The sequence below is a fragment of the Streptomyces sp. NPDC058525 genome (genome assembly GCF_042719495.1).
Taxonomy (GTDB): domain Bacteria; phylum Actinomycetota; class Actinomycetes; order Streptomycetales; family Streptomycetaceae; genus Streptomyces.
On the sequence record NZ_JBHXNP010000001.1, the window covers coordinates 223,772 to 267,684 of the forward strand.

The following is a 43,913-nucleotide window of genomic DNA, read 5'->3' on the forward strand; positions in this document are numbered from 1 at the left end:
CGCCGTCCACGTCCAGCGTGAACTTCACCGCCGGTCAGACCGTCGCCAACTCGGTGATCGTGCCGGTCGGCGCTGACGGGAAGATCAGCGTCCGCAACGGCGCCTGGGCCGGCGCCGACGTCATCGTCGACGTGGTCGGCCACTACAGCCAGGCGAGCAACGGCGCGTACCTCCCGGTCGAGCCGTTCCGACTCGGCGACACGCGGGAAGGGGAGCAGCTGGCAGGCCGCGACTACCTCTACGCCGACCTGGCCGTCAACGAGCCCAACATCTCGGCCTTCGTGCTGAACGCCACGGTCACCAACACGCACGGCGACGGGTTCCTCGTGGTCTCCCCGGACCCGAACACGCTGGAGCAGTACGAGAACGAGACGGCGGTCTGGCCGACCCCGCCCAACTCCTCCAACCTGAACTGGACGAAGGGCAAGACCGTCCCGAACCTGGTCCAGGCGAGCACGGGGAACAACGGCATCATCGACTTCTGGAACCAGGGCTGGGAGCCCACGGACCTGATCGTCGACATGTTCGGCTACTACGACACCAAGTAGCGGCACGCGCAACCGCCCCGGGCCCGGCCGTCGAGGCCGGACCCGGGGCGCTTCGCTACCTCGACACACCACACAACACCGCACGTGAACAAAAAATGGGGGGGCCGGTGCGCAATCGCCGACTCGTAGTTTCCGCTGCCCTCGTGGCGGCCGGTATAGGTCTGATCCCGGGCATCGCCCAGGCCGCGCCCGGGCCGGTGGCACCCGCCGCCGGGGCCGCGCAGGGCCTGGACAAGGCCCGGGCGGCCGCCGTCCAGACCTTCCACAGCGCGGCCGACCGTACGGTCCGCACGGCGCTGCCGACCGGCGCGCAGCAGGCCGCCGGCGCGCAGGCGCTGTCCGTGCAGGGGAACCCGGGCCTCGCGCTGGGCATCTCGGGCAGCAGCTACACCGCGCACGGGCTCGACATCCACTCCACGATCACGAGCGCGGACGTGGCGCTCGAGGTCGTCGTCGACTGGGGCGACGGCAAGGTGGACAAGACGGCCGCCAAGGGCTCCGCCGAGCTGGACCACCAGCACACCTACGAGCGGGTCGGCGACTACACGGTCACGGTGACGGTGACCGACGCCGTCAACGGCGTGCAGGCCGTCAACACGCTCGCGTACCGCACCCCGGGCGCCGAGTTCACCCCGCACGCCCCGGCCCGGCTCCTGGACACCCGTAGCGGCAAGGGCGCGCCGGCGGGCAAGGTCGCGGGCCGCGGCACCGCCCGGGTGAAGATCGCCGGGAACGAGAAGGTCCCCGCCGGGGTCACCTCGGTCGTCCTGAACGTGACCGCCACCAACACCGTCGCCGACGGGCACGTCACGGTCTGGCCCGGCAAGGGCTCGGAGCGGCCGATCACGTCGAACGTCAACTACGAGGCCGGCGAGAGCGTCCCGAACCTGGTCATCGTGCCGGTCGGCAGCGACGGCTACGTGGAGCTGTTCAACGGCGGCTGGGACTCGGTCGACCTGCTCGCGGACGTCACCGGCTACTTCACCCGCTCCACGGCCAGCGGCTACAAGTCGCTGAACCCGGTCCGCGCCGTCGACACCCGCGAGGGCCTCGGCACGGCCAAGGGCCAGGTCGCGGGGCAGGCGACGTTCGGCGTGCAGATCGCCGGAGAGCGCGGCGTTCCGGCCGGGGTCACCGCCGTGGCGCTGAACATGACGGTCACCAACCCGCGGGAGGCCGGCCACCTGATCGCCTTCCCGAGCGGCCAGCAGGCGCCGACCACGTCGAACGTGAACTTCTCGGCGGGCCAGACCATCGCCAACTCCGTCATCGTGCCGGTCGGCGCGGATGGCAAGATCAACATCCGCAACGGTGCCTGGGCCGGCGCCGATGTCATCGTCGACGTCGTCGGCTACTACAGCACCGACAGCCGCGCCGCCTTCATGGCGGGCGGTCCGTTCCGCGCGCTCGACACGCGTGAGGACGGGGAATGGTGGCCCGGCGGCCGCTTCCCGGCCCGCGGCTACATCCCCAAGTTCGCCACGCTGGAGCCGGAGGGGGTCGAGGCCAACGTCGTGAACGTCACCGTCACCAACACGACGGAGGCCGGGTTCATGTCCGTGGCCCCGAGCCCGTTCCCGTGGCTGATCAACGACCAGCCGGACGCGCCGCAGCCGCCCCGTCCGACGTCCTCCGTCCTGAACTGGACGGCGGGCAAGACCGTCCCGAACCTGGTGCAGGCGAGCGACGGCGAGCACGGCATCGTCCACTACTGGAACCAGGGCTGGGCCGATGCCGACCTGATCGTCGACTACTTCGGCACCTACGAGACCAAGTAATCCGCGTTTCCAACGCCTTGGGGCCGGCAGCCAGGCCGGCCCCGGGGCGTTGTTCCCGTGCATGCGTACGTATGTTCCAGAACAGAGAATTGGGGGGCCGGTGCGCAATCGCCGACTCGTAGTTTCCGCCGCTCTCGTCGCGGCAGGTATAGGTCTGATCCCGGGCACCGCCCAGGCGACGGGCCCGGTGGCGCCCGCGGGGCAGGGGCCGGCCGCGTTCGCGGCGGCTCAGGGGAAGGCCGGGGGACAGGGCAAGGGGGAGGCCGTCCGCAGTGGCGCGGACCGTACGGTCGTCACGTCGAAGGCGGACGCGGCGGGCAACCCGGACCTCGCCATCGAGCTGGAGGCCTACGCCAACTCCGCGCACGAGATCCTGCTGTTCAGCAACGTGAAGAGCGCGGCCGCCGCGCTCGACATCACCGTCGACTGGGGCGACGGCACCACGGACAAGTACGCCGCGTCCGGCGCCGACGTGCAGTACCAGACCCACATGTACGCCGAGGTCGGCACGTACAAGGTCAAGGTCACGGTGAAGGACACGACCAACAACGTCACGGCCGTGAACGAGGTCCAGTTCGTCACCGCCGGCAGCGAGTTCACCCCGCACGCGCCCACCCGGCTGCTCGACACCCGCGAGGGCGTCGGCGCGGCGAAGGCCAAGGTCGGTGCGAAGGGCGCGGTGGCCCTGAAGGTCGGCGGCAGCGCCAAGATCCCGGCGGACGTCGCCGCCGTGGCCCTCAACGTCACCGTGACCAGCGCCACGGACGCGGGCCACATCGCGGTCCAGCCCGGCAAGGACTTCCTTCCGCCCAAGACGTCGAACCTCAACTACGTCGCGGGCCAGACCGTCCCGAACCTGGTGATCGTCCCGGTCGTCGACGGCTACGTCCACCTGGTCAACGGCGGCTGGGGCCCGGTCGATCTGATCGCCGACGTCACCGGCTACTTCACCCGCTCCGCGGCGAGCGGCTACGCCCCGCTGACGCCGGTCCGCGCCGTCGACACCCGGGAGGGCCTGGGCACAGCCAAGGGCCAGGTCGCCGGTTACGGCACGTTCGGCGTGGAGGTCGCGGGGCGCCACGGCATCCCGAAGGGCGCCACCGCCGTGTCGCTGAACCTGACGGCCACCAACCCGCGGGAGGCCGGTCACCTGACCGCGTTCCCCAGCGGCCAGGCGGCGCCGTCCACGTCCAGCGTGAACTTCTCGGCCGGTCAGACGGTCGCGAACTCGGTGATCGTGCCGGTCGGCGCTGACGGGAAGATCAGCGTCCGCAACGGCAGCTGGAAGGGCACCGACGTGGTGATCGACGTCGTCGGCTACTACAGCCCCGAGAGCAACGCCGCCTTCCGGCCGGCCGACGAGCCGTTCCGGTTCATCGACACCCGCGAGGACGCCTGGTACCGCACTGCCGGTCCGGTGCCGGCCCGCGAGTACCTCCCGCTGCCGCTCATGGGCGATTCGGCCGAGCCCGTCACGGCCTGGGTGCTGAACGCCACGGTCACCAACACGCGCGGTGCGGGCCACCTTTCGGTCGCTCCCGACCCGAACACGTGGACCGACTACCAGAAGGGGCAGCAGGTCAGGCCGGAGCGTCCGGGCTCCTCGTCGCTGAACTGGACGGCGGGTGCGACCGTCCCGAACCTGGTCCAGACGTCCGGGGGCAAGGGCGACGTCATCGACTTCTGGAACCAGGGCTGGGAGCCGGTCGACGTGATCGTCGACTGCCTCGGCTACTACGACACCAAGTAGCACCGACATCCTGCCCAGGCGGCGGGTCCCGTTCCGGCGGGCCCCGCCTCCGCGGGCCACGGGAAGGCCGCTCCGGGCGTGGACCTGGACAAGGCCCGGGCCGCCGCTGCCCTGACCTTCGCCGGCCCCGCCGACCGTACGGTCCGTACGGCGCCGTCGGCCGGCCGGAACAAGGCCGCCGGGGCCAAGGCGGACGCGGGGGCCCAGGCCCAGGGAGGGGCTCAGGCCCAGGGAGGGGCTCAGGCCCAGGCAGGGGCCCAGGCCCAGGCAGGGGCCCAGGCCCAGGCAGGGCCCCCGGCCGCCGAAGGGAATCCGGGCCTCGCCGTCGCGCTGGCCGGATCGAGTCACACCGCGCACGGACTCGACCTGGAGTCGACCGTCACGAGCGCGGACGCCTCGCTCGACATCAGCATCGCCTGGGGCGACGGCACCGCGGACCGGGTCACGGCCTCGGGTTCGACCGTGCTGAACAACAGCCACAGCTACGCCGAGGTCGGCACCTACACCGTCACGGTCTCGGTGTGGGACGCGACGAACAAGGTCTCGGCCGTGAACACGACCGAGATCCGACGCGGCGGGCTCCGACTTCACGCCCCACACCCCCACCCGGCTGCCCGGCAAGGAGTACGTCGAGCCCACCACGTCGAACGTGAACTACGTCGGCGGCCAGACCGTCCCGAACCTGGTGATCGTGCCGGTCCACGAGGGCTATGTGCACCTGGCCAACAGCGGTGCCGGATCGGTCGACCTGATCGCGGACGTCACCGGCTACTTCGGCCACACGGAGTCCAGCGGCTACACCTCGCTGACTCCGGTCCGGTTCGCCGACACCCGTGAGGGCCTCGGCACGCCCAAGGGCCAGGTCCCCGGCTACGGCACGTTCGGCCTCGACATCGCCGACCGCCGGGGCGTTCCGAAGGGCGCCACCGCCGTGGCCCTGAACGTGACCGTCACCAACCCGAAGGACGCCGGTCACCTGACCGCCTTCCCGAGCGGGCAGGCGGCGCCGTCGACGTCCAGCGTGAACTACCGCGCCGGTCAGACGGTCGCCAACTCGGTGATCGTGCCGATCGGGTCCGACGGCAGGATCAGCATCCGCAACGGCGGCTGGGCGCCGACCGACGTGGTGGTCGACGTCGTCGGCTACTACAGCCCCGAGAGCAAGGCGGCCTTCATGCCGCTCGTCCCGAACCGCCTCCTCGACACCCGCAGCTGGGCCTACGGCCCGCTGCCGGCCCGCGGCTACGTCCCCCTGCCGATCTTCACCGGCTACCCCGGCGTCGAGGGCTACGTACTGAACGCCACGGTCACCAACCCCCGCGGGGACGGCTGGGACGACATCGACCTCGTCGTCGACATGTTCGGCTTCTACGAGAAGAACTGATCCCGCCGGCTGACACGGGGAAGGGGCGGCAGCTCTGACGGAGGGGCGGGCACGGATGTGACCGGCAGCGGGACATTTCTTTCCGGGGTGTCCCGGGGTTGCCCGGGGTCCCGGAACGCCGATGGGGCGGCGGGCGCGGGTGCGCCGGCCGCCCCAACGGGGGTACCGCCTAGAGGAACGAATTGATCTCGATCGTCTCGGTGCGGCCGGGGCCGACGCCGATCGCGGAGATCGGGGCGCCCGACATCTCCTCGAGGGCCTTCACGTACGCCCGGGCGTTCGCCGGCAGCTCCTCGAAGGTCTTCGCCTTCGTGATGTCCTCGGACCAGCCGGGGAGGTATTCGTAGATCGGCTTCGCGTGGTGGAAGTCCGTCTGCGAGTACGGGAGCTCCTCGACGCGCTTGCCGTCGATCTCGTACGCGACGCACACCGGGATCTGCTCCCAGCCGGTCAGCACGTCCAGCTTGGTGAGGAAGAAGTCGGTCAGACCGTTCACGCGGGTGGCGTAGCGCGCGATCGGCGCGTCGAACCAGCCGCAGCGGCGGTCGCGGCCGGTGGTCACGCCGCGCTCGCCGCCGATGCGGCGCAGGTCCTCGCCGTCCTGGTCGAACAGCTCGGTCGGGAACGGGCCGGCGCCGACGCGGGTCGTGTACGCCTTCAGGATGCCGATGACGCGGCTGATCTTCGTCGGGCCGACACCGGTACCGGTGCAGGCGCCGCCCGCGGTCGGGTTCGAGGAGGTGACGAAGGGGTACGTGCCGTGGTCGACGTCGAGCAGGGTGCCCTGGCCGCCCTCGAAGAGCACGACCTTGTCCTCGTCCAGCGCGTTGTTGAGGATCAGGGTGGTGTCGGCGACGTACGGCTTGATCTGCTCCGCGTACTGGAGCATCTCCTCCACGATCGCGGCGGCGTCGATCGCGCGGCGGTTGTAGAGCTTCGCGAGGAGCTGGTTCTTGCCCTCGAGAGCCGCTTCGACCTTCTGGGTGAGGATCGACTCGTCGTAGAGGTCCTGGACGCGGATGCCGATGCGGTTGATCTTGTCCGCATACGTCGGGCCGATGCCGCGGCCGGTCGTACCGATCTTGCGCTTGCCGAGGAAGCGCTCGCCGACCTTGTCGAGGGTGACGTTGTACGGCGTGATCAGGTGCGCGTTGCCGCTGATGAGCAGCTTGGAGGTGTCGATGCCGCGCTCGTTCAGGCCGCGCAGCTCGGAGAGCAGGACGGCCGGGTCGACGACGACGCCGTTACCGATGACCGGGGTGCATCCGGGGGAGAGGATGCCGGAAGGGAGAAGGTGCAGCGCGTACTTCTGGTCGCCTACGACGACCGTGTGGCCGGCGTTGTTGCCACCCTGGTAGCGCACTACATAGTCAACGGATCCACCGAGCAGGTCGGTGGCCTTTCCCTTGCCCTCGTCACCCCACTGAGCTCCGAGCAGCACAAGAGCGGGCACAGGCGTACACCTCTTCCGGATGGGGCATGTCCAAGGTCAGGGGGCGTACGACGATGTACACCGCAGGCTGAGCCGTCGGACCGGTACCCCGGAATAGACGAAGGCCCTGGCGCAATAGCGCAAGGGCCTCTTGCACAAAGATGCTACCCGAGGAAGGACCGAGGTGTCGGCTCCAGAGCCCACCATGAGCCACGCGGGCGCGCCGGTAGGCGGCCTGCTCGTGCTCGTCGACCCGGTCGCCCGCCGTCTTGACGGCGAGTCCGTGCGGATCGCGAAGGATGTGTTGTCAGCGGGCGCGGCGGCGAAAATCTGCCTCCCGGACTCACAAGAGGAGTTTGCGCGGGCGCTGGCCCGCCGGGGTCATCGGCGGCCGGTGATCGTGGGCGACGACCGGGCCCTGGTGCGCGCCGTGGGGCTGCTGCACCGGGAGCGGGGGCTGGCGGAGGGGGCCCTCTCGCTGGTGCCGGTGGGGCCCGCGGGGTCGCTGGGACTGGCCGGGGCGCTGGGCGTGCCGCTGTCGGCCGTCGCGGCGGCGCGGGCTGTGCTGGAGGGCGCGGTACGGATGTGCGACCTGCTGGTGGACGACAGCGACGGGGTGGTGCTGCGGACGCTGCGGATCCCGCCGCTGCGGGCGGCGGTGGGATCCGGTCCCCCGGCCGGCCCCTCGGTGTGGAGCGCCTACCGCTCGCTGGTGCGGACGCTGGTCCGGCCGGTGGCCGGGGCGGGCGACGCGGCCCGGCTGCGGATGCGCCTGCGGGTGGAGGCGGACGGGGTGCTGCTGGCGGACGTGGACCGGCCGGTGGAAGACGTCTCGGTGACCACCGGGGAGGACGGCGGGCTCGCGGAGGTCGTCGTGCGCACGGGGGGCGGGGGCGCGGGTTCGACGGTGTCGGCGCGGGCCAAGACGCTCTCGGTGTCGGGCACGGACTTCCGCTACCGGGCGGACGCGGCGATGACCGGGCCGGTACGGCGGCGCACGTGGACCCTGCATCCCTCGGCGTGGGCGCTCACCGTGCCGCGCTGAGGGGTGGAGGTACGTGTAAGGGCATCGGTCTCGGTCGGAGGCGGACGGCGGAGGGGAGAGGCCGCGGTGTCGGAGGCGGTGGTGCCGGGGGCGGCGGTGTCGGAGGCGATGCGCGGGGCGCTCGCCGACTGGCGGCGGGACGGGCTGCTGCTGTGTCTGCTGCCGGTGTTCTGCTGGCCGGCGGTGGTCGCGGCGGTGCTGACCCGGCCGGTGGCGCTGGTGGTGCTGCTGAGTCCGGTGGTGCTCGGGGTACGGGAGCTCCTCGCCGCCCGGTGGGCGGGCCGGGCCCTGCGGGATCCGGCCGCGCGCTGGACCTCGTACGAGGCCGTGGTGGTGCGCCGCGGGTGGCGGCCGCCGGTGCTGGTGCTGGTGCGGCCGCTGGGGGAGCGGGCCGAGGGGCGGCGCGGGGACGGGCAGGGGGAGGCGAGCGTCGGGCACGGGGGAGCGGGCCCCGGGCATCGGGGTCGGCTGAGCCTGGGGCTGCTGGGCCGACGGGTCCTGCCGCTGGCCCTGTCGGCCCGGGCCCCGGTCCCGGCCGCGGTTCCGGCCCCGGCCCCGGTCCCGGTCCCGGCCGCGGTCCCGGTCCCGGCCCCGGTCCCGGCCGCGGTCCCGGCCCCGGCCGCGGTCCCGGCCGCGGCTGCGGTCCCGGCCCCGGCCGCGGGGGTTCCGGGGCCCGGGGACGGCTCGGTGCGGGTGCTGCTGGCCGGGGATCCCGGGGTCGGGGGCGTCCTGTGGGTTCCGGCGGCCCGTCGGCTGGGGCGGGCCCGGCCTGACCGGTCTCGGCGCGCCGAGACCGCCCGGTCTCAGCCCAGGTCCAGGGTCTCCCGGTAGGCCCGCCAGCGGTCCAGCAGGCCGAGCAGCTCGCCCTGCATGAACTCGAAGAACGCCGCCGTCTCGGCGACCCGCGCCCCGGCCGGGGTGTCGGCGCCCAGGCCCGCGGCGCCCTCGCGCAGGGTCTTCTCCCACAGGGTCAGCACCTGGTCGCGCCGGGTGAAGGTCTCGTACCAGAGCTCGTTGTGCAGGACGTACAGGTCGCGCCGGGAGCCCGGTTCGCGCTCGCGGCTGACCATGTTGACCTGCGCCAGGTAGGCCACGGCCCCGGACACCGCCGCCGGGCTGATCCGCAGTGCCTCGCCGAGCTCCGCCGAGGTCATCGCGGCACTGTCGCTCGCCAGTAGCTGCGCGAAGACCCGCGCGGCCATCCGCGGCATGCCCGCCTCGGTCAGCTGCGCACCGAACCGCTCCACGAAGCGGGAGACCGCTTCCCTGTCGCGTACCGCCGCCATCGCGTCCATCTCGTCTGCCATCTCATCCGCCACCTTCCCAACTTTATGCGATTTCTTAACTTCACAAATTTGTGAAATCAGCGTACGTTCGGAAACATGACGAAGGCAATCAGCGTCGCCGGACTCCACAAGGCGTTCGGCCGCACCCACGCCCTGGACGGGCTCGACCTCTCCGTCGCCACCGGCGAGGTCCACGGCTTCCTCGGCCCCAACGGCGCCGGCAAGTCCACCACGATCCGGGTCCTGCTGGGCCTGCTGCGCGCCGACTCCGGCACCGCCGAACTCCTCGGCGGCGACCCGTGGGCCGACGCCGTGGCCCTGCACCGCCGCATCGCCTACGTGCCCGGCGACGTCACCCTGTGGCGCAACCTCTCCGGCGGCGAGGTCATCGACCTCTACGGGCGGCTGCGCGGAGGCCTGGACCGGGCCCGCCGCGAGGAGCTGATCGAACGGTTCGAGCTGGACCCCGCCAAGAAGGGGCGCACGTACTCGAAGGGCAACCGGCAGAAGGTCGCCCTCGTCGCCGCCTTCTCCTCCGACGCCGAGCTGCTCATCCTCGACGAGCCCACCTCCGGCCTCGACCCGCTGATGGAAGGCGTCTTCCGGTCCTGTGTCGCCGAGGCCCGCGCCGCCGGGCGCACCGTCCTGCTGAGCTCGCACATCCTCGGCGAGGTCGAGGCCCTCTGCGACCGGGTGAGCATCATCCGCAAGGGCCGCACCGTCGAGACGGGCACGCTCGGCGACCTCCGCCACCTCACCCGTACGTCGATCAGCGCCGAACTGGCCGGGCCGCCCAACGGCATCGCCCACCTGCCGGGCGTGTACGACGTGCGGGTGCAGGGCCTGAGGGTCAGCCTCCAGGCCGACACCGACAAGCTGGACGCCGTGCTGCGCGCCCTCACCGCGTCAGGCGTGCGGTCGCTGACCTCGACCCCGCCCACCCTCGAGGAGCTGTTCCTGCGGCACTACGAGAACACGGACGGGGGCGCGGGCGCGGACGCGGACACGGACACGGACGGGCATGCGAATGCGGAAGGTGTCTCGCGATGAGGGACCAACTCGCCGGTACGGGCGCCCTGTTGCGGCTGGCCCTGCGCCGCGACCGGGTGATGGCGCCGGTCTGGACCGCGGTCGTGTCGCTGCTGGTGCTCAGCATGCCCGCCGCCCTCGAATCCGTGTATGCGACGCCCGCCGACCGGGCCCGGCTGGTCGTCACGATGGGCGGCAACGGCTCGCTGCGCGCCCTGTACGGACCGCTGTTCGGCGACTCGGTCGGCGCCCTGACCGCCTGGCGCAGCGGGGTCTTCGCCGGGCTGCTCGCCGGGGTGATGAGCCTGGTCATCGTGGTCCGGCACACCCGCGAGGAGGAGGAGACGGGCCGTCAGGAGATGCTCTCCGCGGCGATGGTGGGCCGCCGGGCCCCGCTGACGGCCGCACTGCTGGCCGCCCTCGTGGCGAACGGCCTGGTCGCGCTGGTCGTGACCGCCGGCCTCGCCGGGCGGGGTGCGGGCGGTGCGCTGGCCCTGGGGCTCGCCCTCGGCGCCACCGGGATGGTCTTCGCGGGGCTGGCGGGCATCGCGGCCCAGCTCACGGAGAGCGCACGGCTCGCGAAGGGGCTCGCCGGGGCGCTGCTCGGCACCGCCTTCGTCCTGCGCGCCGCGGGCGACGCGGGCTCGCGGACCGGCTCGTCGGTACTGACCTGGGTCTCGCCGCTGGGGTGGCTGGAGCACGTACGGGCCTTCGCCGCCGAACGCTGGTGGGTGCTCGCCCTGTTCGCCGCGGCCGTGACCGCGCAGGTGGCGGCCGCGTACGCGCTGGCCGGGCGGCGCGACGTGGGCATGAGCTTCCTGCCCGCCCGCCCCGGCCCCGCGCGGGGCCGGCTCGGCTCGACCGGGGCCCTGGCCTGGCGGCTGCAGCGCGGCAGCCTGACCGGCTGGAGCCTGGGATTCCTGGCCGTCGGCCTGGTCTTCGGCGGGATGACGGAGGGGGCCACGGAGCTGGTCGGCGACAACGACAAGACCCGGGAGATCATCGAGCGGATGGGCGGTCAGAGCGGGATCGCCGACGCGTTCCTCGCCACGATGGCGGGGATGCTCGGCCTGGTCGCCGCCCTGTACATCGTCTCGGCGGTGCTGCGGCTGAGCGGCGAGGAGTCGGGGCAGCGTGCCGAACCGCTGCTGGCGAACGCGGTCGGCCGGCTGCGCTGGGCCGGCGGCCACCTGGCCGTGGCCTTCGCGGGCTCGGCGCTGATCCTGCTGCTCGGCGGGCTCGGCCTGGGCATCGGACACGGGCAGGACGTCGCCGGGGCCGTCGGTGCCACGCTCGCGCAGCTCCCGGCGGTCTGGGTGATCGGGGCCGTCGCCGCCCTGCTGTACGGCGCGGCCCCGAGGTACGCGGTGGCCGCCTGGGCGGTGGCCGGGGCCGCGCTGGCCCTGGGCTGGGTCGGGCCCGCGCTGCGGCTCCCGGAGGCCGTCATGGACCTCTCGCCCTTCGCCCACCTGCCGAAGCTGCCCGGAGCCGAGGCCCTGAACTGGACCCCGCTGCTGGTCCTGACGGCTCTGGCGGCGGCCCTGACGGCGGCCGGCCTCGCGGCCCTGCGCCGCCGCGACATGGCGGCCTAGACCCCGTCGCAGGCGCTCTCCGCCTAGAACGTCACGAGCAGGCGCTCCAGCCCCCGGATGACGTACCCGTCCCGCCAGCGCGGCTCCTCGGCGAGCCGCAGTGGCGGGACGCTGTCGGCCAGCAGTGCCCCGAAGGAAGCCTCCAGCTCCCGGCGCGCGAGCGGCGCCCCCAGGCAGTAGTGGATCCCGGCCCCGAAGGACACATGCGCGTTGTCGGCCCGTACGAGGTCCAGCGTGTCGGGATCGGCGAACCGCGCGGGATCCCGGTTCGCGGACCCGAAGAGCAGCGCGACCTCGGCCCCGCGGGGGATCTCGGTGTCCCCGATCCGGATGTCGTCGAGCACCCAGCGCTCGAACAACTGGAGGGGAGTGTCGTACCGCATGAGTTCATCCACAGCTGTGGACAACTTTTCGGGATTCGGATCCGCGCGCAGCGCATCGAGCTGCCCGGGATTGCGGAACAGCGCCCACCAGCCGTTTACCGTGGTGTTGACGGTGGCCTCGTGCCCGGCGTTCAGCAGGAGCACACAGGTGGAGATCATCTCCTGCTCGCTGAGCCTGCCGTCCTCGTCGTGAGCGGCGATCAGACCGGAGATCAGGTCCTCGCCGGGCCGTGCGCGCCGCTCGGCGATCAGCCCGCGCAGGTACGCGCTGAACTCCACGCTCGCCCGCACCGCCCGCCGCGCCGTCTCCTCGTCCGGCCGGAGCTCATACATCCCGCAGATGTCCGCCGACCAGGGCCGCAGCATCCCCCGGTCCGCCTCCGGCACGCCCAGCAGCTCCGCGATCACCGCCACGGGCAGCGGTTCGGCGACCACGGTGAGCAGATCCCCGCCCCCGTCCGCGAGCAACTGCCCGACCAGCTCCCCGGCCAGCCGCCGCACGGCCGGCACCAGCCGCTCCACCGTCCGCGGGGTGAAGGCCTTCGCGACCAGCCGGCGCACCCGCGCATGCGCGGGATCCTCCAGGTCCAGCAGCCCGTTCCCGTTGAGCACCTCGAAGGGCTCGTGCTCCGGGGGCGGTGCCTCGCGACCGAACTCCTCGTGCGTGAACCGGTGCAGATAGGTCCGCCCCAGCCGCCGGTCCCGCAGCAGCGCACTCACATCGGCGTAGTGCGGCACCAGCCACTGTCCGGTGGCCTCGCACCACATCGCCCGCCCCTGCTCCCGCAACTCCCGGTACGCCGGGTACGGATCGGCGACGAACGCGGCATCCCACGGATCAAAGCCCATCCCCGCACCCTACGACGGAGTCACCAGCCGGGTCTCATAGGCGAACACGGCGGCCTGGGTCCGGTCGCGCAGGCCCAGCTTCACCAGGATGCGGCTGACATGGGTCTTGATGGTGGACTCGGCGACGATCAGCCGGCCGGCTATCTCCCCGTTGGACAGCCCCTGCGCGATCAGCACCAGCACCTCCTTCTCACGGTCCGTCAACTCGCCCAGCCCCGCCGGATCCGCGACCCTCGGTGTCTCGGCGAGCTTCGAGAACTCCGAGATCAGCCGCTTGGTCACCGACGGCGCCAACAGCGCTTCCCCGGCCGCCACCACCCGTACCCCATCGGCCAGCTGACGGGCCGACGCGTCCTTGAGCAGGAACCCGGAGGCCCCGGCCCGCAGTGCCTGGTACACGTACTCGTCGAGGTCGAAGGTCGTCAGGACCAGCACCTTCGCGTCCGTGTCGGCGGCCACGATCTCCCGCGTCGCCTCCAGCCCGTTCATCAGCGGCATCCGGATGTCCATCAGCACCACATCCGGCCGCAGCGCCGCCACCTGTGCGATGGCCTCACGGCCGTCGACGGCCTCGCCGACGACCTCGATGCCCTCCATGGCGTTCAGCAGGACGGAGAAGCCCTCGCGCACCATCATCTGGTCGTCGACGATCAGCACTCTGATCGTCATGGCGTCGCCACCCCCGTCCCCGTCCCGGTGTCCTTCTGGGACTCGGCCGCGGGCTCCGCACGGTGGGGCACCGGTATGAACACCGCCACCTCGTACCCGCCCGCCGCCGTGGCGCCGGCCGTCATCTCCCCTTCCAGCATGGCCACGCGCTCCCGCATCCCCGTGATCCCGTGCCCGGCCCCCGGCGAGGGCCGTACGTCCCCGGTCGCCGGCCCGTTGACGACGCGTATCCCCAGGCCGCCCAGCACATAGGAGACCTCGATCGAGGCGGCCGACCCCGGCGCGTGCCGCAGCGTGTTGCTCAGCGCCTCCTGGATGATCCGGTAGGCCGACAGCTCGACCCCCTGAGGCAGTTCCCGCACGGCGCCCGTGACCGTCTTGTCCACGCTCAGCCCCGCCTCGCGCACATTGGCCAGCAGCCCGTCCAGCGAGGCCAGCGTCGGCTGCGGGGCGTCCGGAGCCTCATAGTCCGCGGAGCGCACCACACCCAGCACCCGCCGCAGCTCCGTCAGAGCCGCCACCGCGTTCTCCCGGATGGTGACGAACGCCGCCTCCAGCTCCGGCGGCGGGTTCTTCACCCGGTACGGCGCGGCCTCCGCCTGGATCGCCACCACCGACATGTGGTGAGCGACCACGTCGTGCAGCTCCCGCGCGATCGTCGTCCGCTCCTCGAGCAGCGTCCGCTTGTCCCGCTCGACGGCCGTGACCTCCTGCTGCGCGCTCACCTCGGCCTTCGCGGAGCGGCGTATCTGGATGCTGCTCGCGATCGCCAGCGCGAACGCCGAGGTCACCGCCATCTGCGGCAGACCGGTCCCGAACCCGTTGCCGAGCAGCACCGACATCCCGAAGCCGAGCGCGAGGGTCAGCGTCCACATCCAGGCCGCGACCCGCGGGCCGGTCCGCAGGGTGACGAGGACCATCACCGTGAGGTAGGAGAGGAAGCTGCCCGGGCTCCAGGGCCAGCCCGCGCCCCCACCGATCACGGCGAGCACCAGCGTCATCGCCACGGCCGCCCACCACGCGGCCACCGGCCGCACCAGCGTCATCAGCACCGGGGCCGCGGCTATGAGCCCCACGGCGAGTTTGCCGGCGTCGCCCATGTAGGGAGAGTGCGTGGCGCCCGTGAACAGCACGACGAAGAACGCCAGGCCCGCCACCGCCGCATACTGCCTCCACGGCGCGTACTTGCGTATCGCCCCGGGCAGCCGGCGCCCGAAGCGCCCCTGGGTCTCCACCAGTGGCAGAGGCCGGTAGGCGAAGATGTCGGTGAAGAGGTCCTGGCGCAGGGTCTCGATCACCCCCGATGCCATTTGGATTTCAGGCGTCCGGGCTGTCCCCCCGGTGGTCGTCTCGGTCATACACACAACCGTAGGCCGGTGCCGGCGTCATCCGCGTCGCCGCCCAAGGGGATTTCCGCAGGTCCCTCTCAGGTACTACGCGGGTGATCTCAGTAGCCCGTCGGACGGACCAGCCCGGTCTCGTACGCGAACACGGCGGCCTGGGTGCGGTCTCGCAGCCCCAGCTTCACCAGGATCCGGCCCACATGGGTCTTCACCGTCTGCTCGGCCACGGTCAGGTGGGCCGCGATCTCCGCGTTCGACAGACCCTGGGCGACGAGGGTCAGCACCTCGGTCTCCCGCTCGGTCAGCTCGTCGATCCGCGCCCGCGACGGCGCCCGCGGCGCCCCCAGCCGGGAGAACTCGGTGATCAGCCGCTTCGTGATGTTCGGCGAGAGCAGTGCCTCCCCGGCGGCCACCACCCGCACGGCCTCCGCGAGCTGGTCGGCCGACGCGTCCTTCAGCAGGAACCCGGAGGCCCCGGCCCGCAGCGCCTCATACACGTACTCGTCGAGGTCGAAGGTGGTCAGCACCAGCACCTTCACGGTGGCGCCCGGGGCGCCCGTGATGACGGACGTGGCCTCGATGCCGCCCATCCCCGGCATGCGGATGTCCATCAGGACCACGTCCGGGCCCAGTTCGCCGGTCTTGGCCACGGCGTCCGCTCCGTCGACGGCCTGGCCGACCACCTCGATGTCGGGCTGGGCGTTGAGAAGCACGGTGAAGCCCTGCCGGACCATCATCTGGTCGTCGGCGATCATCACCTTGATCGGGGTGCTCATGAATCCCTCGTCGTCTCGGATGCGGAACCGCCGGGCGAGACCCGTGGATCCATCGGAAGTACCGCGGTCACCTCGTACCCGCCGTCGGGCAGGGGACCGGCGGCCAGCTCGCCCCCCAGCATGCCTGCCCGCTCGCGCATCCCGAGCAGCCCGTGCCCCGCACCGGGCGAAGGCGCCGCACGCCGGGTCGGCGCGGAGTTGGCCACGCACAGGTGCAGGTCGCGAGGCCCGTACGCGATGCCGACCTCCACCTTCGAACCGGGCGCGTGGCGCAGGCAGTTGCTCAGTGCCTCCTGCACGATCCGGTACGCGGTGAGCTCGACGCCGGGTGTCAACGGCCGGCGTATGCCCGCTATCTCGGTGGTGACGTGCAGCCCGGCTCCCCGCACGTTGTCCACGAGGCTGTCCAGCTCGGCGAGGGTCGGCTGCGGGTGTTGCGGGGCCTGCGGATCGTCGGCCTGCTCGGAGCGCAGCACGCCCAGCACCCGCCGCAGCTCCGTGAGGGCTTCCAGGGCGTTCTCCCGGATGCCCGCGAGGTTCTCCTTGAGCTCCTGCGACGGGTTCTCCACGAGGTGCGGGGCGACCTGCGCCTGGATGGAGATGACCGACATGTGGTGCGCGACGACGTCGTGCAGCTCGCGGGCGATACGGCTGCGCTCCTCCAGCAGCGTGCGCCGGGCGCGCTCCTCGGCGGTGAGGGACTCCTGCTCGACGAGCTTGCCGCGGGCCAGGCGCGTCGCGCGGAGCGCATAGCCGAGGACGCCGACGAAGCCGAAGAGCAGTGCCACGCCCGCGACAAGCGACTGACTCCCCGGTGGCCTGAAGACGGCCTCGGCCAGCCCGGAGCAGAGGACCGAGACCCCCACGACCCCGACCGTCACCCGGGGCGGCACCCGCAGGGCCGCCAGCAGGATCAGCGGTGCGAACGTGAAGGCCCCGGCGGGTGTCCACGGCCAGGACTGGCCCTGGCCGACCCGGTCGTGGATCGTCCACGCGATCAGGGCCGCGGTGACGAGGCCGAGCCACCAGCCGGCGAGGGGCCGGAACATCCCGAGCACGATGGAGGCACCGGTCAGCAGGGCCAAGGCGACGACCGGGCCGCCCGAGACCTCGTAGTGGTCCTCGAGCTGCATGACCGTGAGGGCGCACGAGACCACGGCCGCGTAGCCGACGACCGCGTGCGGCAGCCAGGCCAGCCAGCGCGGCCGCGACATGCGGGGCAGCGGGTTCCACTCCAGGGTGAGCAGGTCCCGGGCAAGGCCGCGCAGCGCGGGACGGCCGTCAGAGCGCCCGCGGGCGTCGGGTACGGGGGACTCGCTCGGCTTGGTCACGGGCTCCAGCCTAGGCATGGGTGATCTCCTCGACGGGGGCCGTCGCCCGGCGGTCGGAGCCGGCGACGATGCGGCTGGTTCCCTCCGGTGCCGGGCGGCCGCCGCGCTCGTACGCGCGGAACGCGGCCCAGCACACCGTCAAAGCGACGGCGAACACGGGCAGCCACAGCAGCCGGGCCGGTATCCACATCAGGGAGTCGGGCACGGTGTGCAGCCCGGGCAGGTCGGCGGGGGCCAGCAGCCCGAGGGCGGTGACGGCCATCATGGCGGTCTGGTGCCAGAGGAAGACGGTCATGGCGGAGAGGTTCAGCAGGGCCACCGCAGCCCAGGCGCCCGGCCTCCGCATGGCCCGGGCGAGCGGCTCGCGCAGCAGCAGGGCCAGCCCGCACTGGGCCAGTCCGAACGCGACCGCGGCGAGCGTCGGCGGGTTCAGGTTCGACACGGCCGCCCCGGGCACGCCGACCATCGACGCCGGATACCCGCCCCACAGGATCAGCGCGGCCGTGGCGACCGTGCCCGCCGCGACCAGCAGGACCGCGGGCCCGCGCCGGGCGAACGCACCCCGGGACCATGCGGCGCCCAGGGTGTAGGGGACGAGCCAGCCGGCGGCCACATTGACCCAGCCGACCCACTCGGGCCCGCCGAGCCCGAACCGCCACAGGTCGACACCCGCCACCACGGCCAGTGGCCACAGCGGATGGAGCCGGGCCACGAGCGGGGTCGCGGCGGTCAGCACCGCGAACACGAGCAGGAACCACAGCGGTGACAGCACCAGCTTGACCAGCGTCTGCACGGTGGGGATGGCCACCCCGCCGACCAGCATCCCGCCCGCGACGACCGTCCACAGGACGAGCACGGCGGCGACCGGGCGGAAGAGCCGGCCCAGCCGCCCGCCGACCCAACTGCGGTACGAGTCCCCGCGCTCCCGCGCCGAGGCCCAGCCGCGGGCGGCGACCCGGCCGCCGACGAGGAAGAAGACGGCCAGTGTCTGGAACACCCAGGACACCGGGGCGAGCATGCTCGTGTACGCCAGCGGACTGGTGTTGCTCAGCCCGCCGTCGGCGGTGGTCAGGGCGGTGACCAGCCAGTGGCCGAGGACCACGCCGAGGATCGCGAAGGCCCGCAGCGCGTCCACGGCGCGGTCGCGGCAGGCCGGGGTCGCCGCGTCGATGCCCTCGGCCAGGGCGGACCAGCGGGTACGGAGCTCACGCACGGGAAACCTCCGAGGGGGTCGCGGTCGCGGGGGCGCCGGAGACGTCGGCGGCGCCGAGGACGATGGCGGACAGGTGGTCCAGGGACTCGGTGCCGGGCTTGAGGTAGTCGCTGTGCCCGACGGCGCCGGCGGCGAACGCCCGGGCTCCGAAGGCGGGGTCGACGGGGTCGGTGCCGAAGCCGATCGCGCCGAGCCGGGCGTGCGGGACATGGCCGATCCAGTCGCCGCTGCCCCGCCCCGCCCAGACCCGGGCACCCGTCGGGAGGTCCCGGGCGGAATCGGCCCCGGTGCCCGGGCTGCCGAACAGCACGATGTCGGCGACCGCCGGCCCGGTCTCCGTACGGGCGCAGACCACCGAGCCGTACGAGTGGCAGAGCAGCGAGAGCCGGGCGCCCGGTCCGGCCATGTCCCGCAACCGGTCGAGGAAGGGCCCCAGTTCGGCGGCGGCCTCGTCGGCGCGGGCTGCGGTCAGGACGGTCGTGCTGACCGTGCCGGGGGTGTCGTACCCCAGCCAGGCGACCACGGCGGAGCGCGGATGCGCGGCCTGGAGGCGCTGCTGGAGGGAGACGGCCCCGGCACGGAACCTCTGGTAGGTGTCGAGCGTCGTATCGGACCCGGGCACCAGGACGGCGACCCGGTCGGCGGTCTCCAGATCGCCGAACACCTCGACGGCCCGGCCGCTTCCACGGCCGTCGAAGGCGAGGAACCGCGCCGTACCGGCCGCGTCCATGGCGCGCAGCCTCGCCGCCCGCCCGGTGCGTCCGGCGTCCGCCGCCATCCGCGCCGCCTCGGCCAGGTTGGCCCGGTTGGCCGCGTACCGGTCGAGGGGCGCGGCGGACTCGGCGAACGCCGCGGGTATGGGCGCGGGGACGTTGGGGGAGGCGGCGGCGGACACCGGAACCACGACGGCCGCAGCGACCAGCGCCGCCAGCAGGGTCCGGCGCGGCCGACCGGGCCCCGCCAGGTGACGGGCGATACCCGCCGGGCCACGGCCACGACCACGGCCGCGGCCACGGCCACGGTCACGAACACGGCCACGACCGCCCGCCTCCGGCATCGCCGTCGCCGTCGCCGTTGCCGTCGCTGTTGCCCTTGCCGCAGCGCTCTTCGTGCTCGTGGTCGTCCCCGCCGCCATCGTCTCTTCCTCCGCTCGGGAAGAGCCGTCAGCGCCCTTCTCTGCCACCGAAGTTAGAAATCGAGACCCCTCATCGGCGTCCCGCTCCAGAGCCGTGTTCCTGCATAGCTCTCAGGTATGACAGGGGATACCTGAGGGCAACGCCGATCCCGAACTCCCCCGGCCAGACCCGCCGGTTAAGGTCGCTGGATGATCGAAACCGACTGGCGTCACGACCGCATCGGCACCGCACACCGGGGGCAGAACCCGACCGTCCTGCGCCGCCTCGAATCGGGCTTCGCCGTGATCGGGGACCGGCAGTTCCTGCCCGGGTACTCGGTCCTGCTGACCGACGATCCCGCGGTGACCCGACTCTCCGACCTGCCCCGGGCGCGCAGGACCGCGTACCTCACCGACATGGAGCGGCTCGCCGAAGCCGTCGAACGAGCCTGCCGCCGCCTCGACCCCGCGTTCCGCCGCGTCAACATCGAGATCCTGGGCAACACCGACCCGTACCTCCACGCCCACATCTGGCCGCGGTACGACTGGGAGCCCGCCGACCTGGTCCGGCTACCCGTGTGGTTGTACGGGGAGGAGTACTGGCGCGACGAACGGCACGCGCTGAGCGAGCGCCACGACGGCCTGCGGGCCGCCATCGGGGAGGAGCTGGACGTACTCGGCGGGGCGTAAGGGTCCGGAAAACCGTCCGCCGCTCGGCCGGCCGGGCTCAGCCGGCGGCCGACAGCGTCTCCACGTAGCCCGCGCGCCAGCGTGGAGCCGGGTCCTGGCCCCGGCTCGTCCAGTACTCCCGCGCCGCCGCGTCCCCGGACCGGCTAGCCGTCGGCCCGCGGCTCGGCCATCGCGTCCAGGGCCTTCGTCAGGCGGTCCAGGACGTGCACCGTTTCCGCGAACGCCGCGTCGCCCAGTTCCTCCGCCAGGCGGGTGGCCAGGGAGGCGTGGCCCGGGGTGATGCGGGCGATCGCCGCGCGGCCCGCTTCGGTCGGGCGCAGGAGCTTGGCGCGGCGGTGGGCAGGGTTCGGTACGTACTCCGCGAGGCCCTTGGCGGCGAGCAGGTCGGCGATGCGCTGGACGCTCTGCCGCGTGATGCCCATGGCCCGGGCGATCCCCGCGACCGGGAGCGGCTCCCGGAGCACGGCGCCGAGCACCTGCCACCACGCGGCGGTCAGGCCGGCCGGGCGGGCCAGCTCCTCCGATACCGCGAGGAACTGGCCGTTGAGGCGGAACACTCCGAGCGCGGTCCGGCTCAGGAGGTCCTGACGAGCACGGAGCGACAACGGCTCGGCGTCCCTCCCAGGCCCCGCATCACGCTCCGGCCCCGCGTCCGACCCAGGACCCGCCTCATGCTCACCACCCGCCTCACGCTCACCCTCCGCCTCACGCATCGCCCGACTCCTCCGCCGCCATCAGGACCGGGTACGCGCTCGCGTCCGAGTCGTGGAAGAGGCGGTACCACGCGTCCAGTACGTCCGGCTTGTACACGTCCAGCCGCGCGAAGACCTCGCGGGCGAAGGCCACCGGCTCCGTCGGCCCCGCCGTGATCAGGTCGCCGTCCGTCACCGCGTCGGCCTCGACGTAGTGCTCGGCGCCCCCGTACCCCGGCTGCTCCGCCAGGTAGAAGGAGACCGCGCTGGTGTGGGCGCGCCCGTCCAGCAGGCCCTCCCGGGCGAGCCCGGCCGTGGCTCCGCAGATCGCCGCGACCGGAACGCCGGCGTCCAGGAACTCCCGGGCCTTCGCCGCGAACGGCGCCAGCTCCTCGCCGGTGTCCCAGAGCGCGGCGCCGGTGAGGATCAGCAGCGAGGAGTCCTGCGGCCGCAGCTCGGCCAGCGCCTGGTCGGGCTGGATGCGTACGCCGCCCATGGTGGTGACGGGCCGCTCCGCGGACAGGGCGACGGTGCGGACCTGGTGACCGCGCTGGGTCAGGTGTGCGGTGGTGTGGCCGGTCTCCCAGTCCGCGTACGTGTCGTAGACGGCGAGGTGGACGGGCTTGCGCGGGGTCTCGTTCATCGTGATCGCCTCCGGCGTTGACTGGCGTTGACGTTCAGGGCCTGCTCTGTGCGGTGCTCGTCCTCTGTGCTGCCGTGCTCGTGCTCGTGCTCCTGCGTACTGTCCTTGCGATCCGCTCTATGACAAGAGACTGTCATAATGACAGGATGTTGTCAATCCATGCCGATTGCCTGCCGAACGCCCCGCCGCGCGGCAGACAGACTGCCGAGACCGGCCCCCCACCCCCATACAGTCCGCCGATATCCCGTCCCACCTGCACACTTCTAGCGTGACGGCATGACCCCTCATGTCACCTCGCACACCCTCGCCGCAGTGAAGGACGCCGACCGGAAGCACGTCTTCCACTCCTGGTCCGCCCAGGCCCTGATCGACCCCCTCGCCGTGGCCGGGGCCGAGGGGTCGTACTTCTGGGACTACGACGGCAAGCGCTTCCTCGACTTCTCCTCCCAGCTGGTCAATACCAACATCGGCCACCAGCACCCCAAGGTCGTCGCCGCCGTCCAGGAGCAGGCCGCCCGGCTCTGCACCCTCGCGCCCGGCTTCGCCGTCGACGTCCGCTCCGAGGCCGCACGCCTCATCGCCGAGCGGACCCCGGGCGACCTCGACAAGATCTTCTTCACCAACGGCGGCGCCGAGGCCGTCGAGAACGCCGTCCGCATGGCCCGGCTGCACACCGGCCGGCAGAAGGTGCTGTCCACCTACCGCTCGTACCACGGGGCCACCGCCGCCGCGATCAACCTCACCGGCGACCCGCGCCGCTGGCCCTCCGATACGGCCGCCGCCGGTGTCGTGCACTTCTGGGGCCCGTACCTCTACCGCTCCGCCTTCCACGCCGCCACCGAGGCCGAGGAGTGCGAGCGCGCCCTCGCCCACCTCGCCGACACCATCGCCTTCGAGGGGCCGCAGACCATCGCGGCGATCATCCTGGAGAGCGTCCCCGGCACCGCCGGGATCATGACCCCGCCGCCCGGCTACCTCGCGGGCGTGCGCGAGCTCTGCGACCGCCACGGCATCGTCTTCATCCTCGACGAGGTCATGTCGGGCTTCGGCCGCACCGGCAAGTGGTTCGCCGCCGACCACTGGGGCGTCACCCCCGACCTGATCACCTTCGCGAAGGGCGTGAACAGCGGATACGTGCCGCTCGGCGGCGTGGCCATCTCCGCCGCCATCGCCGAGACCTTCGCGACCCGCCCCTACCCGGGCGGACTCACGTACTCCGGCCACCCGCTGGCCTGCGCCGCCGCCGTCGCCACCATCAACGCGATGGAGGAGGAGGGCATCGTCGAGCACGCCGCCCACCTCGGCGCGAACGTGATCGGCCCGGCGCTCGCCGAGATCGCCGAGCGGCACCCCTCGGTCGGCGAGGTCCGCGGGCTGGGCACCTTCTGGGCCCTGGAGCTCGTACGGGACAAGCAGACGCGCGAGCCCCTCGTCCCGTACAACGCCTCGGGCGCCGACAACGCGCCGATGGCCGAATTCGCGGCGGCCTGCAAGGCCTCCGGGCTGTGGCCGTTCGTCAACATGAACCGCACCCACGTCGTCCCGCCGTGCACCATTTCGGAGACGGAGGCGAAGGAGGGGCTGGCGCTGCTGGACGAGGCGCTGACGGTCGCCGACCGCCACACCACGTCCGGATAGCGGACGGCACATTCGCATACCGTTCTACAACCGCTCTATTTCAGCCTCGCTGCCTGGCCTAAGGTGTCCGGAGTTCACCTAAGGAGACGGACCCCTATGCCAGGCAGCGGCGCTGTCACCCGCAACACACTTCGCCAGCAGATCGCGGACGCGCTGCGTGACGAGGTGCTCGCGGGACGCCTGCCGCCCGGGACCGAGTTCACCGTCAAGCAGATCGCCGAGCAGTACGAGGTCTCCGCGACCCCGGTCCGCGAGGCGCTGGTCGACCTCTCGGCCCAGGGACTGCTCGAACTGGTCCAGCACCGGGGCTTCCGGGTGCGGATCTTCTCCGTGGACGACTTCCGGGGAATGATCGAGGCCCGCTCACTGGTCGTGGACGGGATCTTCCGCAGGCTCGCCGAGCGGGGCGCCGCCATGGGTTCGGGCGAGTTGCTGGTGTCCGTGCGGCGCCGGGCCGAGGAGGCGCGCAGGGCCGTGCAGAGCGGTTCGCTCGAAGTGCTGATCGGCTACGACCTGCGCTTCTGGCGGGAGCTGAGCGAGCTGGTCGGGAACACCTACATCTCGGAGTTCCTGCACCGCATCCGTGTGCAGTGCTGGGTCTTCGCCGTGCCCTACCTCCAGCGCGATCCGGAGCGGCTGCGGGCGGCGCTGTGGGACAAGCACAGCGACCTGGTGGACGCGGTGACCCTCGCCGACGCCGACGCGGTGCGCCGCATCGTGCAGGGGTACAACCAGCACGGGCTGGACTGGGCGGCCGGGCTCTAGGAGCGCCTGGCTCTAGGAGTACGGGTTCCAGGAGTACGGGTTCTGCGCACCCCTTCGCGGAGCGTGTCCGGCGCACTACGCTGGCCGGATCGGCGGCAACGACTGATCGGAGCCCGCGTGGCCTGTGACCTGTGGCTGGTCCCCCTTGTCGACGTGCTGTGCCACAGCCCCGACAACCCGTTCGCGGAAGAGATCGCCTCGTACGACAAGGCGCTCGGCGAGGCCGGGCTGCCGTCCGTGCCCGTGTTCGCCTACATGCCGGGCCTGAGCGGGGACGTGGCCCCGGTCGCCGGCTTCGACTACGACGCCCTGCACTTCCTGCGGCGGGCGTACCTGCTCCAGATCTGCGGGCTCCCGGTGACCCCGGTGGACGAGCTGGGCGGGGACTACGAGCAGCTGCTGGAGATGTTCGAGCCGACGGCCCAGCAGTCGCACCTGGTGTGGCACTACGACCATGCCGGGGCGTACGTTCCGGTGGACTTCGCGGCTCCGCTGGCGAACGAGGAACTGCTGGCCGGCGGAGGGCCGCTGGGGTCCGCGCAGGGGCTGCTGCGGGAGCTGTGGGTGGTGGCTCCGGCCATCGGGATAGACCCCGGGAACCCGCCCGCCGCGCCTGCTCCGCCGGGGAGGCCGACCTCGCTGGAGGAGCCCGCGGGGCCGATTCCGTACGACGACAGTCCGTTCGCGCGGGAGCGGCACGTGTGGCTGGGGCTGCACGCCGCTGCCACGCGGAGCCTGGGTCAGGGATCGATGATCATCTTCAGCTGAGCCGGGCGCGCGCCGGCCCCCGCCCCGAAAACCAAGGCCCCCCGCGCCCCCTCAGCGCGGCTGCTCCGGGGGCCGCTGGCGCGGCATGTTGGGGCGGGTGCCCGGCGGGAGGGGGAAGCGGGCCGGGGGGACGTAGGCGTCCGGGCGGGCCCCGTTGGCGCCCAGGGACTGCATGACCAGGGGGGCCGGGCCGGAGCTGAATTCCACCATCCACTCCGCGGTCTCGGAGCGCACCAGCTCCGTCACGTCCTCCGAGAACCGCCGCAGCACCGTCAGGCACCGCTCGGCGGCCTCGCTGGCCGTGCCCTCGGTCGGCCCGAGCACCTCCCGCACGTTCTCCGAGGCCCAGTCGAACTGCAGGGTCTGGAGGCGGCGCTGCACCGCCTGGGCCGTGGCCACGTCCCGCATCCAGCCCGAGGTGAGGCCGAAGAACCGGTCGCAGGCCAGGCAGGCCGCCGCCAGCAGCAGCGACACGAACCCGTACGCCGACGCGCCCGCCGCCGAGCCCGTCAGCTCCATCAGCGGCAGCGCGGCGCCCGTGACGGCGCCCAGGGCGGCTCCGACGCGCAGCACGCGCGCCCCCCGGCGCTTCCACGCCCGGTCGGACAGGTACCACTCGGCGGTGCGCAGCGCATCGGCCTCGACGCGGCGGTAGAGCTCGTCGAGGCGCTCGGCAGGCTCGCCCCAGTCCCCGAGGGGGAACGGCCGCCCGGTCAGATCGCCCGCCGCCATCGGTCCGCTGCCCTCCTCCCGGGGATCCCGGGGATCCCGGGGTGGCCCCTCGGGCTGCATCTCCGGCTGGCTCACCCGGCACTCCCTCTGCCTGCGCTGACGTGTGGTGGTGCGCGTGTGCGCAATGATGCGCATGCTCTTCCTACCTTCGAATGGGGCGCGATGGGCAACGAATCCCGGGATTTCCGCCCACAAGGAGGTCTCCATCAGGTACGCATACGTCCTGTCTCTCACTCGAAAGAGTTGGTCCTCACGGCGTAGGGCGCAGCGCCCGGGGAGCACGTAGGCTCGGATTGACCAAGCTGCCCCAGGCTTGGACCGACGCTACGGAGTGAGTGACCTGTGATTCCCGGTGGTGGCCAGCCCAACATGCAGCAGCTGCTCCAGCAGGCCCAGAAGATGCAGCAGGACCTCGCCGCGGCCCAGGAAGAGCTGGCCAGGACCGAGGTCGAGGGCCAGGCCGGCGGCGGCCTCGTCAAGGCGACGGTGACCGGTTCCGGTGAGCTGCGCGCCCTGGTGATCGACCCGAAGGCGGTGGACCCCGAGGACACCGAGACCCTCGCCGACCTGGTGGTCGCGGCGGTGCAGGCGGCCAGCGAGAATGCCCAGGCGCTCCAGCAGCAGAAGCTGGGCCCGCTGGCCCAGGGGCTGGGCGGCGGCAGCGGCATCCCCGGCCTTCCCTTCTAGCACTCCCACCCCACCCGAACGAAAGAAGGCAGTCCGTTGTACGAAGGCGTGGTCCAGGACCTGATCGACGAACTGGGCAGGCTGCCCGGCGTCGGGCCCAAGAGCGCGCAGCGGATCGCCTTCCACATCCTGCAGGCGGAGCCCACCGACGTCCGCCGCCTCGCGCACGCGCTGCTCGAGGTGAAGGACAAGGTCCGGTTCTGCGCGGTGTGCGGGAACGTGGCGCAGGAGGAGCGGTGCAACATCTGCCGCGACCCGCGCCGCGACACCACGGTCATCTGTGTCGTGGAGGAGCCGAAGGACGTCGTCGCGATCGAGCGGACCCGCGAGTTCCGGGGCAGGTACCACGTCCTCGGCGGTGCGATCAGCCCGATCGAGGGCGTCGGCCCCGACGACCTGCGGATCCGCGAGCTGCTGGCGCGGCTGGCGGACGGCGAGGTGACCGAGCTGATCCTGGCCACCGACCCGAACCTGGAGGGCGAGGCGACCGCCACCTACCTCGCCCGCATGATCAAGCCCATGGGCCTGAAGGTCACCCGCCTGGCCAGCGGGCTCCCCGTCGGGGGAGATCTGGAGTACGCGGACGAGGTCACGCTCGGGCGGGCCTTTGAAGGAAGGCGACTTCTCGATGTCTGACGCAACGCTGCACGCACTGGGCCAGGATCCGGACGACTTCGCGGCCTCGATCGCGGACCAGATCGAGTCCTTCATCGTCGCGGTCACCGAGGTGGCCAAGGGCGAGGACCCGGACAGCGCGGTGCCGTTCCTCCTTCTGGAGGTCTCCCAGCTGCTGCTGGCGGGCGGCCGGCTGGGCGCGTACCAGGACGTCCTGCCGGACGAGCGTTACGAGCCCGACCTGGGCCCGGAGCCGGACGTGGACGACCTGCGCGAGCGGTTCGCGATCATGCTGGAGCCGGTCGACGTCTACTCCGAGGTCTTCGACCCGTACGAGCCGCGCAAGGCCCCGGTCGCGCACCGGATCTCCGACGACCTGGCCGACGTGGTCGCCGACCTGCGGCACGGGCTCATCCACCACCAGGCCGGCCGGATCACCGAGGCGCTGTGGTGGTGGCAGTTCTCGTACTTCACCAACTGGGGTCCGACGGCCTCGGCCACCCTGCGCGCGCTCCAGTCGCTGATCGCGCACGTGCGCCTGGACCAGCCGCTCGCGGCCCTGGACGGCCTGGACACGGACGAGGACCTCACGGAGGACGACCTCGCGGAGCAGGCGGGCCAAGTGATGGCCCAGGAACTGGGTGGCCTCGGCCGCGCATGAGTCCGCGCGAAATGAGCACCCGCGCGAAAGAACACCCGCGCACGGGAACCCATCCTTTGATCTTCACGTCTCATGATGTGGTACGAAGCGGTCGGATCCCGGGCGCTCGTTAGACTGCACCAGCAATGAGACGGACTGAGCGAGGAGCGCACGTGGGCCTTGTCGTGCAGAAGTACGGAGGCTCCTCCGTAGCCGATGCCGAAGGCATCAAGCGCGTCGCCAAGCGGATCGTGGACGCCAAGAAGAACGGCCACCAGGTGGTCGTCGTGGTTTCCGCGATGGGCGACACGACGGACGAGCTGATCGATCTCGCCGAGCAGGTTTCTCCCATGCCTGCCGGACGCGAATTCGACATGCTGCTGACCGCCGGAGAGCGGATCTCCATGGCCCTGCTGGCCATGGCGATCAAAAACCTGGGCCACGAGGCCCAGTCGTTCACCGGTAGCCAGGCAGGCGTGATCACCGACTCGGTCCACAACAAAGCGCGCATCATCGATGTCACGCCGGGCCGTATCCGCACCGCGCTGGACGAGGGCAACATCGCCATCGTCGCCGGCTTCCAGGGCGTGTCCGCGGACTCCAAGGACATCACCACCCTCGGCCGGGGCGGCTCGGACACCACCGCCGTCGCGCTCGCCGCGGCGCTGGACGCCGAGGTCTGCGAGATCTACACCGACGTGGACGGCGTCTTCACCGCGGACCCCCGCGTCGTGAAGAAGGCCCGGAAGATCGACTGGATCTCCTCCGAGGACATGCTGGAGCTCGCCGCCTCCGGTTCCAAGGTGCTGCTGCACCGCTGTGTCGAGTACGCACGCCGATACAACATCCCGATCCACGTCCGCTCGTCCTTCTCGGGACTGCCGGGCACGTGGGTCAGCAACGAGAATCCGCAAGGGGACGAGCAGGTGGAGCACGCCATCATCTCCGGAGTCGCTCACGACGTCTCCGAAGCCAAGATCACGGTCGTCGGCGTCCCGGACAAGCCGGGCGAGGCCGCGGCGATCTTCCGCGCGATCGCTGACGCCGAGATCAACATCGACATGATCGTGCAGAACGTGTCGGCGGCCTCTACGGGTCTCACCGACATCTCCTTCACGCTCCCCAAGGCCGAGGGCCACAAGGCCATCGACGCCCTGGAGAAGGCGAAGGGCCAGATCGGCTTCGACTCCCTGCGCTACGACGACCAGATCGGCAAGATCTCCCTGGTCGGCGCGGGCATGAAGACCAACCCGGGCGTCACCGCCTCGTTCTTCCAGGCGCTGTCCGACGCGGGCGTCAACATCGAGCTGATCTCCACCTCGGAGATCCGCATCTCGGTCGTGACCCGCCAGGACGACGTCAACGAGGCCGTCCGCGCCGTGCACACGGCCTTCGGCCTCGACTCCGACAGCGACGAAGCCGTCGTCTACGGAGGCACCGGACGATGACGCCGCCCCGGTCCTCCGCCCCGGCGCTCGCCGTGGTCGGGGCGACCGGAGCGGTCGGCACCGTACTGCTCCAGATGCTGTCCCTGCGGGCCGACGTCTGGGGCGACATCCGCCTGATCGCCTCCGCGCGCTCGGCCGGCCGCACGCTGGCCGTCCGCGCGGAGGAGACCGAGGTGCTCGCCCTCACCGAGGACGCCTTCGACGGCCTCGGCCCGGGCGACGTCGCGCTCTTCCTGACCCCGGCCGACGTCTCCGCCCGGTGGGCCCCCGTCGTCACCACACGCGGTGCCGTCGTCGTCGACCAGTCCGCCGCCTTCCGCGAGGACCCCGAGGTCCCGCTCGTGGTGCCCGAGGTCAACGGGCACGCCGTACGGATCAGGCCGCGCGGGATCGTCGCGACCCCGGACTGCGTGACCGCCGCCATGATCGCGGCCCTGGGCGCGCTGCACGCCGAGTACTCCCTCACCGAGCTGTTCGTCTCCTCGTACCAGGCCGCGAGCGCCGCCGGCCGGGCCGGCTCCGAGGCGCTGCGCCGCCAGCTGTCGCTGGTCGCCGGGACCTCCCTGGGCGAGCAGCCCGGAGACGTGCGCCGCGCCGTGGGCGAGGACACCGGCCCCTTCGCGGCTCCGCTCGCGCTCAACGTCGTGCCCTGGTCCGGCGAGCTGCGCGAGGACGGCTGGTCCTCGCACGAACTGGCCGTACGGCAGGAGACGCGCCGGATCCTGGAACTGCCGGAGCTGCCGATCGCGGTGACCTGCGTACAGGTTCCCGTGGTGACGGGGCATTCGGTGACCGTGCGGGCCCGGTTTGAGAACGAGGTGGACGCCGCGCACGCCCGGCAGATCCTGGACGCCGCCCCCGGCGTGGTCCTCGTGGACGACCCGGAGGCGGGGGAGTTCCCCACGCCGGCGGACGCCGCCGGAACGGATCCTGCCTGGGTGGGGCGGGTGCGGGTCTCGCTCGACGACCGGCACGCGCTGGAGTTTTTCGTGTGCGCCGACAATCTGCGCAAGGGCGCCGCCCTGAATGCCACTCAGATCGCGGAACTGATCGCAGGTGAATTTGCGTAATTCGCTTTGTAGGATCGGTGTGTAGATCCCTTGATCAAGGTGATGGCCCGACTGCCGTCTCGATAGACGGGGCAATCGGGAAGAGCGGGTACGCATGAGGGCAATGGGGATATTGCTGTGGCGGCTGCCTCGCGCGTACAACCCTGACGGGGGGACGCGTGTCCTACAGGCGTGGCAGAGGCAGTGCTCGAACTGGCCGTCCTACCGGCGCGCAGCGGGTTCATCCCGTCGCGCCGGGGCTCCCGCATGCCCGGCGGCGGTTTTCCTGTGATCGTTCCCGTCCCGCCGGCCGGGCCGTCCGAGGTGCCCGTCCGGGACGCCGTACCGACCCGGGGCGGCCGCGTGCCCTCGCCGCGCGACAGCGCTGAGGCGGGCGAGACGCCCGCGGGGGCGGAGGCCGGGGCCGTGACCGAGGTGGTGGCGGGCACCACCGTCGACCACCTCACGGAGACCTACCAGGCGCACTACCGCTCGCTCCTCGGTCTCGCCGCGCTGCTCCTCGACGACACGGCGTCCTGCGAGGACGTGGTCCAGGAGGCGTTCATCCGCGTGCACTCGGCCCGCAACCGGGTCCGTGACCGCGAGAAGACGCTGGCGTACCTGCGCCAGACCGTCGTGAACCTCTCCCGGTCCGCCCTGCGCCGGCGCATCCTCGGCCTCAAGCTGCTGTCCAAGCCGATGCCGGACATGGCGAGCGCCGAGGAAGGCGCCTACGACCAGCTGGAGCGGGACGATCTGATCAAGGCGATGCGCGGACTGCAGCGCCGCCAGCGAGAGGTGCTCGTGCTGCGTTACTTCGCGGACATGACCGAAGCCCAGGTCGCGGAGACGCTCGGGGTGTCACTCGGCTCGGTGAAGGCGTACGGATCGCGGGGCATTGCCGCGCTGCGGGTGGCGATGGAGGCTGCGCAGTCATGATGGACGACCACACGGCGCCCGGCGGCGCGAGCGAGGAAGAGAAGCTGCGGGGCCTGCTGCACGGGGCCGTCGAGGGCCTCGAACCCGCCGACGGCGCGCTGGAGCGGCTGCGGTACGCCGTCCCCGCCCGCCGGACCCTCAAGCGGCAGGCCTTCGTCGGGGCCGCGGCCGTCGCCCTGCTCGCCGGAACCGCCATCCCGGCCGCCCTGCACATGACGGCCGGCGAGGGCACCACCACCACCGACCGCTCCGCGATGGCCGGGCACGGGGCGGAGTCCGGCGGGAAATCGGGCTCCGCGTCCTCCGACCCGCACCAGAACGGATCGGGCAGCCAGCCCAGGGCCACCCGCTCCGGCGGCGGCGCGCCCGACGCGGGCGGCACCAGCGGGCAGCCGGACCCGAAGGCCAGCGGCTCCCCGGCCGGCGGACTGACGGCCGGCCCCTCGAACAGCGGCACCGACCCCGGCACGGTCGTGGGCACCGGGAACGGCCCGCAGCCGCCGGCGTCCGCACCGGGTGTGCCCGGGTGCGGGTCCGAGCAGCTGGGCGTGGTGGGCTCGGCCCGCACCCCGGAGGCCGACGGCAAGATCTACGGCAGTTTCAAGGTCACCAACGTCTCCGCGCAGGGCTGTCTCGTCACCGGCCCGGACACGGTGACGGCCGCCGCCGCGGCCGGCGCACCGACCGGCCCGGGCGGCGGGGTCGCCGTGGTCGGCCACACGGCCGGGGACCCGGCGAGCGGGCTGCTGCCCGATCCGTCGGCGGAGGCGCCGCTGCTGGTGCTTCAGCCGAACGCTGCGTACGAGGTCCGCTTCGCCTGGGTGCCGTCGGCGGAGCCCTGTCCCGCGGCGAGCCAGGACGCGGGGGCCAAGCCGCCGCAGGGCCAGTCCGCCGATAAGCCCGCCGCCGACCCGGAGACGGGGACCACGCCCCCGGCGGCGCCGGGCGTCGCGGTGTCCCACACGCCCCCGTCGGGCGCCCCGGTCACCCGGACGACGATCCCCGAGGCCTGCGGGGGAACGGTCTACCGCACGGGAGCGATCCCGGTCGAGGCGCCGAAGCCGTAAGGGCCCCTCGCCGACCGGGCCGGGTCCAGCGTGGTCAGAGCGGTCAGAGCGGTCAGAGTGGTCAGACCCGCTCGGCCGCCGGCGTCTGCGGCTGCGCGGGGGCCTCGGGCAGCAGGCCCGCCTCCGCGTCCCGGAGGGTCTCCAGCTCGCGGCGGTAGAGGCGGAACCACATGAAGAGCACGAAGGCGACGAAGACGAACCACTCGCCGGTGTAGCCGAGGTTCTGGAAGGCCTTCAGGTCGAGCCCGGTGTTGTTCGGTGCCGCGGCGGGCACCGGGGTCATGCCGTCCGACGGGGTCTGCACGGTCAGCCAGGCGTCGTACAGGTCGTACGGGACGATGTTGACCAGCGAGGCCGCCCCGATCACACCCAGCTGACCGGCCGGCAGGCCGCCCTGGGAGTGGACCCCCTTGGTGCCGGAGTTCTCCGAGGCCTGGAGCGCGCCCGTGACCTCGACGCGGCCGGTCGGCGCCGCCGGGGCCTTCGCCGGATCGGCCGTCCCCGGCAGCCAGCCCCGGACCACCGGGACGGCCTTGCCGGAGTCCGTCTTCAGCAGGGTCAGCACGTAGAAGCCGGTCGCTCCGTCCAGCCGCCTTTCGGGGACCAGCAGTTGGTCCCCGTACTCCCCGGCAGTGGAAGCCAGCCGTCCGGAGGTCTTCTTGTCCACCGGGAGCAGCGAGTCCAGCGGCGCCGCCGTCTGGTCGGCGGGCCGCGCGGAGGTCGCCTCGCGGTGGCTGTCGACGCGGTCCTCGAACCGGCCGAGCTGCCAGGACCCCATGAACAGGCAGAAGGGGACGGCGAGCGCGACGAAGACGTTGATCCCCCACCAGCGCGGGGTCAGGAGAAACCGGTGCACCCCACCACCGTACGGGGGGTGCACCGGCGCGGGTCTAGCGGGGCAGGTGCTTGAGCGCGAAGTCCAGCTCCATGTGGACCTGCTTGATGCGCTCCTCGACGACCAGCGAGCCGTGCCCGGCGTCGTAGCGGTACACCTCGTGCACCGCGCCGCGCGCCGCCAGCCGGTCGACGTAGTTCTCGATCTGCTTGATCGGGCAGCGCGGGTCGTTGAGGCCCGCCGCGACGTAGACCGGAGCCGTCACCGCGTCGACGTACGTCAGCGGCGAGGAGGCCTCGAAGCGGTCCGGCACCTCCTCCGGCGTCCCGCCGAAGAGGGTGCGGTCCAGGGACTTCAGCGCCTCCATCTCGTCGTGGTAGGCCGTCACGTAGTCGGCGACCGGTACGGAGGCCAGGCCCACCGCCCAGGCATCGGGCTGCGTGCCGAGGCCCAGCAGGGTCAGGTAGCCGCCCCAGGAGCCGCCCGAGAGCACCAGCCGGGCCGGGTCCGCCAGGCCGGAGGACACCGCCCACTCGCGGACCGCCGCGATGTCCTCCAGCTCGATCAGGCCGACGCGGTGCTTGAGGGCGTCCGTCCAGGCGCGGCCGTAGCCGGTCGAGCCGCGGTAGTTGACCCGGACGACCGCGAAGCCGTGGTCCAGCCAGGCCGCCGGGGTCGCCGCGAAGGAGTCGCTGTCGTGCCAGGTGGGGCCGCCGTGGATCTCGAAGACCGTCGGGAAGGGGCCGTCGCCCTGCCCGGCCGGGCGCTGCGCGAGCGCGTGGATGCGACCGCCGGGGCCCTCCACCCACACGTCCTCCACCGGCACCGAGCCGGGCGCCCGGAAGCCGGGCGGGTCCAGGACGGTCGAGCCCGAGGTGGACCGTACGGCCGAGGGCTCGGCCGCCGAAGACCACTGGTACTCCACCGTTCCGTCGGGCCGCGCCGTGGCCCCCGACACCGTCCCCGGCGGCGTGTCCACGCGTACGAGCTCCCGCGCGGCCAGGTCGTAGCGCCAGAGCTCGCTGCGCGCCTCGAACTCGTGCGCGATCAGCAGGGCGGAGCCGTCCGGATACCACTCGGCGCTGACATCGCCCGGCAGGTCGATCGCGAGCTCCTCCTCGGTGCCGGCGGCCACGTCCCACACCATCGGCTCCCACCGGCCGCGCCGCTGGTGGCCGACCAGGAGCCGGGTGTCGCCGGCGACCGGCGCGAAGCCGAGCACGTCCAGGCCCAGGTCCTCGGTGCCGCCCCGGGAGTCGTCCAGCTCGGCGACGGGGGAGCCGTCGAGGGTGATCACGCGCAGCGCGGAGTGCATGGCGTCACCGTGCTCGGTGTGCTCGACGGCGACGAGGGTCCCGTCGTGGGACAGGTCGCCGACCCCGGCCGATTCGCGGTGCCGGTAGATCACTGCGGGTGCGCTGCCGTCCGGCCGCCACACGTGGATCGTCGTGCCGTCCTCGTCGGTGGAGCGGCCCACGACGGCCGTGCCGTCACGGCCGATCGCCAGACCGGAGGGGTAGGAGGGCTCCAGTCCGGGCGTGGCCGGCTCGTCGGGGCCGCCCGCGAAGGGCTGGCGCACCCAGGTGCCGAACTCGTCGCCGTCGGTGTCGGAGAACCACCAGATCCACTCGCCGTCGGGGGAGAGGGTGCCGTCGGTGGTGCCGTTGGGGCGGTCGGTGGCCTGGCGCTGGGTGCCCGTCGCGCGGTCCCAGGCGTAGAGCTCGAAGGTGCCGGTCGCGTTGGAGACGAAGAGCGAGCGGTCCGGAGCGTCCTCGGCCCACTCGGGCAGCCCGACGCGCGGCGCCCGGAACCGCTTCTCCCAGGCGGGCATCTCGGCGGCGGGGGTCGCGCCGCCGGCCGCGCCGGGGGCCGTGCTCGTGCTCTCGCCGGTGTTCTCGCCGGTGTTCTCGCCGGTGGTCAGATCGGTGTCGCTGGTCATGCCCCCCATTCTTGCCGCACGCCGCGCCGGGATGCCGACTGCTCCGGACGGGCGCACAGTGGAACCCGTACGCGTGTTCCGTGCCCCGAGGAGGAGTGATCATGGCCAAGAAGGCTCGCACCGGACACCACGGCCACCAGGATTCCGAGCGCGCACTGGCGAAGAACACCGCGGCCGAGGCGCGCGCCAAGGCCGCCGTCCGAGACGTGCAGTCGCTCTCCGCGAAGACGCGGGGCATGCAGCAGAAGGCTCAGGCCAAGCGCGGCTGAGTCCGGCACCCGGTCACCGGCCCGCGCCCTCCCACGGGGGAGCGGGCCGCGTGCGTACGCTGACCGCATGCGGATGATCGTCCGGGGTGCCCGGCTGCTGCACGCTCACGGCCCGTCCGACGGCCTCTGCGACGTGGAGGTCGCCGAGGACGGGCGGATCGCGCGGGTGATCCCGTACGACGACCAGAAGGAGCCGCCCGCCACCGGAACCCTCATCGAGGCCCACGGCTCGCTGCTCACCGCCCCCTTCGTCGAGCCGCACATCCACCTTGACACCGCCCTGACGGCCGGGCAGCCGCGCCCCAACGCCTCCGGCACCCTCTGGGAGGGCATCGCCTGCTGGAGCGAACGCAAGCGGACCCTGACCCGCGAGGACGTCGTCGCCCGGGCCACCGCGGTACTGCGCTGGCAGGCGGCGCAGGGCGTGCTGCACGTGCGGACCCACTGCGACGTCACCGACCCGGCGCTCACCGCCCTCGACGCGCTCCTCGAGGTCCGCGACCGGGTCCGGGACGTCATGACCCTGCAGATCGTGGCCTTCCCGCAGGAGGGCATCGTCTCCTTCCCGGACGGCGGGGCACTGCTGCGCGAGGCCGTGGCGCGCGGAGCGGACGTGGTCGGCGCCATCCCGCACTTCGAGGACACCCGCGAGGACGGGGTCGCCTCGCTGCACACCGCCTTCGCGCTGGCCGAGGAGCACGGGCTGCGGGTGGACGCGCACTGCGACGAGATCGACGACGAGCAGTCCCGCTTCGTCGAGGTACTGGCCGCCCTCGCGCTGCGCTCGGGCCTGCGCGAGCGCGCCACGGCCTCCCACACGACGGCCATGGGCTCCTACAACGGCGCCTACAGCTTCAAACTCCAGCGGCTGCTGTCGCGTTCGGGCATCAACCTGGTCTCCAACCCGTTCGCCAACCTCAACCTCCAGGGCCGCTTCGACGGCTATCCCAAGCGCCGCGGCCTCACCCAGGTCAAGGAGATGCTGGCGGCGGGGGTCAACGTGGCCTTCGGCCACGACGACGTCATGGACCCCTGGAACGCGCTCGGCACCGGCAACCCGCTCCAGACCGCCCTGGTCGGCCTGTACGCCGCCCAGCTGACCGGCGCGGACGAGATCCCGCTGGCCTTCTCGATGGTGACGGACCGTGCGGCGCGGGTCCTGGGCCTGCCGGACACCGAGTACGGCATCAGGGAGGGCGCCCCCGCCTCCTTCGTCCTGCTCCCGGCCCCGACGCCCGAGGAGGCGATCCGCCGCCAGGTCCGGCCCCGGTACGTCGTCTCGCACGGCACCGTCCTGGCCCGGACCCCGCCCGCCCCGACCGTGCTCAGCTGGCCGGGCGAGCCGCCGGCGGAGGTCGACTTCAGCGTGTGAGAACCGGGTTCGCGGGGCCGCGCCGGATAGCGTGCCCGCATGTCGTGGGACGAGGACGGAACACCGCACCCGCTCGCACTGCGCCGCACCGGCCGCAGCGACCTGGAACCGGACCGGCTGCCGGAGGTACGGGAGCTGGAGGTGCTCGGCTGGGAGCCCGCGCCCGAGGAACTGCGCTGGGCCTTCCTCCCGTACGTCTGGCCCCCGGCGGCCCGCACCTGGATCCCGGACCGCTCCACGCACTGGGCGGTGGAGACCTCGCTGGACGGCCACGGCCACATCACCGGGGTCGAATGCGCGCCGCTCCCCGACACCGACCTGCACGGCCTCGACGGCGAGACCGACACCGCCCTCGCCGCCCTCGGCCTGCCGCCCCGCCCCGGCGGCCGCCTCTGGCTGCTCCGCCCGGTCGGCCCCTTCCCCACCCTGGCGGAGCTCCTGACCCACCTCGACGCGACGGCCGCGGCGCGGGGGACGGAGCCCGGTCCCTCCCCGGAGTTCCTCACCCTGGTACGCACGGAACTCGCCGGACTTGCCGAACTCGCCGGTCCCCGCGCGCTCGACGAGGAGTAGCGGCCGGAGGGAAGCGGAACCCGAGGGCTCCCGCGTCTTCGAGGACCGGGTGTCGATGCGGAGCGGGGTGGCCGTGCTGTGTCGCACTGAACCGCTGGGTTCCGTGGGAAAGCGGTGGGCGCCGATCGTGTCTCCGCTGTCGCGCCGACTGAGAGGAGCGTCCGCATGACCGTTCAACCGCTGGAGGGTCGGCGTGTGGACATGCGGTCGGTGAGACGGTGCAGGTCCGTCCGCACCCCGTGATCAGGGAGGCGGCACTCCACGAGGTGTCCTTGGATTGCGGCTACGGACCTCCGCCGCCGTTCTGCTTGACCCGCGCCTGTGGGACACCTCGACGGCTCGGTCTCGGCCCGGGCTTTCGAGAGCCGTTACCGATCGGTCCTCTCGTGGGAGGCGGCGGTGCGCGTCATGTTGAAGGTGAGGGCGGAGATGTCCCGGCTCTGGACCACGGTGGCACCGCTTTCGACATTGCCGCCGATGCTGTTGTGTACGTCGCCGCCCGAAGAACCGGCCTGAGCCCGCTGCCACCACTCGTCCAACTGGGCGCGGAACTCGCCGTCCAAGGCCGCTCGTACGCCGAGGGCGGTGGCCAGTGCCTGGGCACGCATCGGGTCGGCCGGCTCTCCCTCCAGCGCGGCGACTTCGAGTTCGCCGGAGCTGATCAGGGGCGTCTCGCTGCCGTCCGTCCCCTGTGTCGCGGCACGCCCGAACGGTCGCCGCACCAGTGCGGTGAGTCCTTGCCACGCGTGGCGTCCCGCTTCGCCGCCGAGTCCGCCTGCCAGCGCTGCGAGGGCTGCTGCGGTGATCGGGTCCATGCTGGGGCTCCCTCGTTCGCTGCGTCGGGGCGACGGATCCCCTCAACCTTAGGTCGACCGTCCCGCCGACGGAGGAGTTTCGGTACGTCGGGTCTGGCCTCCGAGGCCCACCGTGGCCGATGTGTTCACGTCGTCATGTCATGCCTGTGCCACTACTGTTGGCCCATGGCCGAGGAGACGCGGAACAGTCTGGACGGGCGCGCGGAGGCCGTCGTCCAAGCAGGGCGCATCGGGGAGTTTCACCAGCACTGGCACGGGGCGGCAGCCCCGGTACGGTTCGTACCCTTCCAAATCCCGCCGGCGTTGGCCAGGTTCGAGGACAGGACCGACGAGCAGGAGCGCATCTCCCGCGCGGTCGAGGAGCATCCAGCGCACCGTGGGCCCCTGGTCGTCGCCCTGACCGGGATCGGAGGTATCGGCAAGACGGCACTCGGGTTCCACGTGGCCCGGGGGCTCGCCGACAGGTACCCGGACGGTGTGCTCTACGTGGACCTCGACGATCTGCGCCGGGACGGTGTCGTCGAGGTCTCGGACGCCGTCGGAGAACTCCTGACCGGCTTGGGGGTGCTGCCGGAGTGGCTGGAGAAGTCCTTCGGCGGCCGTACCAAACAGCTCTGGACCAGCACGCGGGAAAAGCGGCTCGTCGTGGTCGTCGACAACGCGCGCGTCGGGGCGGAGGTGATCCCGCTCTTGCCGGCCTCGGACCGCAGCCTGGTGATTGTCACCAGTCACGGTGCTTTGTACGACCTCGAGGGCACCGCGGCGGTCGAGGTGCCGGTGGGTCCCCTCTCGGCGGAACACGCGGTGCGGCTGCTGGGACACCTCGTGGACGACCCGCGGCTGACCGCGGAGCCGGCTGCCGCGGTCGACCTGGCGCGGGGTTGCGGCGGTCTGCCGGCGGCGATTCGGGTGGCAGGCCAGTGGGTGCGCAAGTACCGCAGGCGCAGCCTGTCCCGGCTCGTCGCGGAATTGACGTCCGAGCTGCACACGAGGGGCATTCCCATGGTCGAAGCCGTGTGGGACGCCGCGTACGGGGCCCTGTCATCGGAGGGGGCGCGTCTGTACCGCCTGTTGCCCCAGCATCCGGGCCCCGTCATCGAGGAGCCGGTCGCCGCTGTGCTGCTCGGCTGCGGTCCTGGCCTCGCGGGGGACGCCCTGGAGGAGCTGGAGCACGCGGGACTGCTGGACGGCCGGCCTGAGGGCTGGCGCATGCACGGCCTCTTGCGCGGACATGCCGACCGCATGGCCCGGCAGCAGGATCCGGGTGGGGTGGAGCGGGTCGGGGCCCGCCGGTCACTGGTCGTCTGGTACAGGCGGCAGGCCGGCCGCGCGGACCTGCTGGCGGCCGGGGCCCGCATGACCTTCGCCAGGATCCCCGAGCCTGCGCCCGGAGACGTTCCGGACATCGGGTTCACCGGAAAGCCGGAAGCGTTGCGCTGGTTGGAATCCCAGCGCCATGCCTTGTTCGGGTGCGTCCGGATGGCCTTCGAGGACGGTCAGTACGAGGATGCCTGGGCCCTGTGCGAGCCGCTGTGGACCCACTTCCTCGACCACCCGACTATGCGGACGTCACTGACGCGTTCCGTACGGGTGTCGCGGCCGCCGACCGTATGGAGTACCTCCCGGCCATGGTCCGGATGAGGTGCCAGCTGGCCCGCCCGTTGTGGGAACAGGGGCTGTACGAGGAGGCGGCCGAACACCTGCGCCACGCCCTCAACGCCGCGGAGGCGCTGGGCGGGTCGGTGCCGGAGCGCAAGCTGACGGCCTCGACGGTGGAGTTCCGCGGCCTGCTGAAGGCCGAGGCCGGCGACTGGACCGGCGCGGCCGCGGAGTTCGAGGCGTCGAAGGCGATCCATGAGGAGATCGGCAACGAGTACGGCGTGCTGCTGCAGACCTATCTACTGGGGCGGACGTCGCTGCGGAGCGGGCAGTACCAGGAGGCGGTCGCGCTTCTCCGCTGTGCCCACGACATGGCCTGTGACCAGGAGCGGGAACGCATGACCGCACGGACGGGCTTCGAGCTGGGCCGCGCCCTACGGTTGAGCGGTCGTCCGGAGGAGGCCGACCCTCTGGTCAGGGCCGCGCTCGAGGGTGCCCGGAGGCGTGGTTCCCGCACCGAAGAGGTCCGAGTCCTGGAGGAGCTTGCCGAACTCGCGGACACGCGCGGCGAAGCAGAGGCGGCCGAGGTTCACCGCTCGGCGGCACGTCTCATCGCGCTCGAATGCGGAGCGGCTGCCTCCGAGGGTCAGAACTCGTAGTCGACGTCATCGGCGTCCGCGTGGGTCAGGTGGACGCGGACGCTGATCGGGCCCGTGTCGCACAGCAGCGACACGGGCAGGGCGTGCGCGGCGTTGCGACTCAGCCAGGCGTGCACGGCCGACGCCACGGCCGCCGGGTCGGCGTAGGAGACCCGGCCGGCCTCGTGGTGCGGCTCCACGCGGAGGCTGATGAGTCCGGCGGTACGGTGCCTGAGCAGGCAGCGCCGACGTGTCAGGATGGCGCCGGCCGTCCGGCAGCCCGGCGCCTCCGCCAGTACGAGGGCCGTCCAGCCACCCGCCGTCCAAGCGGTCGCATGGGCGTGCGAGGAGCCGTCGGCGGCCCTGCGCCACAGGACGGCCGCGCTCTGCGTCTCGCGCGGTCCGGAGCCGGGGTACTCGGCGGCCAGGTGGTGCACGGACTTCTGGGTGTGGAGGGGAAAGCGCTCCACGGCGATCCGGTCACCTGACACCTCGGCCCGCACCGCGAAGGCCCGTGGCCGATCGGGGACGGTGGTGGGCGAGGGGAACGCGGTGGCTGCCAGCGGGCCGGTCGGCGGGCGCAGCCCGAGAAGCCGGTAGAGGTGCCGCCGAAGCAAGGGCAGCGCTTGGCCGCGGAGGGAGAAAGCGCCCGAGGCCGGACCGTGCGGATCCATGGCCAGGGCAGCCTGGAGGGCGTCCGGTAGATCCACGGCGGCCGGAAGACGCGGAGCGGCGGCCAGCAGCCGCGCCATCGGGCTGTCGGGGAGCAGCTCGTGCCCGCCGTCGTACGCGTCGATGACCGGGTGGCCGAGGGCGGCGGCATAGAGGGCGGTGGAGCCGTGATCGGTGACCACGGCATCCGCCGCGACCAGCAGCGCGGCCCACTCCTCGTAGGGCCGGGGGAGGACGAGGCCGGCCCCGAGGGCCGGAGCGAGCCCTCGGGACAGGTCGAACCTCCCGGTGCTGCTGTGCTCGTTCGGGTGAAGGATCAGGGCGACTTGAAAGGAGTCGTGCGGCAGGAGCGTACAGAGGTCGCCGGGCAGGTCGGGACGTCGGGCCAGCAGGCCTTCGGGTCCCCATGTGGACGCGAGGACGATCAGTGTGCGCGGCCCCGTGCCGAGGGAGTCCCGGAATTCCGCCCGGTGCGGTGCGGAGACCAGGAGCCGGTCCAGCGTCGGATCACCGACCACGACAGCACGGGGCGCGGTTGCCGGGCTGTTGTACTTCGCCAGCCGCCTCACCTGCTCGTCGTGCGCGAGGGCGTGCAGGTCGGCCACGGGCTCGCCCTCGGACAGCAGGTAGTGGGGATCGAGACCCGAAGGGACGCCGGCCGAGCCGTCGCCGACGATCGCCTTGTTGAAGCCGGCTCCGTGCGGGAGCAGCGCCCGGGGGCCCTCCAAGCGGCGGAGCGCCCCTTTCGGGCTCGCAGCCAAGATCAGGTCATGTCTGGTGCGAACGGCCTCGTCCCATGCGAGCGTGCGGGCACCGGCGCGGTCCAGGGCCGAAAGAGCGTCCATGTCGAAGTCCGAGCCCGGGATCAGGGTGAACCGGGTGGTGATGCGCCGGTCGCCGTCGAAGACGGGCAGCACGTCGAGGAGGCGGTGCAGGGCACCCGCCGAACGCACGGCGACGAGCACGGCCCGCTGCCCGCTGCCCGCTGCCCGCTGCCCGCTGCCCGGCAAATTGTCAATTCTACCGGGACTGGGCATCTGGTGGGGCGCGGACCGGAAGGGTGGTTCAGGGACGTCGCGGGGAGCCTGGTGTGGCATGTTCCTGATCGTAGCGGGCTCGGAACCCCTCCCTCCTCGTCGTGGGTCCAGTACGGTGACTACGGGCTGGAGATCCCGAGAGGCGGTGGTTCATGGGCGCGCAAGACGGTTCGGAACGCCCGGAGCGGCCCGGCATCACGAATGACCTCTCCGGCAGCGTGCAAGGGCAGCTCGCCCAGGTCGGTGTCGTCCACGGGGGCATCACCTTCAACTACCAAGCGGAACAGGAGGCGGCGCCGGACCGGCACCCCGACCAGGTCCCGCGACCGCCGCGCGGCTTCGTCAACCGCCGGCAGCCGCTCGCCGAGCTCGACGGCTTACTCGCGTACGGGGACTCCGCCGGCTGCCCGATCGGCGTCTTCAGCGGGCTCCCCGGGATCGGCAAGACGGCCGCCGCCTGCCAGTGGGCCCACACCAACAAGCCGCGCTTCCCGAGCGGACAGATCTTCATCGACTTCGCGGGTCTGCGTGCCGGCACCGGTGCGGACGTCTCCGAAGCCCTCGCCATCTGCCTGCGCGCCCTCGGCGTGCGCGACCAGTACCTTCCCGCGGGACTCGCCGACCGTACGGCCCTCTACCGGGACCTGTCCGCCAAGCAGCGGATGCTGGTGGTACTGGACGACGTGACGCATCCGGCACAGGTGAAAGCCCTCGTCCCGCAAGGGCCGGGCAGTGCCGTAGTGGCGACCAGCACATGGCGCCTCGGTGAGCTCGTGCTCGACGGTGCCGCCCTGTTCCAGCTCGAAGCCCTCGGAACCGACAGCTCACTGGAGCTGCTGTCGGTCCTCTGCGGTCCCCGGCGGATCGCCGACGAAGCCGACGCCGCGGCCCGGTTGGCCGACCTCTGCGGCGGCCTGCCCCTCGCCCTGCGCATCTGCGGTGCGCGGTTGCTCACACAGCGCCGCCTCACGATCGGCGCGCTGGTCACCGAACTCTTCGACGAGCAGCGCCGCCTCAGTCGCATCGCCGTGTCCTCAGCCCACGAGGAGCGCACCGTGTCCGCAGCCCTCGAACTCGCCTACCGGAACCTCCCCGAGTCCGCTGCCCGCATGTACCGGGTCCTCGGCCTGCTGCCCGGCCTGAGCTTCGACGCCGCCGTCGCCGCGGCGGCAGCCGGGCCGGGCACCGCGGACCGGGTCCAGGAGGCGCTGGACGTACTGGAGGCCGCGAGCATGCTCGCCGTGACGGACGGCGGCAGATACACCCTGCACGGTCTGGTCCGGCTGCATGCCCGGGACACCGCCCGCGCCCTTGACCCACCCGACGCGGAACGCGACACGGTCCGTCGGGTGGCCGGCCACTACCTCGCGCTGACCCTCGCAGCGGATCTCGCGGTCCGGGCCGACCGGCTCCGGATCGTCCAACTCGCTGGTGACGTTGGCGCGCCAGGCCCCGGCGCCGTCGGGCCGTTCGACGGGGGGACCGACCCGGGCCGCGACGCCATCCGCTGGCTGGAGGCCGAACGCGTCAACATCCTCGCCGTGCTCCGGGCGGCGGCCGCCTTCGGACTGGACCGCACCGTGTGGCAGACGGCCGAGGTGTTCACCGTCCTCTTCCTCCACCACCGGCACCTAGCGGACTGGCGGGAGTCCCTCGAACTGGGCGCCGAAGCGGCCCGGCGCGACGGCAACCCGGCCGCCGAGGCCCGGCTGCGCAGTCTGCTCTCCCGGCCGTTGCTCGACCTGGGCCGGGACGAGGCGGCCAAGGTGCAACTCGACCTGGCAGAGCAGCGCGCCGTGGAATCGGGGCACCTGGTGCTCCAGGCCTCGGTCCAGGAGTTCCTCGGCCGCTACTGGGACGGGCACGACCCGGCCCGGGCGGTGGAGGCGTACCGTACGTCGCTCGCCCTCAACGCCGAGGCCGGGGAGGAGCGCGGTGAGGCCCTGGCCCGCCATTTCCTGGGCTGCGCGCACAGCGCGGCCGGCAACCACGCCGCGGCGCTGACCGCTCTCGCCCGGGCCCGGGAGGCGTTCCTCTCCCTGGGCGACGGGCGGATGGCGGCGCGGTCGCTGGCCGACACCGGCAGGGTCCTGGCCCGCACGGGTGCGCCCGCGGAGGCGTGGGGGGGGGGCGGGGCCCGCCCCCGGGCTCGGCTACGCCACGGGGCTGGTCCCCGCCCAGCTCCGCGCCCCGCCCGCCCCCGGCCCGCTGGCCCTGGCGCGGGCGCAGCGCGCGCAGACCGCCCGCCTGCTCATCGAGACCTCGGCGC

General features: G+C 72.5%; 40 protein-coding genes and 3 pseudogenes (1 of these 43 cut by a window edge). 27 read left to right on the forward strand and 16 right to left on the reverse strand.

The window, feature by feature from the left end; translation table 11 throughout:
• The 5 genes and pseudogenes from ACFWP3_RS01075 to ACFWP3_RS01095 all read left to right on the forward strand — a co-directional run.
• Nucleotides 1-548 carry the 3' end of a PKD domain-containing protein gene (locus ACFWP3_RS01075; protein ID WP_384215296.1) on the forward strand. Its footprint begins 1,048 nt before the window's first position, so the window shows 548 of its 1,596 coding nt (coding positions 1,049-1,596); its start codon lies beyond the left edge, outside the window; the stop codon is at nt 546-548.
• A 107-nt stretch (nt 549-655) separates the two neighbouring features.
• Nucleotides 656-2,326 (forward strand): PKD domain-containing protein, encoded by a 1,671-nt coding sequence (locus tag ACFWP3_RS01080; protein ID WP_384215297.1) that lies wholly within the window; start codon nt 656-658, stop codon nt 2,324-2,326.
• A 100-nt stretch (nt 2,327-2,426) separates the two neighbouring features.
• Nucleotides 2,427-4,076, forward strand: a complete 1,650-nt coding sequence (locus ACFWP3_RS01085) for a PKD domain-containing protein (RefSeq protein WP_384215298.1) — start codon at nt 2,427-2,429, stop codon at nt 4,074-4,076.
• A 78-nt stretch (nt 4,077-4,154) separates the two neighbouring features.
• Nucleotides 4,155-4,616, forward strand: a pseudogene (locus ACFWP3_RS01090) (PKD domain-containing protein); the annotation flags it as partial.
• A gap of 109 nt (nt 4,617-4,725) precedes the next feature.
• Complete coding sequence (locus ACFWP3_RS01095) at nt 4,726-5,460, forward strand: hypothetical protein (protein WP_384215342.1); 735 nt, start codon at nt 4,726-4,728, stop codon at nt 5,458-5,460.
• A 169-nt stretch (nt 5,461-5,629) separates the two neighbouring features.
• On the opposite strand, the gene ACFWP3_RS01100 is transcribed toward ACFWP3_RS01095, so the two are convergent.
• Entirely contained in the window at nt 5,630-6,913 is a 1,284-nt protein-coding gene (locus ACFWP3_RS01100) for an adenylosuccinate synthase (RefSeq protein ID WP_384215299.1), read from the reverse strand.
• Nucleotides 6,914-7,097: 184 nt separating this feature from the next.
• Between ACFWP3_RS01100 and ACFWP3_RS01105 the strand changes: the two genes are divergently transcribed.
• Both ACFWP3_RS01105 and ACFWP3_RS01110 read left to right on the forward strand, forming a co-directional pair.
• On the forward strand, nt 7,098-7,937 hold the full coding sequence (locus ACFWP3_RS01105; protein ID WP_384215337.1) for a diacylglycerol kinase: 840 nt from the start codon (nt 7,098-7,100) through the stop codon (nt 7,935-7,937).
• A 66-nt stretch (nt 7,938-8,003) separates the two neighbouring features.
• Nucleotides 8,004-8,768, forward strand: a complete 765-nt coding sequence (locus tag ACFWP3_RS01110; protein WP_384215300.1) for a hypothetical protein — start codon at nt 8,004-8,006, stop codon at nt 8,766-8,768.
• Here the strand turns inward: ACFWP3_RS01110 and ACFWP3_RS01115 are convergent.
• Nucleotides 8,741-9,244, reverse strand: a complete 504-nt coding sequence (locus ACFWP3_RS01115; RefSeq protein ID WP_384215301.1) for a GbsR/MarR family transcriptional regulator — start codon at nt 9,242-9,244, stop codon at nt 8,741-8,743. The two genes, ACFWP3_RS01110 and ACFWP3_RS01115, sit on opposite strands and share 28 nt — an antisense overlap.
• A gap of 75 nt (nt 9,245-9,319) precedes the next feature.
• Between ACFWP3_RS01115 and ACFWP3_RS01120 the strand changes: the two genes are divergently transcribed.
• The gene (locus ACFWP3_RS01120; protein WP_384215302.1) at nt 9,320-10,273 is read left to right on the forward strand and encodes an ATP-binding cassette domain-containing protein; all 954 of its coding nucleotides are present in this window, start codon (nt 9,320-9,322) and stop codon (nt 10,271-10,273) included.
• Complete coding sequence (locus ACFWP3_RS01125) at nt 10,270-11,844, forward strand: ABC transporter permease (protein WP_384215303.1); 1,575 nt, start codon at nt 10,270-10,272, stop codon at nt 11,842-11,844. The genes ACFWP3_RS01120 and ACFWP3_RS01125 overlap by 4 nt, the downstream gene beginning before the upstream one ends.
• Nucleotides 11,845-11,867: 23 nt before the next feature.
• Here ACFWP3_RS01125 and ACFWP3_RS01130 read toward each other — a convergent pair whose 3' ends face one another.
• From ACFWP3_RS01130 to ACFWP3_RS01160, 7 genes are all read right to left on the reverse strand, one after another.
• Entirely contained in the window at nt 11,868-13,076 is a 1,209-nt protein-coding gene (locus tag ACFWP3_RS01130) for a cytochrome P450 (RefSeq protein ID WP_384215304.1), read from the reverse strand.
• A 9-nt stretch (nt 13,077-13,085) separates the two neighbouring features.
• Nucleotides 13,086-13,745 (reverse strand): response regulator, encoded by a 660-nt coding sequence (locus ACFWP3_RS01135; RefSeq protein WP_384215305.1) that lies wholly within the window; start codon nt 13,743-13,745, stop codon nt 13,086-13,088.
• Entirely contained in the window at nt 13,742-15,103 is a 1,362-nt protein-coding gene (locus tag ACFWP3_RS01140) for a sensor histidine kinase (protein WP_384215306.1), read from the reverse strand. The genes ACFWP3_RS01135 and ACFWP3_RS01140 overlap by 4 nt, the downstream gene beginning before the upstream one ends.
• Nucleotides 15,104-15,192: 89 nt before the next feature.
• Nucleotides 15,193-15,864, reverse strand: coding sequence for a response regulator (locus ACFWP3_RS01145; RefSeq protein ID WP_384215307.1), 672 nt, complete (start codon nt 15,862-15,864; stop codon nt 15,193-15,195).
• Nucleotides 15,861-17,195, reverse strand: a complete 1,335-nt coding sequence (locus ACFWP3_RS01150) for a sensor histidine kinase (protein WP_384215308.1) — start codon at nt 17,193-17,195, stop codon at nt 15,861-15,863. The genes ACFWP3_RS01145 and ACFWP3_RS01150 overlap by 4 nt, the downstream gene beginning before the upstream one ends.
• A 10-nt stretch (nt 17,196-17,205) precedes the next feature.
• Nucleotides 17,206-18,408: an acyltransferase gene (locus tag ACFWP3_RS01155; protein ID WP_384215309.1), complete on the reverse strand. Its 1,203-nt coding sequence runs from the start codon at nt 18,406-18,408 to the stop codon at nt 17,206-17,208.
• Nucleotides 18,401-19,303 (reverse strand): alpha/beta hydrolase, encoded by a 903-nt coding sequence (locus ACFWP3_RS01160; protein WP_384215310.1) that lies wholly within the window; start codon nt 19,301-19,303, stop codon nt 18,401-18,403. Before ACFWP3_RS01160 ends, ACFWP3_RS01155 begins: the two co-directional genes overlap by 8 nt.
• A 432-nt stretch (nt 19,304-19,735) precedes the next feature.
• On the opposite strand from ACFWP3_RS01160, the gene ACFWP3_RS01165 reads away from it, so the two are divergent.
• Complete coding sequence (locus ACFWP3_RS01165) at nt 19,736-20,212, forward strand: HIT family protein (protein WP_384215338.1); 477 nt, start codon at nt 19,736-19,738, stop codon at nt 20,210-20,212.
• A gap of 143 nt (nt 20,213-20,355) precedes the next feature.
• Here ACFWP3_RS01165 and ACFWP3_RS01170 read toward each other — a convergent pair whose 3' ends face one another.
• Nucleotides 20,356-20,817, reverse strand: a complete 462-nt coding sequence (locus ACFWP3_RS01170; protein WP_384215311.1) for a MarR family winged helix-turn-helix transcriptional regulator — start codon at nt 20,815-20,817, stop codon at nt 20,356-20,358.
• Nucleotides 20,818-20,917: 100 nt separating this feature from the next.
• Entirely contained in the window at nt 20,918-21,547 is a 630-nt protein-coding gene (locus ACFWP3_RS01175; RefSeq protein WP_384215312.1) for a DJ-1/PfpI family protein, read from the reverse strand.
• Between the two features lie 276 nt (nt 21,548-21,823).
• On the opposite strand from ACFWP3_RS01175, the gene ACFWP3_RS01180 reads away from it, so the two are divergent.
• The 3 genes from ACFWP3_RS01180 (at nt 21,824) to ACFWP3_RS01190 (ending at nt 24,718) form a co-directional block, all read left to right on the forward strand.
• On the forward strand, nt 21,824-23,185 hold the full coding sequence (locus tag ACFWP3_RS01180) for an aspartate aminotransferase family protein (protein ID WP_384215313.1): 1,362 nt from the start codon (nt 21,824-21,826) through the stop codon (nt 23,183-23,185).
• A 96-nt stretch (nt 23,186-23,281) separates the two neighbouring features.
• A complete protein-coding gene (locus tag ACFWP3_RS01185) occupies nt 23,282-23,950 on the forward strand; it encodes a GntR family transcriptional regulator (RefSeq protein ID WP_384215314.1) in 669 nt (222 codons plus the stop codon).
• 117 nt (nt 23,951-24,067) lie between these two features.
• Nucleotides 24,068-24,718, forward strand: a complete 651-nt coding sequence (locus ACFWP3_RS01190) for a hypothetical protein (RefSeq protein WP_384215315.1) — start codon at nt 24,068-24,070, stop codon at nt 24,716-24,718.
• A 51-nt stretch (nt 24,719-24,769) separates the two neighbouring features.
• On the opposite strand, the gene ACFWP3_RS01195 is transcribed toward ACFWP3_RS01190, so the two are convergent.
• Nucleotides 24,770-25,525, reverse strand: a complete 756-nt coding sequence (locus tag ACFWP3_RS01195; protein ID WP_384215316.1) for an SLATT domain-containing protein — start codon at nt 25,523-25,525, stop codon at nt 24,770-24,772.
• A 267-nt stretch (nt 25,526-25,792) separates the two neighbouring features.
• On the opposite strand from ACFWP3_RS01195, the gene ACFWP3_RS01200 reads away from it, so the two are divergent.
• The 7 genes from ACFWP3_RS01200 to ACFWP3_RS01230 all read left to right on the forward strand — a co-directional run bounded on the left by ACFWP3_RS01200 (nt 25,793) and on the right by ACFWP3_RS01230 (nt 31,895).
• Nucleotides 25,793-26,137 (forward strand): YbaB/EbfC family nucleoid-associated protein, encoded by a 345-nt coding sequence (locus ACFWP3_RS01200; protein ID WP_384215317.1) that lies wholly within the window; start codon nt 25,793-25,795, stop codon nt 26,135-26,137.
• A 36-nt stretch (nt 26,138-26,173) separates the two neighbouring features.
• Nucleotides 26,174-26,773: a recombination mediator RecR gene (recR, locus tag ACFWP3_RS01205; RefSeq protein ID WP_030152816.1), complete on the forward strand. Its 600-nt coding sequence runs from the start codon at nt 26,174-26,176 to the stop codon at nt 26,771-26,773.
• Nucleotides 26,766-27,413: a DUF5063 domain-containing protein gene (locus tag ACFWP3_RS01210; RefSeq protein WP_384215318.1), complete on the forward strand. Its 648-nt coding sequence runs from the start codon at nt 26,766-26,768 to the stop codon at nt 27,411-27,413. The genes recR and ACFWP3_RS01210 overlap by 8 nt, the downstream gene beginning before the upstream one ends.
• 152 nt (nt 27,414-27,565) lie before the next feature.
• Nucleotides 27,566-28,840, forward strand: a complete 1,275-nt coding sequence (locus tag ACFWP3_RS01215; RefSeq protein WP_384215319.1) for an aspartate kinase — start codon at nt 27,566-27,568, stop codon at nt 28,838-28,840.
• Nucleotides 28,837-29,910, forward strand: a complete 1,074-nt coding sequence (locus tag ACFWP3_RS01220; RefSeq protein ID WP_384215320.1) for an aspartate-semialdehyde dehydrogenase — start codon at nt 28,837-28,839, stop codon at nt 29,908-29,910. Before ACFWP3_RS01215 ends, ACFWP3_RS01220 begins: the two co-directional genes overlap by 4 nt.
• A 246-nt stretch (nt 29,911-30,156) precedes the next feature.
• Complete coding sequence (locus ACFWP3_RS01225) at nt 30,157-30,828, forward strand: SigE family RNA polymerase sigma factor (RefSeq protein WP_384215339.1); 672 nt, start codon at nt 30,157-30,159, stop codon at nt 30,826-30,828.
• Entirely contained in the window at nt 30,825-31,895 is a 1,071-nt protein-coding gene (locus tag ACFWP3_RS01230) for a hypothetical protein (protein WP_384215321.1), read from the forward strand. The genes ACFWP3_RS01225 and ACFWP3_RS01230 overlap by 4 nt, the downstream gene beginning before the upstream one ends.
• A gap of 61 nt (nt 31,896-31,956) precedes the next feature.
• On the opposite strand, the gene ACFWP3_RS01235 is transcribed toward ACFWP3_RS01230, so the two are convergent.
• Both ACFWP3_RS01235 and ACFWP3_RS01240 read right to left on the reverse strand, forming a co-directional pair.
• Nucleotides 31,957-32,751 (reverse strand): SURF1 family protein, encoded by a 795-nt coding sequence (locus tag ACFWP3_RS01235; protein ID WP_384215322.1) that lies wholly within the window; start codon nt 32,749-32,751, stop codon nt 31,957-31,959.
• A gap of 34 nt (nt 32,752-32,785) precedes the next feature.
• Complete coding sequence (locus ACFWP3_RS01240; RefSeq protein ID WP_384215340.1) at nt 32,786-34,561, reverse strand: prolyl oligopeptidase family serine peptidase; 1,776 nt, start codon at nt 34,559-34,561, stop codon at nt 32,786-32,788.
• Nucleotides 34,562-34,770: 209 nt separating this feature from the next.
• Here ACFWP3_RS01240 and ACFWP3_RS01245 point away from each other — a divergent pair, with 209 nt between their 5' ends.
• From ACFWP3_RS01245 to ACFWP3_RS01255, 3 genes are all read left to right on the forward strand, one after another.
• Nucleotides 34,771-34,938, forward strand: a complete 168-nt coding sequence (locus ACFWP3_RS01245) for a hypothetical protein (protein ID WP_167739578.1) — start codon at nt 34,771-34,773, stop codon at nt 34,936-34,938.
• Between the two features lie 67 nt (nt 34,939-35,005).
• Entirely contained in the window at nt 35,006-36,310 is a 1,305-nt protein-coding gene (gene codA, locus ACFWP3_RS01250) for a cytosine deaminase (RefSeq protein ID WP_384215323.1), read from the forward strand.
• A gap of 39 nt (nt 36,311-36,349) precedes the next feature.
• Nucleotides 36,350-36,883: a DUF5956 family protein gene (locus ACFWP3_RS01255; protein ID WP_384215324.1), complete on the forward strand. Its 534-nt coding sequence runs from the start codon at nt 36,350-36,352 to the stop codon at nt 36,881-36,883.
• A gap of 368 nt (nt 36,884-37,251) precedes the next feature.
• Here the strand turns inward: ACFWP3_RS01255 and ACFWP3_RS01260 are convergent, their stop codons facing one another.
• Nucleotides 37,252-37,698, reverse strand: coding sequence for a hypothetical protein (locus ACFWP3_RS01260; RefSeq protein WP_384215325.1), 447 nt, complete (start codon nt 37,696-37,698; stop codon nt 37,252-37,254).
• A 165-nt stretch (nt 37,699-37,863) separates the two neighbouring features.
• On the opposite strand from ACFWP3_RS01260, the gene ACFWP3_RS01265 reads away from it, so the two are divergent.
• Together ACFWP3_RS01265 and ACFWP3_RS01270 are read left to right on the forward strand one after the other, a co-directional pair.
• On the forward strand, nt 37,864-39,339 hold the full coding sequence (locus ACFWP3_RS01265; RefSeq protein WP_384215326.1) for an NB-ARC domain-containing protein: 1,476 nt from the start codon (nt 37,864-37,866) through the stop codon (nt 39,337-39,339).
• On the forward strand, nt 39,327-39,956 hold the full coding sequence (locus ACFWP3_RS01270; RefSeq protein WP_384215327.1) for a hypothetical protein: 630 nt from the start codon (nt 39,327-39,329) through the stop codon (nt 39,954-39,956). The genes ACFWP3_RS01265 and ACFWP3_RS01270 overlap by 13 nt, the downstream gene beginning before the upstream one ends.
• Here ACFWP3_RS01270 and ACFWP3_RS01275 read toward each other — a convergent pair.
• Nucleotides 39,944-41,644 carry a translation initiation factor 2 gene (locus ACFWP3_RS01275; protein WP_384215341.1) on the reverse strand — a complete coding sequence of 567 codons (1,701 nt, stop codon included), beginning with the start codon at nt 41,642-41,644 and terminating at the stop codon, nt 39,944-39,946. The genes ACFWP3_RS01270 and ACFWP3_RS01275 overlap by 13 nt on opposite strands.
• A 152-nt stretch (nt 41,645-41,796) precedes the next feature.
• Here ACFWP3_RS01275 and ACFWP3_RS01280 point away from each other — a divergent pair.
• Both ACFWP3_RS01280 and ACFWP3_RS01285 read left to right on the forward strand, forming a co-directional pair.
• A pseudogene (locus ACFWP3_RS01280) lies at nt 41,797-42,666 on the forward strand (NB-ARC domain-containing protein); the annotation flags it as partial.
• A 1,096-nt stretch (nt 42,667-43,762) separates the two neighbouring features.
• Nucleotides 43,763-43,913 (forward strand): annotated as a pseudogene (locus ACFWP3_RS01285) (DNA-3-methyladenine glycosylase); the annotation flags it as partial.

What these genes read in the sequence shown, in the direction of transcription:
- ACFWP3_RS01105 (WP_384215337.1), top strand. Translation starts at nt 7,098, where the DNA reads ATGAGCCACGCGGGCGCGCCGGTAGGCGGCCTGCTCGTGCTCGTCGAC.
- ACFWP3_RS01115 (WP_384215301.1), bottom strand. Translation starts at nt 9,244, where the DNA reads ATGGCAGACGAGATGGACGCGATGGCGGCGGTACGCGACAGGGAAGCG.
- ACFWP3_RS01120 (WP_384215302.1), top strand. Translation starts at nt 9,320, where the DNA reads ATGACGAAGGCAATCAGCGTCGCCGGACTCCACAAGGCGTTCGGCCGC.
- ACFWP3_RS01125 (WP_384215303.1), top strand. Translation starts at nt 10,270, where the DNA reads ATGAGGGACCAACTCGCCGGTACGGGCGCCCTGTTGCGGCTGGCCCTG.
- ACFWP3_RS01130 (WP_384215304.1), bottom strand. Translation starts at nt 13,076, where the DNA reads ATGGGCTTTGATCCGTGGGATGCCGCGTTCGTCGCCGATCCGTACCCG.
- ACFWP3_RS01135 (WP_384215305.1), bottom strand. Translation starts at nt 13,745, where the DNA reads ATGACGATCAGAGTGCTGATCGTCGACGACCAGATGATGGTGCGCGAG.
- ACFWP3_RS01140 (WP_384215306.1), bottom strand. Translation starts at nt 15,103, where the DNA reads ATGACCGAGACGACCACCGGGGGGACAGCCCGGACGCCTGAAATCCAA.
- ACFWP3_RS01145 (WP_384215307.1), bottom strand. Translation starts at nt 15,864, where the DNA reads ATGAGCACCCCGATCAAGGTGATGATCGCCGACGACCAGATGATGGTC.
- ACFWP3_RS01175 (WP_384215312.1), bottom strand. Translation starts at nt 21,547, where the DNA reads ATGAACGAGACCCCGCGCAAGCCCGTCCACCTCGCCGTCTACGACACG.
- ACFWP3_RS01180 (WP_384215313.1), top strand. Translation starts at nt 21,824, where the DNA reads ATGACCCCTCATGTCACCTCGCACACCCTCGCCGCAGTGAAGGACGCC.
- ACFWP3_RS01185 (WP_384215314.1), top strand. Translation starts at nt 23,282, where the DNA reads ATGCCAGGCAGCGGCGCTGTCACCCGCAACACACTTCGCCAGCAGATC.
- ACFWP3_RS01210 (WP_384215318.1), top strand. Translation starts at nt 26,766, where the DNA reads ATGTCTGACGCAACGCTGCACGCACTGGGCCAGGATCCGGACGACTTC.
- ACFWP3_RS01220 (WP_384215320.1), top strand. Translation starts at nt 28,837, where the DNA reads ATGACGCCGCCCCGGTCCTCCGCCCCGGCGCTCGCCGTGGTCGGGGCG.
- ACFWP3_RS01225 (WP_384215339.1), top strand. Translation starts at nt 30,157, where the DNA reads ATGCCCGGCGGCGGTTTTCCTGTGATCGTTCCCGTCCCGCCGGCCGGG.
- ACFWP3_RS01230 (WP_384215321.1), top strand. Translation starts at nt 30,825, where the DNA reads ATGATGGACGACCACACGGCGCCCGGCGGCGCGAGCGAGGAAGAGAAG.
- ACFWP3_RS01240 (WP_384215340.1), bottom strand. Translation starts at nt 34,561, where the DNA reads ATGCCCGCCTGGGAGAAGCGGTTCCGGGCGCCGCGCGTCGGGCTGCCC.
- ACFWP3_RS01245 (WP_167739578.1), top strand. Translation starts at nt 34,771, where the DNA reads ATGGCCAAGAAGGCTCGCACCGGACACCACGGCCACCAGGATTCCGAG.
- codA (WP_384215323.1), top strand. Translation starts at nt 35,006, where the DNA reads ATGCGGATGATCGTCCGGGGTGCCCGGCTGCTGCACGCTCACGGCCCG.
- ACFWP3_RS01255 (WP_384215324.1), top strand. Translation starts at nt 36,350, where the DNA reads ATGTCGTGGGACGAGGACGGAACACCGCACCCGCTCGCACTGCGCCGC.
- ACFWP3_RS01260 (WP_384215325.1), bottom strand. Translation starts at nt 37,698, where the DNA reads ATGGACCCGATCACCGCAGCAGCCCTCGCAGCGCTGGCAGGCGGACTC.
- ACFWP3_RS01265 (WP_384215326.1), top strand. Translation starts at nt 37,864, where the DNA reads ATGGCCGAGGAGACGCGGAACAGTCTGGACGGGCGCGCGGAGGCCGTC.
- ACFWP3_RS01270 (WP_384215327.1), top strand. Translation starts at nt 39,327, where the DNA reads ATGGTCCGGATGAGGTGCCAGCTGGCCCGCCCGTTGTGGGAACAGGGG.
- ACFWP3_RS01275 (WP_384215341.1), bottom strand. Translation starts at nt 41,644, where the DNA reads ATGCCCAGTCCCGGTAGAATTGACAATTTGCCGGGCAGCGGGCAGCGG.